The organism is Avibacterium sp. 20-126 (assembly GCF_044358625.1).
GTDB lineage: Bacteria > Pseudomonadota > Gammaproteobacteria > Enterobacterales > Pasteurellaceae > Avibacterium.
Window position 1 is genome coordinate 2,068,440 of the sequence record NZ_CP091457.1, and the last position, 57,671, is coordinate 2,126,110.

Sequence of the window (57,671 nt, forward strand, 5' to 3'; positions counted from 1 at the left end):
CTCTCTGGATATGAAACATGCTACTTATGCCCTAAATTTAGACCTTTAGTTGATGGCCCATATGAAGAAATATTAAATAAATTATACAAAGAAAAACGTTTCAAAACATCTAAAAATATTGATTATGCTAATTCAAAAGATCGTATTATTTTAGCTGTTGAATATGTAGTGCAGGCTTGTCAAAAAATAAGAAATGCCAATGGAGTTCACTAAATCATGGAAAATATCATTTTTACTCCAATATCTAATAATCCTAAATCTACCTTAGAACAATTCATTACATTTTGTAAAGATAAACCGACTGCTTTTGGTCAAGATTGCTGGATACAAAACCAATGGAAAACAATGCTAAGTATAAATACTGTTCAAGCCCGTTTTTCAACTGATAGAATTTCCTCTACATCCTATCAATACGAACCTTTAGCATATCCGTTTATTGAATTTGCTAAAGGGTATATTCGTTATACTTATTCAATACGCCCTATTCGTCAATTGTCAAGACATATGGAAGCATTACGTATAGTGGAAATGGCTTTATATAATGTTAAAAATAACGCAGATATATTACAACTTGATTACTTAGTCATTCATGAAGTAGAAAATATTGTATCGAAAAAATATAAGAAAAATACTGAATCTGTAAACAAGTTAGGCTATCAGCTAGAAAAATTATTCTATTTTTGTAGAGAAAATCAAATTACACCAACTCTACCTTTATGGAAAAGCCCTTATAAGAGACCTAAAGATCTTACGATTTTACTTGATGAAAAAGGGAAAGAATATCGTTCGAATAAAATGCCTACAGATGAAGAAATGATGTTAATAGCTAAATTATTTCATGATGCTCCTAATTTAGATAAAGAAACTGAATATTATACTGCTGTTATGGCATTATTAATGGTGGCGCCCTCTCGTTGTTCAGAATTAATGTGTTTACCTGTAAACTGTTTAGAATGGGAAGAAGATAGTGCTGGTAATAAGCAATTAGGAATAAAATGGCAACCTGCTAAAAACGAGAAAATAGGATTAAAATGGGTTCCTTGCAGTATGCAAGATGTCATAGTTGAGGCTGTTAATCGCTTAATAAACATTGGCACACCAGCTAGAATAGCTGCGGAATTTGCAGAAGAAAACCCCAATCAATTTATGTTAGATACGCCTGATATTTATACTCCTAATCAAATATTAAATGAATCAGAAATTGGTAAATTGCTAGGATTTAATGGAGATGCAGGGATTAGGACTAAATGGTTTAAATCTTTGTTAGAAGAAAATAACGGAGCTATTACTTTAAATGCTCTAGGTAAATATGTTTATCAGAAATATACATCAAAATTTAATTATTGACCATATATTGATAACCATAAGACTGTAAAAGCGTCAGAGGCACTACTTCTATTTAGGGAAAATGAATTTCATGATGACTTTATACCTAAGCATTTTTCATTTATGTTACCAACAGTTAATCAAATCAATGATCGATTTTGTTATTCTGCCAAAAGACCAAAAACATAATTATGGGAGAAACATTGTATTGGTACACAAAAAGATGAATTTATACAGCAACCATCTCATAATACAAGACATTGGCTAAGTACAAAAGCTGAAAGTGGCGGGATGGATGAACTTACTCTCGCTAATTGGGCTGGAAGGGCTAGAGTTGCAGATAATAAAGCTTATGATCATAGAACAGAAGAAGAAAAAAGCGAAAGCGAAGAAGCTAGAAGTATACTTATTCCAGAACACCCATCAATTCTAGATAAAATTCATCTAAATCTTCCTATTATTTATGAAGAGTTAGAAAAAGACAAACAAGGAGTTGCTATTGTAACGGAAATAGGTCTTTGCGAGCATGATTATGCAATGTCTCCTTGCTCACGCCATGGTGATTGTGAAACTTGTAAAGAACTTGTCTGTATTAAGGGGATGGATTCATCGTTAAAAATACTAAAACAACGAGAAATTCAACTTACTGAGCAATTTAAAAAAGTACAAGGACATCATAAAATAGGCACTTTTGGTATTGATCGCTGGATCGATAATATAGGCTGGAGATTAACACACATAAAAACTAAAATAGCTTTCTTAGAAAATGAAAACATACCTAATAATACACTATTAAGAATGCCTGATGAATATGCCCCATCACCCACAAAATTAACCTTATTAGAAAAAGGTATGGATATAGATGTTGCTAAACCAGAAACAGCATAATTAGATGATGATTTATATCGATTAATGGAGTTATAAAATGCCTAAAATTCTTATAACAGAAGAAAATTTAGAAGATATTATATATCTAATCAAAACATGGGAAGGCAAATTAACATGGGATTTATTATGCCAAAGAGTTGCTCAATTATTGAATATTAAAAGTATTGAAAGACAATCTTTAGCTAATTATCATGATATACAACAAGCATTTAGTAAACGAAAACTAAAAATAAAAGAAAATCAAAAAGCGGAGCCTGAACCTAATGTAACAATGGATTATCTTAATAAACAAATAACTTCATTGAAAGCTCAAGTTGAACGATTAGAAGAAATAAATGAGCGATATAAACAACAATTTATCGTATGGCAACATAATGCTTATATGCATGGTATGACGGAAGATATATTAAATAAACCAATCATTGTAGTTAATAGATAAAATTAGAGATAAAAATAAGGAAAGCCTGATATCAATAGGCTCTACTATATCATCGTTTTTTATATCTTTCTACAAATTAAATTTTTTCTTAAGGTACATAATTTAATGTGAACAATACAAATTTACTATTTTTCATCTATAAAATATTCTCAAACAATAATGTGACTTATACTGTTAATGAGTTAGGTTGGATAAAAATGCCCTATAATTTCTTTAGCTCTTTCTCTCCAATATACAACCCTTCAATTTCTGCTAATTTTTCCAATAAATAATCAATCACCACCCTCACTCGTGGCGTAACCAGTGTACGGTGCGGATATTGCAATGCTAGCTCGAAATTCCCGCTGTCAAAACTGTCCTCTAGCACCAATTTTAATCTGCCCACTTGCAAATGTTCCCATGCTAAATACATCGGCACTTTGGCGATACCTTGTCCTGCGAGAGCAAGCTGTGTAACGGCTTCGGTATCGGTTAAAGTCAGCACTTTATTGGAGAATGTAAACGGATGGCTAACTCCGTCTTGGTTAAATTGCCACGTGGAATATTTGCCGTTCAAAAAACGTAGGGCAATTTGGCGATGTTGGCTCAATTCCATTTCATTTTTCGGCGTACCGTATTTAGCGATATAGTCAGGCGAAGCAACTAAACAAGTGCGTAGATCGCTGATTTTACGGGAGATCATCGAGTTTTCCCCTAGAATACCGCCACGTATCACGTATCACGTATCACGTATCACCAAATCGTATCCTGCCTGCACGAAGTCGATCACCCGATCTTCAAAATTCACTTCTAATTCGATCTGTGGATAACGCTCCATCAACTCGGGCAAAAACGGTAAAATCAAGTTTCACCCAATGGTATTTGACACCGAAATTCGCACCGAGCCTACGGGGTGTTCGGTAGATTGTGACACATTTTTAACCGCTTGATCTAAGCTATCCAATGCCGTTTTCGACTGTTCAAAAAAGCCTAAGCTTTCCGCCGTCAAACTAATGCTGCGAGTGGTGCGGTTAAACAATCGCACGCCTAACGTTTTTTCCAACGTTGAGATATTTTTAGTCACCGCTGCTGCTGTAATTTCCAATTTATTCGCTACTGCTGTAAAGCTGCCGAGCTGAGCGGCTTGCACGAATGAGACGAGATTTTTTAGATAGTCGGTTTGCATAATTATCAACCTTTAGTTACTAATCTTATTCCAATTGTACGCTTTTTCTTTCATCTTGCGAGCCTATAATACACACAACTTAACAAACAAAAGGAAATTCAAAATGCAAAATGTAGAAAATAAAGTTGTAGTAATTACTGGTGCATCAAGTGGTTTATGTGCAGAGACGGCTCGTCATTTAGTGAAAGCGGGAGCGAAAGTAGTGCTAGGGGCACGTCGTTTAGAACGCTTACATCAATTAGCGGATGAGTTGGGTATTTCGCATGATAACTGCGTAAAAATGGATGTGTCAAATCTTGCTAACGTGCAAACCCTAGCAAATCAAGCATTGAAATTGGCCGCATTGATGTGTTATTAAATAATGCGGGTGTAATGCCATTATCGCTACTTGAAGAGTTAAAGGTGGATGAATGGAATCAAATGATTGATATTAACATCAAAGGCGTTCTGCACGGCATCGCTGCGGTGTTACCAACAATGAAGGCACAAAAAAGCGGTCAGATTATCAACGTTTCTTCCGTAGCAGGACATGTTTGGGAGCCATTATGTGCAGTGTATAGTGCGACCAAAACTGCCGTACGTGCAATTAGTGAAAGCCTGCGTAAAGAAGTAAAACCGTACAATATTTGTTCAACTATTTTAAGCCCTGGTGCTGTAGCAAGTGAATTGAAACACGGCTCCACATCAGAAATGGCGGTGGGTACAATGGAGAATTTCTATGCGAATAATGAAATTCCAGCATCAAGCTTTGCAAATTGTGTGTTATTTGTGATTAGCCAGCCAGAAGAAATCGACATTAACGAAATTATCTTCCGCCCAACTCGTCAAGAAGTGTAACCATTCAACGTGCGGTAAAAAAGCATAAATTTACCGCTAATTTCATTGCGCCACATTTTGCAGAATCCACTGGCAAATAATTTTCAAGCGGTCAGATTAAGCGATTTTTTTACTCATCTGACCGTTTGTCTCTACAGGAGAAAGTATGAACAATTTTTTTAAATACAGCTAAATTCACCGCAGTTTTACTCACTTTCTGAGTAGTGGACTAGACGACAGTATTCCACAAGAAGCATCAGTCTTAAACCGCACGCTGACGAAAACGTTCCAAGATCAAGTTTTCGTTACGCCAAGCGGAATACTGACAATGCCATATTTCCAATTTATTTATGAACTAAAGGGAACGGAGAAAATTTTGTATTCCATTGATTACCCTTACCAAAGTTTAGATGGAGCGCAAGCCTTTATCCACAACTTGCCGATTAGTAACCAGGAAAAAGAGCTGATTGCTCATGGTAACACAGAAAAATTATTGAAATTAGCCGTTTAGGCTGTTCAACCACGCAAACTACAGCACAAACGAATGCACCAATGCTCCGTATTTTCGAATTAGGTGTTCAACCAAGCAAACCAAAAGCCTTTAACAATGCAGGGCGTGCGAATTTGGTTGGTTCTGTAACCTATGAAAAAGGCACCCTGATGATGTTTGCGGTTAGCCCTGAGGATAATCCAAATTTGGTGTATTTGTTTGAAGTTTACCAAGATGCAGCGGCATATCAAGCGCATATTAATGGTGACTATTACAAAGATTATGTGAAGGCAGAACCAACACTTTTAACAAATCATAAAAAATTAACGCTTACCGACACGCAATCTATCGGCGAGAAACCTACGCAGATTTCGCAAAAAAATGGCGAAAATCAACCTATTGTTCGCTTGGCAGAATTAGTGATTAAGCCTGAATCAGCGGAGCAATCTCGCCAAATTGTGATCGATGAAATGCAACAAACAATAGCAAAAGAATCAAACGTGTTGGCGATGTATGCAGCAACCAGCCGTGAACAGCCTGAAAAATGGTTCTTTGTGGAAGTTTATACAGACGAAGCGGCTTACCAAGTACACCGAAACACTTCGCACTTTCAAAAATATTTAAAAGAAACAGGCGAAATGATTGCCGAGCGAAATGTACGAGCGATGAAAAATCGAGTGTTGATGAGTAAAGGGGGATTAGGATTTAACTGGGTAGAAAACAAGTAGCTTATTTTCAACTTTAAGTTACCAATCTTGTTCTAATTACCTACTTTTTATTCTGTTTTGAAAATCTATAATAGACACATCTTTTACAGAGCAATGAACAAAGGAAAACAAAATGAATAACCCAGTTTATTTTATTATTGATGTGCAAATTCACGATTTGGAAGCGATGAAGCCGTATCAGCAACAAGTAGCGGAGAGCTTTGAGAAATTTGGCGGTAAACGTTTAGTTACAGGTGGAAAAGTTGAAGCGTTAGAAGGCAACGCTCCGCAAGGTAAAATCGTAATAGTGCGTTTTGATTCAATGGAACAGGCTCATGCTTGGCACGAGTCGCCAGAATATCAAGCAATTATCGGTATTCGTCATCAATCCGCAACTAGCCACGCTTAATTTGTTGAAGGCGTAATGTAATTTTTATTTAGAATCAAGGATAACAATATGAAAACATTAGTTATTTTATCTCACCCAAATCACAAAAATTCTCGTGTAACGCAAGCCTTAGTTCAAGCCCCAAGCGAAGTGGAAAGCGTAACCGTGCGTAATATTGACAAGCTTTACGGTACAGATTTTACGGCGATTGATGTGGAAGCAGAAAAAGTCGCCCACGAAGCGGCAGACCGCATTGTGTATATGTTCCCAATTCACTGGTTTAACTTAACGCCAATGCTAAAAGCCTATATGAATGCGGTGTGGCAATACAGCTGGGCGTTTGGCGAAGGTGGTTATGCGTTGGCAGGCAAAGAAATGCAAGTGATCGCAGGTGCAGCGGAAGAAACCTACACTCACGGTAGTTTGATTCAATATACTACTGCAGAAATCTTGGCGCCGATTGAAGCATCAAGCTACTACACCAGCATGACTTACAATCATCCAATCGTGTTCACAAACTCAAATGCGGTAAGCGATGAAGGCTTAAAAGAGTGGCAACAAATCGTGAAAGCTCACTTAGAAAGCCCGTTAGGCAGCAATGTGAAAGGCGTTTCATTGCGTAAAAAGCTTGAGTAAGAAAGAGAAAGTGCGGTGGAAATTCCACCGCATTTTTTTGCAAATTTCAATCGAAATCTAATCGCTTAACTCTTATAGGACGTTTTAAGCCTATAATTGCTGATTTCTGCTGTGCTTTGATTGACTTCGCCTAAGCTAATCGGGCGGCGTTCTATTTGTTAATTGCGATTGACCGCCATCACAAAGGCGGTTCCGTCAGCGTTAAAATTGACCGCGCTTAAAGGCAAGGTGGTTTGGGCTTGCATTTCGGGTAGTTTGATTATGGCTGTGGCTGATGTGCCGAGCGTGATTTGAGCTGGTGTTTGCAGCTGAATACGCACTTTGCCTGTACGACTTGTCTGATCAATTTGGGAAGAAAGCAAGCGAATTTGACCGCTTGCCATTTGATCAAGCACTTGAACTTCCGCTTGCAAGCCGGTTTTGAGCAAAGATAGGTCTTCCGCACTGGCATCAACGGTAACTTCTAACTCGCCATTTCGTACAAGATGAAACAAGGCATTGTTATCTGTCAAATTACCCACTTCGGCACTGCGTTGCGTGATAACGCCATCTGTAGGCCAAGCACCTCGGCTTTTTTACGCTGATGACGATTGTCGTCAAGCTGTGCCTGCACCTGGGCGATTTCCGCATTCGCCGCCTGCCCCCCCCCCCGCACGAGCTGCACGTGCTTTTGCCTGTTGTTGCTCCAACTCCTGACGGCTTATGGCATCGCTTTTTATCAAGATTTGATAACGTTTCAGCGTGGCTTCTGCTTCAATTAAAGCGGATTGCTGTGAAGCCAAATTTGCTCTAGCTCGATGCAAATTCGCATCATTTTGACACAACTGCGATTGCACATTGTATGTTTCCAGCATGGCTAAAACCTGCCCTTTTTTGACCACATAGCACACTTCCACATTGAACGTTTGAATTTGTAACCCAAGCAATCACGTTCCAACAGCAACATCTTCTTTCACCGTAATTGCACCAGAAAGACGCAATGTCTGAGTTAATGTCGCAGGTTGCATCTAAACCACATTCACTTTCATTAATGTAGTTTCGGTTTTTGCGGTTTTGGTCTTGGCAATCGGTTAGAAATAAGATAGGTAAGGTAGATAAAAAAATCAATTTTCTAATTTTAAAGTCTTAAAAATTACTAATTTTGACATTATTAGCTATTCTTAAGACTAAATTAGGTAAATTTTAAGACTCTATTTGTTATGCTCTCAAAATTTTTATCAACGCTTTAAGCAATAAGTAGAACTCATCGAACTACCCAAAGTGGGAATTGAAGATAATACGTATTTCTTAATGTTAGATATTAATAAAATAATGTGCAAGTGGTGGAGTATTTGGTAAAGGGGTTGAATAAGTAAGAATTTAATACCGTCTGAAATTTGGGTCAGACGGCATTTTTATATTATTCAATTCCTAACCTATTATTAACGACTTTTCGAACATCATCATTTTTATCTAAAATGATAGGAAATCCTTTAGCATCTAATACGTTACTACTCATAGATATTTTTAATTTTCCTGTTTCATTGATTTGATAAGTAAAGATAGATGCAGAACTGCTTATCATATCTAAATCAGCTCCTTCTGCATAACGAGCATGAATTGGGGAAACAAATGATAACAGCTCATCTCGAATTGCTCTAGACTCATCAATTTCTTCACTGCAAGATGCAAATTTTAAACAATCAATAACATCTTGGTACGCAGAATAAATCTGTTCTTCACTAAAAGTAGTAATCGCTTCACTTTCTTCTACAGATTTATCAACTTTTTTCTCTAAGTCAAAGTTTTCAGTAGGTGTTATATAATACGACTCAATTGTACCTTTCTTTAAAATAAACAATCCACACTGTTCAAAAACCTCAAATAAAGTATTTAGCTGATTTTTAATGAGTTCCCATTTTCTTTCAAACTGATTATTGTTAAATAACGTACACAAAACAACTCGTCTTTTATTCTTTTCTTCATCATCAGAAGAGCAAAAGCTGGGTACAGTTACTTGTTCACAAATACTATTCCAGTCATCTTTTACTGATTGGCAAAAATTATCGTATACTTGTTTAGACCAAGACAAAATATCCTTATGCCCATGTCTGCTAACTAACTGATTGGTCTCGTCTCTCATTACTTCATGATTAAAATAAGCAGTAACTAACTCAAGACCATCAGCAAATGCATCAGAATCAAATAATACCGTTGGTTCTTTTCCCATTAGTCTTAATAATTTAATAGTTTCAGGCATTGCTTGTTTACCATTTATAGGTAGAATTTGAGAACCCGATGCTTCTAAATTTAGATATAGTCTATCAGCAATAGCATTACAAATAATCACATCCGAAGGACCTTCTACCAATAATGGCGTTTTGGAAAATAATGTTAGTTTGTGTTCTTGTCCCAATCGTGCAATTAACCCCTTAACGCTTTTATTTTGTAATTCTCCAGCATTATTAGGAATTTGAATAGGATCTTCTTTTAGATCATTACAAAAAATGAAAGATAATAAATCATCAGTTTTCGAAATTTTGATCATTTCTGTTGAATGGGTTGCCATTATAATAATTTTCTTATAACCATTTTCACTGGGAATACCAGAAACACGGGAAATTTCTTTTAGTAAAAAAGCTTGTAACTGTGGGTGTAGCGACACTTCAGGCTCATCAATAAGTAAAACACCAACCTCATCATCATACATTGCAGATAAAATTCCAACTAAATGCAGTAAACCTGATGCTTCACGCCCTGACGAATAATAGGAATTTCCTTTCCCTAATTTAGCAAATGAGACTTTTAACTCGCCAGCATCCCAGTCAATAGAAATATTTCTTTTAAAAAGTTTTTGTAAACGTTCTTTAACTTTAATCAAAATATCAGAGCGTGCTGATAATGTATAAAAATCTCCAGTAATTGTTTCTATTTTATGTCGGTATTGTAAGTCGTATTTATTACCATGAGTAGTACTATCAGCGTCATTTCTACGATCGTATTGATCATAATTAGAACGATATTTCTCCATCGGACCTAACCGCCCAGCCGAAATAAAACGTACTTTTTTCTTTGTATGATTTGAAAAGCTATTTTTTAACCCCTTTAATAAATGGGTTTTACCTGAACCATTTGGACCAACAATAAAAGTTAGTGGTGATCTTAATTCAACTTCTCGTGTAAAATCGCCTCCATGACTATTGATATTAGCTGTAATAGATAATGGAAATTTCATAATTCATTCCTTAGCAAGTAAAAATACTTATTTCATAAAACACCTGTAGGTGTTCATTAGTGCCGATTTTATTTTCTATGTTGCAACAAAATTTATATCTACTAATGAGTATCTTTTTAGTTAGATTGAAGATTTAGGGTTAATTAAACTCAATTTCTTCATTAAGCTTATTATAAATATCAACTTGAGTTTCAACTCGTAGCTCATTCACAAGCCAGCCTCTTAATAAAGCCTGTTTAATAAAATCATCAATACGATTGATACCATTTATTTCTTTTAGTGTTACGACAACTCCAAATCGTATTCCCTCTCCATCTTTTCTTCGTAGACGTTCGATAGTTTTAACACTCATTCCCCATTGTGGATTAGCCATATTAAGAATAGGTTTGGCTTTTTTTCTCGGAGTAAATGATTCACAAATATGTTTTACATTATCCCATTTTCTAAAAATAGTTCGAGCAGAATGTTCTTGAATATATCCTGGCGCGTCATCAAAATGTTGTCTATCGTCATTAATTGGTTTTATTCCTTTTTCACTCAATCTTCCAAATGTAATATTTAATTCAGTATTGGTATAATCAACGCCCTGATTTCTAGAACATTTAGGGAAATAGCACATCGTGGCTTTAGCAACATAAGGATGTTCATTTCCAGATAACGGTACTGGAAAATTATAATTATAAGAATTATATTTTTCAGATATATCTGAAACAATAAATTTTATTTCATCATCAGGAGTTGAAAGAATATCATCTATTTTGATTGGAATTATTCCATTTCCTACTAAAACCATTTCTTCAAACGATTTTTCATTATTCCAACTGATAGCTGAATCAATTAATAATGCTTTAGCTTCCTCACGCCGTAATCCCATTATATGAATTAAATATGCTAATTTTCTTGCGACAAGTGGAGCTGCATAACTCGTACCAGCAACTCTCGCAGAACCTAAAGGTTCACATACATTAATAAATTGACCGTTTCCACCACCATAGTAGGCAATATCAGGTTTTATGAAAAATGATAAAACAATGCCTTTGCGAGAATAACTTGTTGGATTACCTTCAAAATCAACTGAATTAACGATTAATGAATTTAATGAATCAGCAGGAGATCCTATTTTTTTTCGTTGATTAGCATTCATTTCACCATTGGTCCCTGCAATAACAAAAATAATATCATTTTCAGCCTGAATTTCATCTAAAACTGCAGCTTCTGCTGAAATGAAATTATCTTTTATTTCATCATTTGACCCCAGAGACAAATTCCAAACTTTAATATCTGGGTTTTGCGATACAATTGCTTTAATTTGTTTAATAATGTTAAATGAATTAAACCCTTTATGAAGAGCAACGCCAAAATGTTTTACTCGAAATCTGCCACAACCATCATCCAGATTTTTATTTAAATTAGGTGCATCTACAATTAACGAGGATACAGCTGTTCCATGCTGATAATCTGCTGTTTCTTTGCGGATATCATCAGAAATTAGATCGTGATATTCAACCCACTCACAGAAATAAACATTACGATCAAATAAGGTATCAATAACACCTATGATGGGTTCATTTTTAGGAGCAGGGATGGGGATTTCGACTTGTCCAGTCATACTGCGAAAATCTTCTGGTGACAGTAATGAGAAATTTTCAACCGCCATAGATACGAGATAAGGGATTTTAGAAAGAACCAATTCTAGATTTTTTTCATCTAGTAGAACCGTTGTCTGATATAATATATTAGCAGTGGATATATCGATATCTATTCTTTTTAAAAGATTATGGATATCAACATTTACATCATAAAAAGTAACAATAGAATTTCTCAAATTTAGTTTTTCATTTTCCTCTATTCCAAAACTTTCAACAAAATAAGAGTCTCGGAGGTATTGCTTAAAAGTGCTTTTAGAAAATAAATTGCCATATTGAATACTATCAAATACAGATGATTTATTGAACATTTCTGCAGAGATAAGGCCATCTGAAAATAACTCTTCAAATAAACTAATAACCTGATTAGAAATATTGATGGTTTTATCCAAAATATCTCTAGTAATATAGTGAGTAATAATATGTTTATTTTTTTCAGAATTAAATTTTGCTCCAACTATCGTATCAATTGGTGTAAAATTTCTACCTCCATCTAAATAACCACTTATACGGTTGCTTTTTGCAACAATTCTATCGTAGTACACGCTGATTAAAATGCCATCAATAATTTTGTTGCCATTCCAGAATTCTTTAGTTCTTACTAATGACTCATGCAGTTTTTTCAAATGAGACAATCTTATTTCTGCATTTTTAGGTAATTTTATCTGAACCATTGGATTTTTACGGCTTTCTTGAATAAATTTATTACCTTTTAGCACCAAAATATTATTCATTATTTTTCTCCATTTAATTCTCTTGATACACTACTTTTTGATATTCCAGTTAAAATTTCTATTTCTCGTACTGTAAACCCTAATTTATGTAGTTTATCTACAGTTGGGATTGTACCTCCGTGCATATTTTTCAAAAAACGTTTCAAATAATCGTAGGGAGCTTTATTATCACTAAAAGCCAATGATGTTTTAATGATATTTTTTAAATCTCCTGGATTTGGAATCTTTTTGCTACTCTTTATAATTTTCTTGAAAAGACGCATATCTCTTGCCACGTATTTGAATTGTTTCAAGAAATGATTGAGAATAACTTCTGCTATCTCAAATTTATCATCATCAGAATACCTATCAAAATCTATGGTTGCATCAAAACGTCTGACTAATGCTTTATCTAAATTTTTATATAAGTTTGTAGTAGCAATAATCACTGCTTCATTGCTTAAATTGTCGAGAGCCTTCAGGAAAGTTGATGTCACACGTCCCATTTCACGAATATCATTTTGATTGATGCGATCAAGCGCAATTGTATCAATTTCATCAAATAAAATTATGTATCTCTTTAAAAGTGGTAATTGATTGATTTCATTAAATATATTTGTCAAATTCTTGGCTGTTTGTCCCAATTTACTATCAACTAAATGGCTAAAATCTACCATCAATAATTCTCTATTTAATAGTCTAGCAATTTGTTTCGCACTCTCAGTCTTACCCGTACCAGGAGAACCTACAAACAAGAACTTATTAATACCAATATTATGATTTACCGCATTAATTATACCTTTCAAATCATTCATAATGGTTGTTGGTAACGGTAGTGGCTCAGTGTTTAATTTAACAAGGGTAAGACTATCACTATAGTCTTCTCCCTGAGGAACAAATCTATCTGATTGAGATATTATCCCCATAATATATTGAGCAAGTTGAGAATCTCCAGTTTTATCGAAGTATCGTGCGATTGTAATCGCTTGACTCCGAAACTCTGCTTCTTTATCTTCAAAATGATATTTGATTAAATCAAGTACATCAGCTTTTTTCATAAGTATAACCTCTCTTTATTGTGGATATAATACATTAAATTGGGACAAATTAAAATATTTTGGGACAATTTATTGGTTAAATTATGTGACATTGAATTTCTATGTTTGGTGACTGCTAGTAGCCATCTCTAATTTGTTCAATTTTCAGCGTAATGGTAACAGAACTTTAATAGGCAAGATTCAATGCTTTAATATATAACGTGGTTGATATGCTTACTTGAGAAAACTTCATTGAAACACTTAAACCCTACACGTTAATTCGAATGATGAAACAAGCTGTACACGATTTGAGCAAACTATTCACGAATATATTCATTATTACGATCATGAGCGTATTCAAGTTAAATTAAAAGGACTAGACCCCGTGGAATACAGAACTCGATCCTTGAGCTAAATAAGTCTAACTTTTGAGGGCAGAGCAAACGACCATACTTTATTTATTGAATATATTGCCTCACAAATAAAAGAATAGATCAATAGCCATTGATAATACTCGCTATACCAAATCAAAAAAGCAAATTTTAATACTAACATCTATTGCCTTTTATCTTTATTACACCTAAAATAGCATTCAATTTAGTAAATTTTAGGACTTTAACATGAGCAACTTCGACAAACTAGGCAAACAAATCGGTGAAGTAGATGCCACAATGGACACTTGGATCGCCAAATTAGGCTTGGGTTATAATCATTTTGCAGTGCTATATTCTTTGGCTGCAGCAGAAAATGGGCAATGCACGCAAAAGCAGATTTGCGATGAATGGTTGCTGCCGAAGCAGACGGTATTCAATGTTTGCAAGGAATATAAGGAAAAAGGCTGGATTGAATTTAGCGAAAGTGCGGTGGATAAACGGGAGAAAATTATGCGTTTAACCCCAAGTGGCAAGGCAAAAGCAGAACCTATTTGGTTGGCGACACAGCAGTTAGCGGATAAAACCTTTGCAAAATTAGGTGAGAAAAAGACCACTCAACTGTTTGCTTTGTTGGCGGAGTTCTGCACAGTTTGCCGTGAGCAAATTGATAAAACGGATACGGTGGTGTGATGTCCTTAGAAAATCTTGGACCGACCTTTGAGCCGACAATGCTCCGTTCTCTCAAAACACTTGCTTTACAACATAAAAAACGGCTGTTTACTGCATTCTGCTTGGTGGCGGCGGAAAATTTATTGTTGTTGGTTTATCCTTTGGTGGGTAGTTTTGCGGTGAATCCGGTATTAAACGGGCAACTGTTTTCCGCGCTAGCTTATGCCTTAATGGTACTGATTATTTGGGGGATAGGTTCTGCTCGCCGTGCGGTGGATACCCGTGCCTTCACTCGTATTTACACGGAACTTGCCGTACCAGTGATTTTGACCCAGCGGATTAAAGGCGTTGATACTTCAACTACCACCGCACGCGTGGCGCTATCCCGTGAGTTCGTTAATTTCTTTGAACACCATTTGCCAACCTTGATTACCTTTATCGGGGCGGTACTGATGTTGCTGTTGATTGAATTTTGGTCGGGCGTGGTGACCTTACTGATCGTGGTGGGATTTGGTTTGCTGTTACCCCGTTATGTGAAGGTCAATGACCGTCTTTATTTCAAACTCAATAACCACCTAGAAAAGAAGTAGATCGAGTGGAACGAGCCAAAAACATCGAACTAATTAAACATTATCGCTTGGTGGAACGTTTCCGTATCCTGATTTCCAACCGAGAGGCATTAAGCTTTTTGTGTATTGGCGTCGCGATGTGCCTGCTGTTTGGCGTAACATTGACGGTTTTAATCCTAAAACAAGGTATAACCGCAGGGCATATTTATGCGTTGATTACTTATCTCTGGACTTTCGCCATTAGCCTTGATGACGCACCAAGATTGATGGAAGAACTGTCGAAGTTGAAGGATATTGGGAAACGGGTAGAGATAGAATAAGGCAGATGATAAGATTAAGCAAACATGATCAATAAGTGTAAAAACGGCATAATCAAATTTAGTGATACTTCTTATAGAGTTGAACGTGATAGATGCCTATTTCTTTTACTACGACTTGTCAATTTTTCGTACTTTCAGTGACTTTATAGACAAATATTGTCTGCTTGATATCTCATAGTAAATACATTGTGTAAAAATAAAATCTGAAATCTAGCCTTTTACATTTTTATTTTTATATATTCAAATCAATAAATAGATAATTCACATTTAACTATTTGATATAAATTAATTTTATAATTTCCATTTCATAATCATATAGAAACAACCATTCTAACCCTTTCCAAACTGCTTGGTCATTGCCAAGCAGTTTTTGTATTGCTTTCTAAAATCTCAACATCACATTTTTACTGTTTTATCTTTCCTGCTCACACTGATGGAAGTCTCGTCTTTCTATACATTTTTTATCTTATGTATGTGATATAGATCACATAAAATTTCATTCAAATAAAATTATGTGATCTACATCACATTTTGATTTTATATACCTAAAAATATCTTGTGATCTACTTCACATTTTTAAACTTAAAAATTTGGGCTTTAATTTTCGCTTTGCTATGCTTTCGTTCATTAAATGGACACAACTTAGCTCAATACTAATGAGGTTAATATGTTATCAGCAAATGCAAAACTTAAAGTCCAAAGCTTTGGACGCTTTTTATCAAATATGGTAATGCCGAATATTGGGGCATTTATCGCTTGGGGATTTATCACCGCCCTTTTTATTCCAACAGGTTGGTTTCCAAATGAAACGCTCGGCAAACTTGTTGGGCCGATGATTACCTATTTATTACCCTTATTAATTGGTTATACTGGGGGGAAATTAGTCGGTGGCGATCGCGGTGCCGTTGTGGGCGCAATTACCACTGCTGGGGTCATCATTGGTACAGATATTCCAATGTTCCTGGGTGCAATGATCGCCGGGCCAACAGGTGGTTGGGCAATTAAGCATTTTGACCGTTGGGCTGATGGTAAAATTAAAAGTGGTTTTGAAATGTTAGTGAATAATTTTTCATCTGGCATTATCGGTATGCTACTTGCCATTTTGTTCTTCTTGGTTGTAGGCCCAGCAGTAAAAATACTTTCTACTACCTTAGCGGCTGGCGTTGATGTGCTTGTTCAAGCCCATTTATTACCATTAACCTCTATTTTTGTTGAACCTGCAAAAATTCTTTTCTTAAATAATGCGATTAATCACGGCATTTTCTCACCACTGGGTATTCAACAATCACAAGAACTTGGACAATCTATTTTCTTCTTAATTGAAGCAAACCCAGGTCCAGGTTTAGGCGTATTATTAGCCTATATTCTGTTTGGTAAAGGTTCTGCAAAACAAACAGCAGGGGGCGCCGCGGTTATCCACTTCTTTGGTGGTATTCACGAAATTTATTTCCCTTATGTGTTAATGAATCCACGTTTATTAATTGCTGTTATCGCTGGGGGAATGACAGGGGTGTTCACGCTTGTGTTATTTCACGCAGGCCTTATCGCCCCTGCCTCACCGGGTTCAATCATTGCGGTATTGGCGATGACACCTTCACATTCTATCTTTGGTGTACTTTGTTCGGTGGCATTAGCGACAGTTGTGTCTTTCGTCATTGCTGCGTTCTTCCTAAAAATCCAAAAAGAAGATACTTCAGATAAATTAGCGGAAGCACAAGCGGCTTCAAAAGCAATGAAAGGTGGTGTAGCACAGCCAATCACTGATTATAAAGGCTTACAAAAAATCTTCGTTTCTTGCGATGCAGGTATGGGATCAAGCGCGATGGGGGCAAGTATGCTACGCAAAAAAGTAAACGATGCAGGCTTGCCAATTGAAGTGGCGAACTGTGCAATCAATGACTTGCCAGATAATGCAAGACTAGTCATTACGCACCAAGACTTAACGCTACGCGCACAAAAACAAGTACCAAATGCAATGCACTTGTCTCTTACCAATTTCTTAGATAATAAATTCTATGATAATTTGGTGAATGAATTAAAAGCGCATTTCGCTGAAGCGGCTGCAAAACCCACAGACAGTGTAGAAGTCGCAGAAATGAATGGGGCAACCTTCAACTTAAGTGCGGATCAAATTTTCTTAGGATTAAAAGCAGAAAATAAACAAGACGCCATTCGTTTTGCCGGTGAACAACTAGTAAAAGCAGGCTTTGTGTTACCAAGTTATGTCGATGCAATGTTTGAACGTGAAGAATTAGTTTCCACTTACTTAGGTGAGGGGCTAGCGGTTCCGCACGGCACAGTTGATGCAAAAGACGCCGTATTAAAAACGGGTATCGTGGTATGTCAATATCCTGAAGGGGTACGCTTCACGGAGGAAGAAGATGGCATCGCTAAATTAGTCATCGGTATTGCCGCTCGCAACAATGAACACATTCAAGTGCTGACAGCAATCACGAATGCATTAGATAGTGAAGAAGCGATTGCCACACTGACCTCTACAACAAATGTAGAAGATGTGTTAGCGTTACTCAAATCTTAAAGTGCGGTATAAAATGGCATCGTTTTTTACGATGTCATTTCTCATTATAAACGTTATTGGAGAAAAAAATGAAAGCATTACATTTTGGCGCAGGTAATATTGGACGAGGATTTATCGGCAAATTACTTGCTGATAGCGGTATTGAGGTGGTTTTTGCTGATGTAAATGACGACGTTATCCGTTTATTACAAACACAAAAAAGCTACAACGTTAAAGTGGTGGGCGAAAAGGTTAATCGTATTGAACAAGTGTCCAACGTAACCGGCGTTAATTCAAAAGATGAAAATGCCCTGATTGAACGCTTTAAGCAAGTGGATTTGGTCACCACAGCAGTTGGTCCAAATGTGCTAAAAATTATTGCCAGCACCCTTGCCAAAGGATTAATTGCTCGCCTTGAAGCAGGTAATACCCAACCACTAAATATTATTGCTTGTGAGAATATGGTGCGTGGCACAACCTTCTTAAAAGAACAGGTTTTTCAATATTTAGACGAAAATCAACAGCAACAGGTTGAGGCATTAGTCGGTTTTGTTGATAGTGCAGTGGATCGTATTGTACCGCCTGTGCAAGCCAACCCTGCCGATCCGCTTTTAGTCACAGTAGAAGAATTTAGTGAATGGATTGTGGATAAAACGCAATTTAAAGGCACAATCCCACAAATTGCCGGAATGGAACAAACCGACAATCTTATGGCGTTTGTAGAACGTAAATTATTCACGTTAAATACGGGACACGCCGTTACCGCCTATTACGGCAAGTTAAAAGGCTACCAATTTGTCAAAGAAAGCATTGAAGATCCGACGGTACGCGCTTTTGTTAAAGCCGTTATGGAAGAAAGTGGTGCCGTATTAATTAAACGCTATGATTTCGATCCTCAAGCTCACGCCGCTTATATCGAAAAAATCCTAGCTCGTTTCGCCAATCCTTATTTAGTGGACGATGTAGATCGCGTAGGACGTGAGCCATTACGAAAACTCAGTTATAATGACCGCCTAATTAAACCATTGCGTGGCACATTAGAGTACCAATTGCCACACCAATATTTGGTACAAGCCGTGGCTACCGCATTATGCTATCGCAATGACAATGATCCGCAAGCACAAACGTTAGCACAATCGTTAACACAAAATGGCGTGATCAATACCTTAAAACAATATACTGAATTACAAGATAATGCCGTGATTGAACAAATTGCACAAGCCTATCAAGCACTTGTGTAAGCTGTCTTTCCATTATCTGTATCAATCACATTAGGAAGGTATCATTGGACGATCCTATTTACGAAAAACTCACCGAAGCCACCTCTATTCGTGGCTTTATTACCGCCAGCGTTGCACTTTTTGATGAAGCGGTGGACAGCTTAATCAATCGTGTATTCCGCAAAACGGATTTTGCGGTCAAATCGGTGGTGGACTCCTTGTTTATGACGTCAGGCCCCCTTTTTGATCTTTCAATTCGCTTAAAAGTGCTACTTGGGCTTGGCGTCATTGAGCATAAGATTTTTGAAGATATTAATGCCTTTATCAAATTTAAAGAAACATTGAACAACGATGAAAAAGAACATCGTTTTTTCGATCCACTGATTATCGAATTTGTACAACACTTACATTTACAGCAAGACAAAAACTTACTTAATTTTCCTGATGATAAAGAAGATCCAAACTCTCTCAGCTATCAAATCAAAACCCAACGTAAAGAAAAATTAGTACGCTCTTGCTTAATGCTCACCATTAATGCGATTTACGAACATTTACAGGTGGAAAGCCCGTTGTAAAAATTGATAAAAAAGCACCGCACTTACTTTATTTATCTAATAATTTGAGTATAAAAAATACAGTAATATTTTATCTCTTTATAAAACATTATAGACCTGATATAAGGATGAAAAATAATGGAATTAATTCAGCTATTTACTTCTAGTTTAAATAAAGGAGAATACTTTACCACTATCATCATTACATTAATCGGATTAATTCTCTTATTTAGACCTTTATTTGAATATTTTCTAATTCTTCGAGAAATGAAATTCAAGGATCTTGATTATGCAATTTCTATCTTAGATAAAGAAAGGTATCCTGACTTAGAGAGATTTTTAAAAGAACAACAACTTGAATGGATATTGTATCGCTTAACAAAAATTAGGGGAAATCTTAATTTTTTAAGGAAATTTATTGCATTTCATAATTTTATTCAAAAGAAATATACATTTAATCAGGTAGCAAAATCTGCTAAGTATTTTAAATTACAAGAAGGTTCGCTTGTTTTATCGATCAAAAAAGCAGAAAAATTTGATGTCTGTATTAATGTACTTTACTTTTTTATATTAACTTTCTTCGGTATATATTTTATATACTATGGCTTTTCAAATCTTGAACATAATCTCAAAAATGCAGCGATCATCCTCTTTACTGGATTTTTTTATTTCTTTATATCTCTATTTTTCGCCCTACAGGTACAACCTTACCTAATAGCATTAAAACTCAAACGCGATCTTGAACAATTTAATCTTACGCAAGAAGCTATAACTAAACTTAGGTAAATATCATACCACCTAAAAAATGTATCAATACAATAAATCCTGTATTTTTTCACTTATTTTTAATTTTAGACTATTTCTTTTCAATAGAATATCAGATTTCTACCCATTGTTTTGTGCTTTTTTATACTTTACAGGAAAGCGGCTCTGAGCTTAAGGCTAACATTGGATAATTTAGCAGCTTTTTATAGATGATACCTAACGCCATAAGGCAAAATTTTATGATATTTAAATAAAATTTAACTATATACTGATCGGCTGATACCATATTATTATCACTCACTCTCTTTTATTGACACATTCATCATTTATTACTGTGACAGAAAGATCTTAATTCCAATAAGCTTTTCCTTTCTTTTAATCCTAGTCGTAATAAAAATGCAAAAAACGTCTCTATTTCCGCTATAATATCCCCCATTTTTCATCACAGTTATCGAGAATCTTATGGCTAAAATTGCAGAAAACCCACTTGTGTTAGTTGATGGGTCATCTTATTTATATCGTGCGTTTCACGCCTTTCCACCACTTACCAATTCCCTTGGTGAGCCAACGGGGGCGATGTATGGCGTGTTGAATATGCTGAAAAGTTTGATTGCACAGGTGCAGCCGAGCCATATTGCGGTGGTGTTTGATGCCAAAGGAAAAACTTTCCGTGATGAATTATTTGAGCAATATAAATCGCACCGTCCGCCAATGCCAGATGATTTGCGCAAACAAATTCAGCCATTGCACGCCATTATCAAAGCCCTTGGCATTCCGCTTTTGTCCATTGAGGGGGTGGAAGCAGATGATGTTATCGGCACACTTGCGGTGCAGGCCTCCCAAGCGGGCAAGAAAGTCCTCATTAGCACGGGAGATAAAGATATGGCACAGTTGGTGGACGATAATATTATGCTCATCAACACAATGAATAACAGTTTGCTTGACCGTGAGGGCGTGATTGAAAAATACGGCATTCCCCCTGAGTTAATCATTGATTATTTAGCCTTGATGGGCGACAGTGCAGATAATATCCCCGGTGTAGCTGGCGTAGGCGAAAAGACCGCGCTCGGCTTGTTGCAGGGCATTGGTAGTATGGCAGAAATTTATGCTAATTTGGAAAAAGTTGCTGAATTGCCCATTCGTGGCGCAAAAAAATTAGGTGAGAAACTGCTTGCCGCGAAAGCGGATGCTGATTTGTCCTATATTCTCGCGACAATCAAAACAGATGTGCCATTAGACGTGAAGCCAGAGGCACTCACACTTGGGCAAAATCAGCGTGATGAATTAGTGGAATATTTCGCCCGCTATGAATTTAAGCGTTGGCTTAATGAAGTCATAGAGGGGGAAAGCGGTTTAACCAAAGGCGATTTACAAAGCGCTAAATTTGCAACCCCTATAACACAAAATGAAAATAAGGTGAAAAGTGCGGTGCAAAATTCGGTAAAAATAGACCGCACTTTATATGAAACCGTGGATAACCAAGCCAAGCTCGATGAATGGCTCAATAAAATACAGCGCGCCAACCTCATTGCAGTGGATACGGAAACGGATAATTTAGATGTGATGCAAGCGAACTTGGTGGGCATTTCTTTTGCCTTAGAAAGTGGCGAAGCGTGCTATATCCCTCTTGATCATTTGCACGAAGTGGCGTGCGAAAGCCAATCACAAGGGGATTTGTTTGGCGAGTCGGAACAAACCAGCGAAACCTATTTTGCGCGTGTACCGAACCAATTGGACAAACAACAATGTTTGCAAGCACTTAAACCGTTATTAGAAAATCCACAGATTGAAAAAGTGGGACAAAATATTAAATACGATCTTAGCGTATTCGCGAATCACGGCATTCACTTACAAGGCGTGCGTTTTGACACAATGTTGGAATCCTATGTGCTAAATAGCACAGGGCGGCACAATATGGATGAGCTTGCCAAACGCTATTTGGATCACCAAACCATTGAATTTGAGGCCATTGCAGGCAAGGGCAAAAAGCAGCTCACCTTTGATAAAATCGCTATTGCACAAGCCAGTGAATATGCGGCGGAAGATGCCGACATCACAATGAAATTGCATCAAACTTTATGGCCAGAATTGGCGAAAACGGAAAGTTTGGTGACGTTATTTGATGACATCGAAATGCCATTAGTGGGCGTGTTATCACATATTGAACGCAATGGTGTCTTAGTGGATAGCCAAATCTTACTTGCCCAATCACAAGAAATTAGCGAAAAATTGACCGCACTTGAAAGCCAAGTGCATCAAGCTGCAGGGGAAACCTTCAACCTTGCTTCCACCAAACAATTGCGAGAAATCTTGTTTGAAAAATTGAATCTGCCAATTATTGCAAAAACGCCAAAAGGCGTGCCTTCCACCAAGGACGAGGTGTTAAAAAAGCTGGCTCAACAGGGGCATATTGTGCCGAAATTACTCATTGAACACCGTGGTTTAGCGAATTTGAAATCCACTTATACGGATAAACTTCCGCAGATGATCAATCCTCGCACGGGGCGAATTCACACCTCCTATCATCAAGCCGTAACGGCAACGGGGCGATTGTCCTCCAGCGATCCAAACTTGCAGAATATTCCCATTCGTAATGAAGAAGGACGCCGTATTCGTCAAGCCTTTATTGCACGTGAAGGGTACAAAATTATCGCCGCAGATTATTCCCAAATTGAACTGCGTATAATGGCACATTTATCCCAAGATCAAGGGTTGATCAGTGCATTCCAGCAAGGCAAGGATATTCACCGCTCCACTGCCGCAGAGATTTTTGGTGTGCCACTTGATGACGTAACGAGCGAACAACGTCGCAGCGCAAAAGCCATTAACTTTGGGCTAATTTATGGAATGAGTGCGTTTGGGCTTTCCCGTCAGCTTGGCATTGCGCGTGGCGATGCACAAAAATATATGGATTTGTATTTCCAACGCTATCCAGATGTGCAAACCTTTATGACTGATATTCGCGAAAAAGCCAAACAGCAAGGCTATGTGGAAACCTTGTTCGGACGCCGTTTATATCTGCCTGAAATTCAATCCAGCAACGCAATGCGCAGAAAAGGGGCGGAACGCGTGGCAATCAATGCCCCAATGCAAGGCACAGCCGCGGATATTATTAAACGCGCGATGATCGCCATTGACCACGCCATCAATCAAGATCCAAATATTGCGATGATTATGCAAGTTCACGATGAATTGGTGTTTGAAGTGAAAGAAGAACATATCGCACATTACAGCACGCTAATCCAATCTTTAATGGAAAACGCCGCTGATCTTGTTGTACCGTTAATTGTCGATGTCGGCGTGGGCGAAAACTGGGACGAAGCCCATTAATTCGCGTTAATGCGTATGCAGTTAGAAACAAAGTGCGGTGGAAAATATCCATTTTTTCCACCGCACTTATTTTTATGCGCTTTTATTGGCTTTTCGCCGTTTCGTCTTCTGCCACCAAGGCGACAATACGGCAGAGGGTTGGGATCGCTTGTTCATCATTGATAATCGAAATAAAGCCTTTATCATCAATGGTATATAACGGCACAAATTGTTTATTGGTGGTTTTGTAATCCTGATAGGTATAGCTATCAGTGAGATTGGTAACCTTAATCCGTGCATTTTTTGCTAACATACTCGCCAATTTGGCATAGGTAACATTTTTGCCAAAAAGCCAGTTAGAGCGGTAGTTATCTTGAATATCATAACGTTCCGTTGGGTTGTTATCATCACTGAAACGAATGCGGTAAATGTTTTCTTTATCAAATTCGTGGCGATAATGAATTTCCGACAAGGTGTTGAGTTCTTTATCCGTACTAATAGCGAACATATTGCCTAGCCCAATCAGATCTAAATGCCCGTCTGCGTGAGTAGAAACAGGGTTACCGTAGTAGGTGCGAAGCCCTAACATTCTTGCTTTGGCGACTTCATTATAGTGGCGGCTTGCTACTAGCACTTCCACATTTTGATCTTTTAGAGATTTCGCGATTGCCAACGCCACAGGGTTTGAGCCAATAATCAGTACGCCTTTGTACACAGCCTCTTGCACATTCAGCCATTTTGCAATGGTTTTTGCCCCCAAGCCTTGAATTAACACTGTACCGATAATAATCGTGAATACTAATGGTACGAGCAATTCCACGCCTTGAATGTGCGTTTCCTGCAATTTTATGGCAAATAAGGAAGAAATTGCCGCTGCCACAATTCCACGCGGCCCAATCCAGCTAATCATCAGCTTTTCATTTAAAGTTAAACTTGAACCGATTGAAGAAAACCAAATGGCGAGCGGACGCGCAATAAACATTGCCACGAATAAGAGCAAAATTCCTGCAATGCCCACACTAACTAAATGAGTTAAATTCACTCGTGCAGCTAAAATAATAAACAGGGTAGAAATCAGTAAAACGGTCAGGGACTCTTTAAATTCTAAAATATGATCTTTAGGAAAGCCTTTCCAATTAGCCAATGCCACGCCTAATACGGTGACGGTTAAGAGACCTGATTCGTGGGCAAAATGGTTTGAGGCGGTAAATAACAGTAAAATATAAGCAAGCACAAACACGTTGCGTAAATATTCTGGAATCATATGGCGTTTAATCAAATTTGCTAACAGCCACGCCCCTGCCATTCCAATGACACCCGCTACCGCAATGATTTTCGCAAAAGTGCCGATTTCGCTGGATTCACCGCCAGAAATAATGTATTCATACACTAAAACCACCGCAATCGCGCCGATCGGATCAATGATAATGCCTTCCCATTTGAGAATATTGGCAATATTACTGTTGGGGCGAACACTACGTAATAACGGCACAATTACCGTTGGACCGGTTACACACACTAATGTGCCGAAAAGCAGGGCAATGCGCCAATCCACATCAAACAGAAAATAAGTGGCGACGGAAATCACACTGACAGTGATGAGCATTCCTAGCGAAACCAAGAGTTGCACGACCTTGCCGTGTTGTTTAATCTCATCAAATTCTAACGTAAGCGCGCCTTCAAACAGGATCACAGCCACACCAAGGGAAATAAAAGGAAAGAGCAAATCGCCCAAAATGACATCGGGATTAAACAACTTCAGCACGGGGCCAACAATAATCCCTATCAGTAATAAAAATAAAATTGAAGGTTGTTTTAAATACCAAGCTAACCATTGTGCCACTATGCCTAAGCCGACAATGGCAGATAAAATAAATGCGGTATCCATAAGTTCTCCATAAATAATCAAAGCGAGAAAAGCTCGCGTAAAAAAGTGCGGGCAAAATTCTATCATTTTTTGACCGCACTTTGTTTTTTTATTGTGGGACAATAAGTCAGCTTATTCTGCTAATTCTGTTTGTTCGTGCGACATTAGCTCTTGTCCGACATCTTCTAGTAAGCTGATATAGCGTTCGTATTGACGCAAAATATCTGCAATCAGTTCATCACGTGTCATATATTGCACATCGTAACCCGTGCGACCATCTGCAAAGTAGGTCATCGGTTGATATGTTATCGAATGTTGAATATGCGGGAGATTTTCATCATCAACTAACTGCGATGAAATTTCGTGGCTCACGGATTTCACCCCATAGATAAAATCACGCATTGATTCTTTTTTGATGATAAGTTCCACGCTAGGTTCTTCAGCATCCAGCGACGGGACAACATCCACATTAAGATTGTAAACTTCCACTAACTCTTGCCGTAACTCACGCATTGCAGGCAAGGCAGTACGTTTTAGGAATTTGACAATATCCTTTTCTTGCGTTTGGTTGAGCATTTGCCCCAAACGTTCTTTCCATTTTTCGCCCGTCCATAACAAACTGGTTGGCGTGACTTTCGCGGCGAAATATTTTTGATCCGCATTCAAGCCTTTCCATAAACTCACGCACATCACTAACATCAACATTGCAAAGGGAAGTGCGACTAGCAAGGTCATTGTTTGCAGTGTGCCTAGCCCACCTTCACGCATTAGTACAATGGCAAGTACCATCATCACAACACCCCACATCATTGCTTGCCAACGTGGCGCAGAAAGGCTTTTATCGCGAGATGCCATATTATTTAGCACATAAATACCCGAATCTGCCGACGTGATAAAAAATAACGAAATGATCACTAAGGCTAAGGTTCCTGTGAGGGCAGAGAGCGGTAAATAATCTAAGAATTTAAACAATAATTTTTCTGGTGCCGAGGTGAACTCGTGCAATGCCCCGTTCGCTACGTTTAATTCTAACCAAATTGCGCTATCACCGAACACGGTAAACCAAAGAATGCTGAATAAGCTTGGTACGGCTAGCACACCAAAAATAAATTCACGAATGGTGCGACCACGAGAAATACGTGCGATGAACAAACCGACAAACGGCGCCCAAGAACACCACCACGCCCAATAAAGCACCGTCCAGCCGGTAAACCACGCGGTGTTTTCTGTTTCGTAAGCGTAGGTTTTAAAACTTAAACGCACTAAATTGCTTAAATAAATGCCAATGTTATCGCTAAATGTGGTTAATAAATAGAGGGTTGGGCCTGCGACTAAAATAAACAGCATTAGCGTTAATGCTAATCCCAAATTGATCTCACTAAGCAATTTGACGCCTTTCCCCACCCCTGAAATAGCAGAAAACACGGCAATAGACATCACTACGACGATAATAATCGTTTGCAAACCGAAACTATTTTCTTGCACCACGCCCAGTTCAGTTAGCCCTGCCCCAAGCTGAGCTGCGCCAAAACCTAAGGTCGTGATAATCCCGAATAGGGTGGCGATTAATGCCATAATATCGATCACATCGCCAATTTTGCCGTTGATCCGATCTTTCAATAGAGGATAAAAGCAAGAGCGCAATGCCAAGGGTAATTTATAACGGAAACCGAAATACGCTAACGCAAGCGCAATCACCCCATACACCGCCCACGCGTGAATACCCCAGTGGAAAAAGGTGTGTAATAAGGCTTCTTGCTGTTTATGTTCCGCCGATCCCGTGGTGATCGAGGAAAAATAATGGGTGAGTGGTTCTGCTACACCGAAGAACATCAATCCCACCCCCATTCCAGCGGCGAATAACATTGCTAACCAAGAAAGAAAAGAAAATTCAGGCTCTTCTTCATTTGCCCCGAGCTTAATGTTACCTAAGCTACTCACTGACAATACGAATAAAAAACACAGAAAAATGGAAAAGGCTAAAATATAAAACCAGCTAAAATTCGCAAACACGCCTGCTTTTGCCCAATTTAAAAGTGCGGTGGTTTTTTCTGGCAAAATTAAGGTTGCGGCAAGCAACAAAAGCACCAGTAATAAGGTTGCCCCTATAACAAAGGGGTTAAACGATGATCTTTTATGAATAAAAGTAGAAAAAGACACAACAATTATTCTCCTTTATGTTAATGTTGTACGCATTATCAATGCCAATAAGTCAATTGAAATCGCAGCGAGAGCGTTCGCTAAAACAAAAAATGCAAAACAAATTAATGAATGAAATTGCTTCAATTTTGAGCTAAAAAAGACTATTGATTTGTCTTTCTCAGCAATAAACGTTTATACAACGCATTGAGTTGTACATAACAGTACAAAAAGACGAAAAAATCATACTTTATCAATATGAAATTCTCAAAAACAAACAGATTATAGCATAAAATATCGAATTTTCACAGATTTTATTATTTTTACTTATATATCAATAAGATAGCCTTACATTTTATAAACTCACTCCCGACAAAAAGGACGTGCTTTTTATTGACCTTAACCTTAGGATAAGGTTTATTATTTTGCCTTATTTAATTACACAAAAAAGAAGGTCATCATAATGAAAAAAGCACGCTTGATTTTAATCGGTTTACTTTCCACGACGGCAATGGCTGAAATGCAACACGTGCATTCTGCCCATCAACCTAACGAAATACAAAATGCGTTAATGGAAAGTATGTCAGCAATGCACAGGGATATGGAAAAAGGAATGCAGTATCAAGATGCCGATGTAGCATTTGCAGCCAGTATGCTACCTCATCACGAAGGTGCAGTAAAAATGGCAGAAATAGAATTAAAATATGGCAAAGATCCTGAATTACGCCAACTTGCGGAAAATATTATTAAAGCACAGCAAAGCGAAATCCAATTTATGCAACAATGGTTGGAAACTCATCAAGCTAAACAATAACACAGAAATCACGCCCAATGATTAGGGCGTGATCTACTTCCCTACGTTTAATCGCGACGAAATTTTCGATCACCGTCGCAAAATATGCATAAAATTTACCTTTATTCTACGCTTTATTTTAAGCTACGCCTCTATTTTGCCAATTTCTACAATAGCAATGTTAAACAACGAAATCGTACTCCGCTTATTACAAATCCCCAAACTTGGCGCTAATAGCATTCAAAACATATTGGCTGACATTCCGCCTGAACAGCTTTTAGACTATGACGCGATCGCGTTCAAACAAATCGGTTGGACAGAAAAACAAATTCAGCGTTGGTTTTATCCTGAGCGTAAATTTATCGATCCTGCATTAGATTGGGCGCAAAGTGCAGGCAATGTTTTACTGAATTTTACCGAGCAACGTTATCCTTATTTGCTGAAACAAATTCCTTCTGCCCCACCGCTTTTATTTTTGCAAGGAAATATGACCGCACTTTCACAACCACAAATTGCCATTGTGGGTAGCCGTTATTGCTCAAATTATGGGGAATATTGGGCGAAGTTTTTCGCGCAAGAATTAAACCAAGCGGGTTTTGTCATTACCAGTGGTTTGGCATTAGGGATTGATGGCTTTTGTCATCACGCGGTGGTGGCACAGAAAGGGCAGACCGTTGCGGTATTAGGCAGTGGGTTAAATGCTATTTATCCTGCTAAACATCGTGGCTTAGCTCAGCAAATTCTTGAAAATAATGGTGCATTGGTTTCTGAATTTTTACCCAACCAGCCTCCGGTAGCAGAAAATTTCCCTCGTCGAAACCGTATTATCAGTGGGCTTTCTCTTGGTACATTAATCATCGAAGCAACAGAACGCAGTGGTTCACTGATTACCGCTCGCTATGCTCTTGAGCAAAATCGAGAAATCTTTGCGCTCCCCGGTCATATTCAAAATGGGTTCAGCGAAGGCTGTCATAAATTAATTAAACAAGGCGCAACACTGGTGGAAAACGTGCAGGACATTCTAGAAAATCTGCCAAATTATGGCGATAACGCCTCACGTTATGCGGTGGCAAAACAACAAGATCTTCCACTTAATTTAAACGGCTCGCCAAAAAACTCAGCAACACAGCCAAATGAGCCACCAAGTTACCCCGAACTTTACGCCCAACTTAGCCATATTGCCATCAGCCTTGATGAGCTTTCCGCACGGTTATCCTTACCTATTGATGAATTGCTCACCCAACTATTAAGTTTAGAACTGCAAGGTTTAGTGGTCAGTGAAAATGGATTATATCGAAGAGGTTGATATAGCATTACTCGCCCAACACATATTGATACAAGCGATAACTCACTTGCCCTGTGTTTTTTTCTTTTAACAGCTGCCAAGTATTCGGCACACGCAAGGTTTTATTTTTTTCTGTTTCCACATAAATGAGCGCATCTGGCTTGAGCCAATTAAATGAGGTCAGCAAATCAACAGATTGTTGAGCGAAATCGAAATGAAAAGGCGGATCGAGAAATACCACGTCAAACAAGGGATCTTGCGGTGCTTGCTGTAAATAATGCAAGCTATCTTGATTAATCACTCGCCCTTGCTGTGGCGTACATTTCAGTTGCTGTAAATTTTGCGTGAGTTGGTTTGCTACCTGTTTATTAAGCTCTAAAAAGGTAACCTGCTTGGCTTGCCGTGAAAGCGCCTCTAACCCTAATGAACCACTACCCGCAAAACAATCCAAACAGCTCGCATCTACAATATAAGGCATCAGCCAATTAAATAGCGTTTCTTTCACCCGATCCCCTGTTGGTCGCAAGCCTTGCGCATTAAGCACCGGCAATTTCCGTCCACGCCAAAGCCCAGCAATAATACGGACTTCACCTTTTGCCAAGTTAGTGTGTTGCTTGCGGGTAACAGGATTTTTTTTCATAGGGATTCGCCAAATTATGATAAACTATGCAAACTTTTCGCTGAGCTTAATGCTAATTTTCAGCCTGTTTTTGCGTTGAATAACAGAATAAAATTAAGGCACATAGTTTAGTATAAAAATGGCTTAGTACAAATTCAAAAAATCAGTAATTTTTCATAATAGTGAGCAATTTATGGCAGAAAAAAATAAAAAAGGTGGTTTTTGGTCTTGGTTTGGATTAGGAAAAAAGAAAGAAGAAACATCAAACCAAGCTGAAATACAAGAAACAAAAATCGCAGAGCAAGCAGAACTTCCACAAGAACAAAGTGCGGTGCAAAATCCTGATGTTTTAGCACAAGAAACAGAAATCGCAGAGCAAGCAGAATTTTCACAAGAACAAAGTGCGGTAGAAAATGCTGATGTTTTAGCTCAAGAAACAGAAACCGCAGAGCAATCAGAATTTTCACAAGAACAAAGTGCGGGGCAAAATCCTGATGTTTTAGCACAAGAAACAGAAATCGCAGAGCAAGCAGCGCTTTCACAAGAGCAAAGTGCGGTAGAAAATGCGGATGTTTTAGCACAAGAAACAGAAATCACAGAGCAAGCAGAACTTCCACAAGAGCAAAGTGCGGTAGAAAATGCGGATGTTTTAGCACAAGAAACAGAAATCGCAGAGCAAGCAGAACTTCCACAAGAACCAAGTGCGGTAGAAAATCCTGATGTTTTGGCACAAGAAACAGAAATCGCAGAGCAAGCAGTGCTTTCACAAGAGCAAAGTGCGGTAGAAGATGCTGATGTTTTAGTACAAGAAACAGAAATCACAGAGCAAGCAGAACTTCCACAAGAACCAAGTGCGGTAGAAAATGCTGATGTTTTAGTGCAAGAAACAGAAATCGCAGAGCAAGCAGTGCTTTCACAAGGGCAAAATGCGGTGCAAAACACTGACATTTCAACCCAAGAAAAACCAAGTGAAGGGGGCTTTTTTAGCCGTTTAGTGAAAGGCTTAATTCGCACGAAACAAAATATCGGTTCAGGCTTTTTCGGGTTATTTTCCGGTAAAAAAATTGATGATGATCTGTTTGAAGAATTAGAAGAACAACTTCTCATCGCTGATATTGGAATGCCAACAACGACCAAAATTATCAATAATTTAACTCAGCACGCAAGTCGTAAGCAGTTAAAAGATGCGGATTTGCTCTATCAACAATTAAAAGTAGAGTTAGCTGAAATTATTAAACCTGTGGCACAGCCTTTGGAAATTGATCATAGCAAAAAACCTTATGTGATTTTAATGGTCGGCGTTAATGGTGTAGGAAAAACCACCACCATTGGAAAACTTGCACGTCAATTCCAAATGCAAGGCAAATCGGTGATGTTAGCGGCGGGAGACACCTTCCGTGCCGCTGCCGTAGAACAACTTCAAGTGTGGGGGGAGCGTAACAATATTCCTGTGGTCGCACAAAGTACTGGAGCGGATTCAGCCTCCGTAATTTATGATGCAATGCAATCTGCAGCCGCACGAAATATTGATATTTTGATTGCGGATACCGCTGGGCGTTTACAAAATAAAAATAACTTGATGGATGAGCTGAAGAAAATTGTTCGTGTAATGAAAAAATATGATGAAACCGCGCCACACGAAATTATGCTCACGCTTGATGCTGGCACGGGGCAAAACGCAATTAGCCAAGCCAAACTATTCAACGAAGCCGTGGGCTTAACGGGAATTAGCTTAACTAAATTAGATGGCACAGCCAAAGGCGGCGTAATTTTCGCCATCGCCGATCAATTTAACCTGCCAATTCGTTATATTGGTATTGGTGAAAAAATTGAGGATTTACGCCCATTTAAAGCAGATGAATTTATTGAGGCGTTGTTTAATACGGAAACGACACATCATTAAGCAAAAAGAAAATCGGAAAGAGACCTTTCCGATTTTTTATTTTTCTTTAACTCACTTTCAAGCAAAAATTTGTAACCTATTTATCCTTCCCTAAAAACTTCACCGCAGTGTCTGGGAAATCCGTGAAGATCCCTGTTGCGCCAGCTTGATTGAGTAACGCATCATACATTTGATTGACATTGCTAAAGAAAGCTGGCAATGCATCTTTACGTACGGTGTAAGGATGTAATTCCATATTATATTTTTTCAATTCTTTCACTAATGGGGTATAAACGACTTTATCTTTCGTAGAATGTTCTTTATCAACCAGCATATACCAACCGGGTCCGACACCGTCAGCATATTTTGCCACTTTTGCCATTGCGCCATCTTTGAACATCCAGCCATAATCATAGTTTACCCACTCACCTTGCGGATTTTTTTCTTCCGTTTCGTGCCAATCAGTGTAGGCAATTAACTGAACCAATTTTAAATCCATACCTAATTGTGGAAGTAATTCTGTTTTAATCCGTTTAAGTTCATTAAAATCAAAGGTCTGTAAATAAACAGGGTCAGATTTTTTTGTATAGCCATATTTTTTTAGCACTTCTAAGGTGGCTTTGGCAATGTCTTTTCCTTCTTTATGATGTAGCCAAGGTGCTTTAATCTCTGGGTAAATACCAATTTTTTTCCCGGTAGATTTTTCTAAGCCTTGAATAAATTCAATTTCATCTTCAAAGGTATGAATTTTAAAATGAGATTTCCACATTGGAAAACGATCAGGATAAACTTGCACTTGCTTTCCGTCTTTCACTTCAAAGTTTTCAGTCATATTTAAAGACTGAATTTCGGCGAGTGTAAAATCAACCACATAATAACGGCCGTCTTCACGCTTACGATCAGGAAACTTCGTTGCTACATCAGTTAAGCCATCTAGAAAATGATCGTGAATAACAATTAGATGATCGTCTTTTGTCATCACTAAATCTTGTTCTAAATAATCCGCTTTCTGTCCAAACGCAAGGGCTTTACTTTCTAAGGTATGCTCTGGTAAGTAGCCACTTGCACCACGGTGAGCAATAACGAGCTTTTCTTTGTTATCCATTGTTGGTATTGCAAATGCAGATTGTACGCAGGTGAAAGCTAAAGTGGAACAGGCCACAACTTGTGCTAATTTTTTGAGTTTAAACGTCATAAAAACCTCCTTTTAAAGTGCGGTTATTTTTTACAAAGATTTTTGCCAAGAAAAAAGGAAGCCTTTTTCAGACTTCCTTTTGTTTATAGATTATTTGCCGTAGTGATCACCTAATGCGGCTTTATGTTTTGCTTCTTGAATAGTTACGATTAAAAGTAACAACACAGCTAAGATACCCCCTGCGATCATTACATAGAAACCGCCATCCCAGCCGTAATATTCTGCAGCCCAACCAACAACGGCTGAAGCCGAAACTGTACCACCGAGGTAACCAAATAAGCCGGTGAAACCTGCTGCTGTTCCCGCTGCTTTTTTCGGTGCAAGTTCAAGGGCGTGTAAACCAATCAACATTACTGGACCATAAATTAAGAAACCAATGGTTGTCATTAAGATAAAGTCTGTTAATTGATATGGGTTTTCATACCAAGCTTTACCCGCATATTGCGCTAATTCTGACTCTGGTGTTGCTGGGTTAAGCCATAATGCGACCACTGCTGCGGTGGTTAAGATCATAAAAATAAAGCCAGTTAAACCACGTTTACCTTTAAACAAGTGATCCGATACCCAACCACAAATTAATGTTCCCGGGATTGCGGCTAATTCATAAATAGTGTATGCCCACGCAGTCCCTTTGATGTTGAAATGTTTCACTTCTCCTAAATATACTGGCGACCATTTCAAGACACCATAACGAATAAGATAAACAAACACGTTAGCAATCGCGATGTACCATAACAATTTGTTTTTCAATACATAAGTAACGAAAATTTCTTTTGCAGTAAGATCATTTTCGTATGTTTTTTCATTGTAATCATCAGGATAGTCATTACGCCATTTTTCAATCGCAGGCAATCCGCAAGATTGTGGCGTATCTTTCATTACAAAGAAAACAGGGATCGCAGCAAGCATTGCGGCAATACCGGGATAATAAAGGGCTTGTTGCCATACATCTTTAGCTGTCGCTTGCACGCCGTGTTCGCTGAAATAAATTGCACTGGCTAATAACACCATTGCCCCCGGAACCATTCCCCCTACGTTATGCGCACAGTTCCAAATAGAGACGATGGTTCCGCGTTCTGATTTAGACCACCAGTGAACCATTGTACGACCACAAGGTGGCCACCCCATTCCTTGGAACCAACCATTGAGGAAAATCATCACGAACATCACTAAAATGCCCGATGTAGCCCAAGGCATTAAGCCCATTAGGGTCATACATAAACCAGAAAGCAATAAACCACAAGGTAAGAACACTTTCGGATTTGAACGATCCGAAATACTTGCCATAATAAATTTAGATAAACCGTAGGCTAAACCCGCCCCCGTTCCGATAATACCGAGTTCGGCTTTATTATAAAGCCCTGCTTCAATCAACCCTTTTTGTGCTAAATCAAAATTAGCACGCACGAAATAATAAGCGGCATAACCGAAAAAAATTCCCGCAAACACTTGCCAACGCAAACGTTTATAAGTGGAATCTATTTTCTCTTTTGGCAACTCCGCAATATGCGGCGCTGGTTTAAATGGTCCAAACATAGAAATTCTCCAATATTGTTATTTTTTATAAATGAAATACGCTCTTATACGAACATTTCCGCCATATCATAACGATAAAATCAAAAACGAAAAGTAAATAAATTTTAAGATGTGATGTTTATCACAAAAAAATAACAATTTTTTTTCAAGGAAGGATAAATAGTGATCTACCTCACAGAATTTAATACAAAATCGAGCATTTTATTTTCTAAAACGAACATTTGGCGTATGATAGTCCTACAAATTGTTATCTTTTTATTTACAAATTTAATGTGGGGGAAAAGCGATGAAAATATCACCGCACTTTTATAAAAATGCTGAGGACTTTTCGCCTATCAATACCGATGTCATCATCATCGGCGGTGGTGCAACAGGCGCGGGAATTGCGCGCGATTGCGCCTTGCGTGGGATTAATTGTGTATTACTGGAACGACGAGATATTGCCACGGGTGCAACGGGACGTAATCACGGTTTATTACATAGTGGGGCGCGCTATGCGGTCAATGATGAAGAGTCTGCACGCGAATGTATTCAAGAAAACTTAATTTTAAAAAACATTGCCCGCCATTGTATTGAAGATACGAAAGGGCTATTTATTACCTTACCGGAAGATGATCTTAATTATCAAAAAACGTTTCTCAATGCCTGTGATGCCGCAGGTATTGAAGCGGTTGCTGTTGAGCCAGAATTAGCCAAACGTTTAGAGCCGTCAGTAAATCCTCACTTAGTGGGTGCGGTTGTTGTCCCTGATGGATCAATTGATCCTTTTCGCTTAACCGCAGCGAATATGCTTGATGCCAGTGAAAATGGCGCTAAAATTTTTACTTATTGTGAAGTCATCTCTCTTATTCGCGAAGGGGATCGTGTTATTGGTACGAAAGTTTATGATCATAAGAATAAAGTAACACGTCTCTTTTTTGCTCCTGTTGTGGTCAATGCTGGGGGGATTTGGGGGCAAGGTATTGCCGAATATGCGGATTTGAAAATTAGAATGTTCCCAGCAAAAGGAGCATTACTGATTATGGGGCATCGCATTAATAATTTGGTTATCAATCGTTGTCGCAAACCTGCGGATGCCGATATTTTAGTGCCGGGCGATACCATTTGTGTCATCGGTACCACATCAAGTCGCATACCTTATGATCAAATTGATAATATGGTAGTAACCCCTGAAGAAGTGGATATTCTTTTCCGAGAAGGCGAAAAACTGGCACCTTCGCTACGCCACACGCGTGTTTTACGTGCTTATGCTGGCGTTCGCCCACTGGTTGCAACAGATGATGATCCTTCTGGGCGTAATGTTAGTCGTGGCATTGTGTTACTTGATCACGCCCAGCGAGATGGTTTAGAAGGGTTTGTTACCATTACTGGGGGGAAATTAATGACCTATCGCCTAATGGCTGAATGGGCAACAGATTTAGTTTGTAAAAAACTCAATAAATCGGCAACCTGTACTACGGCTAACCGCGCCTTACCCGGTTCAGATGCCACGCAAGAAGAAACCTATAAACAGATTATTTCTCTCCCCACCCCAATTAAAATCTCCGCGGTTTATCGGCACGGTCAGCGCGCCACAAAATTACTTGAGCAAGAACGCCTAGATCGCTCTTTAGTCTGTGAGTGTGAAGCGGTTAGTGCGGGGGAAGTTCGCTATGCAGTAGATGAACTCAAAGTCAATAATTTAGTGGATTTACGCCGCCGTACACGTGTTGGAATGGGGACTTGCCAAGCGGAACTTTGTGCTTGTCGTGCAGCTGGCTTAATGGCTCGTTTTAATGTGGCAACGCCTCGTCAATCAACTACGCAACTCGCTTCTTTTATGGAAGAACGTTGGCGAGGTATTCAACCCATTGCTTGGGGTGAAGCCGTACGTGAAGCCGAATTTACCAGTTGGATTTATTACAGCTTACTCGGTTTGAATGATGTAAAACCGCTTGAAGAACAAGCCACACAGGGGACAGATAGCAATGAAATTTGATGTAATTATTATTGGCGGTGGCTTAGCAGGATTAACTTGTGGCATCGCACTACAACAGCAAGGCAAACATTGCGCCATTATCAATAATGGACAAGCAGCGATGGATTTTTCTTCTGGCTCACTGGATTTACTGAGCCAACTCCCTGATGGAAGTGCGGTGGAAAATTTTGTTGAATCTTATCCACAATTTGCCCAACAACTGCCTCATCACCCTTATAGTTTATTAGGTCAAGAGCAGGTGATCGCAAAAGCACAGGCATTTGAGCAATTCGCTCAATCACTGAATTTAGCACTGATTGGGTCATATAAAGAAAATCATTTTCGTGTTACCCCTTTAGGTGGATTGCGACGTACTTGGCTTTCAGCAGATAGTGTACCGACATTGCCATTATCACAAACTGCCTATCCACATAAACATATTGCCGTATTAGGAATAGAAGGCTATCACGATTTTCAACCACAATTACTTGCGGATAACCTGAAACAAAATCCACAATTTGCCCATTGTGAGGTAAAAATTGGCTACTTATCTATTCCGCAACTGGATGAACTTCGCACAAATGCAAGGGAATTCCGTAGTGTCAATATCTCTCAAGTTCTGGAATATAAATTGGCATTCAGTGAATTAGTCCAAGAAATCAAGCAAGCCGCAAATGGGGCAAGTGCGGTATTTTTACCAGCCTGTTTTGGCATTGAAAATCAAGCCTTTTTCCAGAGTTTAAAACAGGCTTCAGGACTGAATTTATATGAATTACCAACGCTCCCACCTTCATTATTAGGTATGCGTCAGCGTAAAAATTTACGTGCTAAGTTTGAGAAATTAGGGGGAATGATGCTAAATGGCGATAAAGCATTACGTGCTGACATTGCCGATCAACAAGTTAAAGCACTTTACAGCCAATTACATCAAGATGATGCGCTTTATGCTGATCATTTTGTACTGGCTTCAGGGCATTATTTTAGCTCAGGCATTGTGGCAGAGTTTGAGCGTATTCGAGAACCCATTTTTGATTTGGATATTGTGGGTAATGGCGATTTTGATAATAACAATCGTCTTTCTTGGACGAAAGATCGTTTCTCTTCCCCACAACCTTATCAAAGTGTGGGCGTAAAAATTAACGCAAAATGCCAAGTACAAAAGTGCGGTGAAATTTTAACGAATTTATACGCTGTGGGATCAGTGATTGGCGGTTATAACAATTTAGAACTCGGCTGTAGCTCTGGCGTGGCAGTGGTTACCGCACTCACTGTGGCAGAACAGATTCTGGCAGGGGGTAAATAATGAACATTCAACAATTAATCGAAAATGCAAAACAAAATGCCGCATTACCGCCCTCTCATCAATATGTAGATAACAGTTTTGAGAGCTGTATAAAATGTACTGCTTGTACGGCAGTTTGTCCTGTATCAAAACAAAATCCGCTCTATCCCGGTCCAAAACAAGCTGGCCCAGACGGAGAACGCTTTCGCTTAAAAAGTGCTGCATTTTACGATGAAGCACTCAAATATTGCACCAACTGCAAACGTTGTGAAGTGGCTTGCCCTTCAGATGTTAAAATCGGTGATTTAATCGTACGAGCGAGAAATAATCACCTGCAAGCGCAAAAAAAATCGCTTATTCATAAATTACGCGATGCGGTGTTAAGTAATACGGATATTATGGGTAAGCTCAATACGCCATTTGCCCCTGTGGTGAACACCATTACAGGGTTAAAGGCGACAAAATTTCTGTTAGAAAAAACGTTAAAAGTCAGTAAACACCGTAGTTTGCCGAAATATTCTTTTGGTTCATTCCGTCAATGGTATAAAAATAACGCCCTTGAACGTCAGCGTTACTATAAAGATAAAGTCGCCTATTATCACGGTTGTTATGTAAACTATAATAATCCTCAACTTGGTAAGGATTTAATCAAGGTTTTCAATGCGTTAGACATTGGTGTGATGTTGTTGGAAAAAGAAAAATGCTGTGGCTTGCCATTAAGTGTGAATGGTTTTCCTAAACGGGCAAAAGAATTAGCGAAATTTAATCTTGCTCAACTTGAAAATACCATTATTAATCAAGAACTTGATGTGGTTGGCACATCTTCTAGCTGTACAATGAATCTGCGTGATGAATACCATCATATTTTAGCTATGGATAATGCCAAAGTGCGTCCGCATATAAATATTGTGACTAAATATTTATATCAACGCTTGCAACATCAAAAATCACCGCAATTTAAATCAATGCCGTTAAAAGTGGCTTATCACACAGCTTGCCACGTGGATAAAGCAGGCTGGGCGCCTTATACCCTCGCATTACTTAAACTTATCCCTGATTTAGAGGTGGTGATGCTACCAAGTCAATGCTGTGGTATTGCTGGCACTTACGGCTTTAAAGCCGAAAACTATGAGGTTTCTCAAGCGATTGGTAAAAGCTTATTTGAGCATATTGAAGAAGGGCAATTTGATTTTGTTATTTCTGAGTGTGAAACCTGCAAATGGCAAATTGATATGTCTACTCGCCTTACTTGCTTACACCCCGTAACCTTACTTGCCAAAGCCCTCGCTTAAAGATAAAAAGGGATAGGATTTCCTCTCCCTTTTATTTCACAAGTGCGGTGTTATTTTTTCCTGTTTTGTCTCATCGCCTTATGTTAATCAGATGAAATAATGAACATTATTCACAAATATGTACCACGGTATTACTCGCTTCAAGTAATTGACTGATCGTGTCAGAAGGTGGGGTATCAGTAAATAAATGGCTCAACTCTGATAACGATCCAAGACAAACCATTGCACGGCGATTAAATTTAGAATGATCCGTAGCAAGAATGGTATTACGCGAACTTTCAATAATGGCACGCTTCACTTGAACTTCGTGGTAATCATAATCTAGTAAGGTACCATCGGCATCAATGGCACTAATGCCTAAAATACCAAAATCTAAGCGAAATTGTTTAATAAAAGCCACTGTCGCTTCACCAATAATCCCGCCATCTTGGCGTAATGAACCGCCTGCCATCGTAATATTAAAACTTTTATTCTGCATCAAAATATAAGCGGCATTGAGGTTATTGGTTACAATGCGTAAATTTTTATGATTTAACAACGCATTTGCTACTGCTTCTGGTGTCGTACCAATATCCATAAATAAAGAAGCGCCATTTGGAATAATCTTTGCAACTTCAGCCGCAATTCGTCTTTTTTCTGCTGAGAAAAAATGTTTCCGTTCTACATAATCCGAATTTTCAGAGGTGGATGGCGAAGCTGCGCCTCCGTGATGACGGCTAATTAAATTATTTTCCGCAAGCTCATTTAAATCACGCCGAATGGTTTGTGGACTGACACCTAATAAATTGACCAGATCTTCTGTGCTAAGATAGCCATTTTGTTTCACTAAGGAAATGATTTTTTTATGGCGAAGAGATTGTTTCATTTCTTATTCCTAACTTATGTTGTGTTTATTTTTTAATGCGACTTTTGGGATAACTAAGCAAGATTTTTAGCCCAGCCAGTATAATGCCTGTAAGAAAACCACTAATATGTGCGCTATTTCCCATCGAAATCCCAATCAATGGGCTAACAAAACCAAAGGCAATACCAACAAGAAGCATAGTAAAAAAGCCTTGCGGTAGATGAAAGAGCGACTGGCGACTCAATTTATCTAATACAAGAACATAACCCAACACCGCATACACGACACCAGATAAGCCAAAAAATGCGGGGCCCGATGCCATATTTTGAGCAAAGCCACTGATAAAGGCGGAAAGCAAATACAATAGAACAAGGGTTGTTGTGCCAAATTTCTGCTCAATTTGCCCTGCAAAAATCCACCACCACACTAAATTAAAGGTGATATGCCAAAGGGAAAGATGCACAAGGCTGTGCGTAAAATAGCGCCAAAGTTCTGCTTGTTCCGCATAGCTGTCAGGATAATGTGTTGCTAACAAAATTGGCTGATTAAAACCAAGCAACTGAAAAAGGTAAACGCACAAACAGAGTGCGGTTAAAAAAACGGTGAATTTTTGTTGTTTCCATTGTGAAAATGAAGGTAATTTCCACCGCACTTTATTTTCGTTATCTTGTTCAAGTTTGCCCGTTTCCCAGCTGGCCTGTTGATATTTCTCAGCAAAAGGATGGCGAAGAAATTCATCACGCTCTTGCGCTATTTGGCTTAATTGTGGGCAATCCTCCGCCACATATACAGCAAGCATAATGCCATATTCTGTTTGCTCTTCTTTCACTTCAAGTGGCACTTGATATTTCTGCGCAATATAATCACGAAAGTAAAAGGCAAAATTGCTGATTTCACTACCAAATAAACGTTGCATTTGTTATATTCCTTTCTCCCAAAATATTGAATAAATGATTACTGAATATGAATAAACAAAAAATGCCTACTGGCTTTAGCCCTTTCACTTGGGCGCTTGCCATTTTCTGCCTGCCCATTTTGTTATGGCCTTTGGCGCTACTTATCTCGCCAAATTTATTGAAAAACCCAAGTTTGAGCGATTTACAAATCACGTTGATGTCCATTTTTTTCTGGGTTTACCCGCTCATTTTAGGCATTAGTGCAAGAATACTTTACCTGATTCATCAACGCAATGCACCAAAAGCCAAAGGCTTGCTGTTATTAAGTGCGGTGATTTTTTACGCTATTTTAAGCTATATCTGTATTGTGGGATTCAGTGCTTAAATAAGGAAATCGCTCATCGCCTGATTTAAGTTCAGAATAAGATATCTCCGCGATATGCGAAAACAAGTTAATTCACCTTAAAATGGCATTCTATATTCTGCACTGTCTATCTATAAACAAAAATCCAAGTCAATTTTCTACCGCACTTTATCGAAACGATGACTGAATATAAACGAGGCGAACGTTGTTCGCCTACTTGTTATAAAATAATTTCCAGTTTATCGTAAGCACGTTGTACTTTTTGCAACGCTTTCTCGACATTCTCATCACGAGCGAGTAATACCCCCATTCTGCGATGCCCTTGCACTTCACCTTTAGCAAATAAACGAAGATCGGTATTAGGTTCAGCTAGCACATTTTCTAATCCCGCAAACTGTACATTTTGCGAATGCCCCTCTACCACAATGGCTTTTGAGGCAGCTGGGCTAATTAAATTTATTTGTGGAATTGGAAGCCCTAAAATTGCACGAGCGTGCAAAGCAAATTCTGATAATTCCTGCGAGATAAGGGTAACCATTCCTGTATCGTGTGGACGAGGCGACACTTCGTTGAAAATGACATCATCGCCCGATACAAACATTTCTACACCAAAAATGCCTCGCCCACCTAGTGCAGTCGTGATTTTTTCTGCAATTTGCTGGGCTTTCGCTAATGCTACTTCAGACATTGCTTGAGGTTGCCAAGATTCACGATAATCGCCCTCTTCTTGACGATGCCCAATAGGGGCAAGGAACGCCGTGCCACCGATATGACGAACCGTAAGCAAGGTAATTTCATAATCAAATTTTACGAACCCTTCAACAATCACACGTCCTGCCCCAGCGCGTCCGCCTTGCTGGGCATAATCCCACGCGGTTTGCAACTGTTCAAGGGATTTCACGATACTTTGTCCGTGTCCAGAAGAAGACATAATCGGTTTTACCACACAAGGCACACCAATTTTTTCCACTGCCCGTTGGAAATCCGCAAAATTATCAACAAACTGATAAGGCGATGTTGGCAACCCTAATTCTTCGGCGGCCAAACGGCGAATGCCTTCACGGTTCATCGTTAAGCGAGTGGCTTTCGCCGTAGGAACAACATTAAACCCAGCTTGCTCTAATTCCATCAAGGTTTCCGTCGCAATCGCCTCTACCTCAGGCACAATATAATCTGGCTGTTCTTTTTCCACTAACGCTTTCAATGCTTCACCATCAAGCATTGAAATGGTATAAGCACGATGAGCTACTTGTTGAGCAGGTGCATTTTCATAACGATCAACGGCAATCACTTCAACGCCCAAACGTTGTAACTCAATCACCACTTCTTTGCCTAATTCACCTGAACCTAACATCATCACTTTCGTTGCATTTGCAGTGAGTGCCGTACCTAATGTTGCCATTGCATTTTCCTTCTTTAATTAACGATTATTGTGTTAAAAGACGTTCATCTAATAATAAATCTTCATTTTTATTTACCCCGACACCACATTCAAGGATATGTTGTGCAATTTGATGGGCTTCTGGCAAAGAATGTTCAGTGTAAGTACCACATTGGTATTCGTTTAATTCAGGAATATTTTTTTGATCTTGCACTTGTAAAATATCATTCATAGAAGCAAGCCAAGCCTGAGCCACTTGTTGCTCGTTTGGCGTGCCGATCAATGACATATAAAATCCCGTACGGCAACCCATTGGCGAAATATCAATAATTTCGACATTTTCACTGTTCAAGTGATCACGCATAAAGCCAGCAAAAAGATGTTCTAAGGTATGAATACCTTTAGGGGGCAAAATCTCTTTATTTGGAAGACAAAAACGTAAATCAAAAATCGTAATGTCATCGCCCTTTGGGGTTCTCATTGTTTTTGCAACACGTACTGCAGGGGCATTCATTTTCGTATGATCAACTTTAAAACTATCGAGTAATGGCATAAGGTTTCCTTTTCTTGAATTAAAATGTAAATTTTTGTAAAAAAAATTCAATATTCTCTGAACTTTTCTGTTATTATTCGGTCTGACAGTATAGCAACTTGCAGTTGTTTTAATGAATTTGATTCCTTAAGTTATTTTTGCCACTCTTTATGAGTGGCTTTTTCTTGCCTAATTTCTGCAATAACCGAGTTATACACGTCAAGCTAGTATAAGCAAAGTACAAAAAGCGAACAACCCAAATTTATTTTTGTAATTTTTTGTAAATTTTCTTCAAGTTATGTTATTATAGCTTTCCACAAAAAATAGCAACTTGCAGTTGTTTAATAAAAATTGGTTCCTTAGGTTATTTGCCACCTTTCAAGGTGGCTTTTTTTTACTTAAATATGGCTAATGAGCAATAACAACATATAGCGAAATAATTTTCCAATCATTATAAATAATAAGGATTTCAACCAGTTAAACCGCAACCAACCTGCCATCGCACAAAAGGCGTCGCCCACAATGGGTAACCAGCTTAATAATAATGTCCAAATGCCATAACGCTGAATTTTGTTTAATGCCCAGCGTTGTTGTCGATTTTTTTGTTCTAGTTTTGGAAGCCCGCGTCCAATCACATACGTGGTCATACCACCTAATGTGTTGCCAAGCACGGCAGCAATAAGCAATTCAACAAGATCAATGGAAAAAATCGTCCCAATAAAAGGTGCGGTCAAAAAAAGGAAAATAATTTCAGAATTGCCGGGTAGCACGGTGGCGCTAAGAAAGGCACTACTAAACATTATCCACAGGCTATTTTGTGATCCCAATAGCCCCTCTCTCAGCCAATCAAGCATAGTCTGCCATATATTTGTGAATGTAATTGAGCCTATCTTGCTCTGTAATTTGGCGTATCACTTTGGCTGGATTGCCTACCACAAGGCTATTGGCGGGAATATCTTTGTTCACCACCGATCCTGCGCCAATCACCACGTTATCGCCAATCGTTACTCCGCCTAAGATAATGGCATTGCCCCCCACCCATACATTATTGCCAATAGAAATCGGCAGTGCGTGTTCCCAATCTTGATTGCGTAACGCCGCATCAAGAGGATGCCCTACCGTATAAAGGCTCACATTTGGTGCTAGCATCACATTATCCCCAATGGTGATCCCTCCATTATCGAGCATTGTACAATTATAATTAGCAAAAAAATTCGCTCCAACTTCAATAAAGCAGCCATAATCACAAAAAAACGGGGCATTAATATGAGGTTCATTTTTACATTTCCCTAAAATCTGCTGAATTAACACCGCTCTTTTTTCTGTTTCCGAAGGGCAAATTTGTGTATTGTATTGGAAAAGTCGCTTTTTATTTTCAAGACGAAGTTGTGCTAATTCAGGATCATTGGGTTTATGCGCCAAGCCTGCGAGCATTTTTTGTTTATCAGATAACATTTAATTACCCTTAATTAATTGATTGATACGCACATCAAAAACGTCCATTCCCGCCGCCAACCCAGCTTGCACGCCAAGATCCGCATCTTCAAATACCACACAACGTTGTGGATTAACCTTGATCAATTCTGCGCAGCGTAAAAATGTATCGGGTTCAGGTTTGTGATTAACTACATCTTCTGCGGTAACCACCGCATCAAAATAAGAATGTAAATCAAATTTATCAAGCAATAAATTGGTCACATTGCGGTGCGATCCTGTTCCCAACGCTAATGGTTTTTGTCCAGCAAATTTTTTCACCACTTGTGCTGCGGGTAATAAGGTGGAATGTTGCATAATTAATTCAATGCCATATTGGCGTTTCAATTGAATCACTTCGTCAAACAACGCCATTGGCATTGCCGCTTCTTTCATCATTTTTTCAGCAATCACTTTTACGGGCGCGCCACCAAGGTCATAAATCATCTGCCCATTCAAAGGATAACCCAAGGTTTCCCCTACTTTATCCCACGCTTTTTTATGACTCGGCATTGTGTCGATAACGGTACCATCCATATCAAAAATGAGCCCATCATAATCAGCCAAAAACGCTAAATCTGTCATTAATCACTCCCTTTTTTAAAATTTTTCGTATTTTGCTACAAATTTGTGATCCCTGCACTGTTTTATTTGAAGAGATTTCGGTAAAGTTAGGCTTAAACAGAATTTATCAAAAAAAACTACCGCACTTTCTAACCGAAAAATGATTTCGAGGTGGCAATGAGGCTGCAACAACAATTAACTTTTTTATTACAACGAAAGTTGATCGATGAAGAAATCGTGCAATGGATGCTACATATCCGCGATCATTTGCTCAAACAATGGCACGTTGATGTCGAAAGTCCACAGGTTTTAATACTATTCAATCACATTGCAATGGCATTAGGGCGAATAAAGCGGGGGTATACTGCAACCCCACTCGCAGCAGATATTTTGGCTGAAATACAAAGTGCGGTTGTTTTTCCACAGATTTTTCAACGCCATTCAGAATTGCTTGCATTACTACCTATCTCAATTCCTGACAGTGAACAAACGCATTTTATCGCAAATATTTATTCGCTTTCATTAAGCCAACCACAAATTCTAACTAAGGCAGTATGAAAATATATTAAGAGAAGTAAATAAAAAAGGTATTAGATAAGATGGCGCACCCGAAAGGATTCGAACCTTTGACCGCTCGGTTCGTAGCCGAGTACTCTATCCAGCTGAGCTACGGGTGCGTATTTGAGTTATACTAACCAATCATTTAATCATTTTAATTTTGCTGTAGAGCTCAACAAAATGGCGCACCCGAGAGGATTCGAACCTCTGACCGCTCGGTTCGTAGCCGAGTACTCTATCCAGCTGAGCTACGGGTGCCCTGAGTAAATGGCGGTGAGAGAGGGATTCGAACCCTCGATAAAGTTTCCCCTATACACCCTTAGCAGGGGTGCGCCTTCAGCCTCTCGGCCATCTCACCGCAATCGGTTTGTGGGCGGTATAATACGGATTGCCTCAGCATAAGTCAAACGATTTTTTGCAAATAATTATTTGTTTGAATGATTTATCTACAACGAGGAATAAATATCAACTAGCCTTTCAAAATCGCGCGTAAATTCGCAAGATTTTTCTTTGTTTGGTTCTGCTTTTCTTCTGTTGTCATTGCGGGTTTGTCTTTTTCCCATTGCACATCATCTGGCGGCAATTCATCTAAAAAGCGGCTTGGCATCGGTTTAAAAACTTCGCCAAATTGTCGCCGCTCTTTGCATAAGGAAAAAGTCAGCGTTTGTTGCGCACGTGTAATCCCTACATAGGCTAAGCGTCGTTCTTCTTCCACATTGTCTTCATCAATGCTGGTTTGGTGTGGCAGGATATTTTCTTCCATTCCCACTAAAAAAACGTGAGGAAATTCCAGCCCTTTTGAGGCGTGTAATGTCATCAATTGCACTTGATCACTTTCATCATCTTCTTCTCCACGCTCTAACATATCACGCAAGGTTAGGCGGGCGACCACTTGATTGAGCGTCATTGGCTCATTAAATTCATCGCCTTTGAGCATTTCTGCTACCCATTGGAATAAGGTCGCCACATTTTTACTTTGTACTTCTGCCATTCTTGGTGAAGTGGCCGTTTCGTAAAGATATTCTTCATAATGCAATTGGCTTAACATTCGGCGAATGGCATCTTCTGGTTCAGCGCGTAAAATTTCATCATTAAGCTCAACAATCCAACGCGCAAAATTTTGCAACGCATCATAAGCTTTTGGCGTAACGCGTTGAATTAATTCAAAATCAAAAATGGCTTCAAATAAACTGATATGTTTTGCTGATGCCAATGCTCCCAATTTTTCAAGGGTTGCCGTACCAATTTCTCGCTTTGGCGTATTGATAATACGTAGCAATGCGGCATCATCATCTTGATTCACCAAAACGCGCAAATATGCCATCATATCTTTAATTTCAGCCCTTGAGAAAAAAGACGTACCGCCAGAAATCTTGTAAGGAATACGATTTTGCATAAGTACCTTTTCAAATAAACGGGATTGATGATTTCCCCGATACAAAATGGCATAATCACGAAATTTGGTTTTACGCATAAAACGGTGTGTAATCAGCTCTCCCACCACCCGTTCTGCCTCATTTTCCTCATTTTTAGCCTCGATCACTTGTAATTTTTCCCCTTCACCCAAGGTAGAAAATAATTTTTTATCAAAAACGTGATCGTTGTTGGCAATCAAAATATTGGCACAATGCAAAATTCGCCCTGTGGAACGATAATTTTGCTCAAGTTTAATCACTTCTAACTGTGGGAAATCATTTTTTAGGCGAGCCATATTTTGCGGTTTTGCACCACGCCAAGAATAAATAGATTGATCGTCATCGCCTACTACGGTAAATCTCGCAGCCTCCCCTACCAATAATTTGATTAATTCATACTGGCTCGTATTGGTATCCTGATATTCATCTACCAGCAAATAGCGAATTTTTGCCTGCCATTTTGACCGCACTTCTGCATTTTCACGTAACAGCAAAGTAGGCTGCATAATTAAATCATCAAAATCTAAGGCATTATAAGCACGCAACTGAGTGGCATAACGCTGATAGCATTGGGCGAATGTTTGTTCTTGGGGATCCCCTGCCATTGCAAGGGCTTGTGCAGGCAAAATAAGATCATTTTTCCAACGGGCAATATGCGTAATCAACGCTTTCAATAAATCTTTATCTTGTTGTAGAAGATCTTGGGTTAATTCCTTTAATAACGCCATTTGATCCGAATCATCAAATAAAGTGATCGAAGATTTTAGCCCTAAATGCTTATATTCTCGCTTTACAATCTCAAAGCCAAGGGTATGGAAGGTAGAAATCGTCAAACCGCGACTTTGCGCTTTGCCAATAGAATGCGCCACCCGTTCTTTCATCTCTCGTGCCGCTTTATTAGTAAAGGTTATCGCCGCAATTTGCTTGGCGGAATAACCACAATTTGCGATTAAATACGCAATTTTATTGATGATAACTCGCGTTTTCCCCGAACCAGCGCCCGCTAAAACCAAGCAAGGCCCAGAGACATAATGAACAGCTTGTTGTTGTTGTACATTTAATTTCATTTGGCTTCTTCCGCCCACGCATAGGGCAATAATGCGGTGTCTAATAAAAAAGATAAAGGCAAATCTAAAATTGGCAGTCCCCATTTTTGAGCCATCTGCCAATCATATTTTGTACCCGCATAGCTTTCATAAGGTTTACTTGGATCGACCAACTTCACCACCGTGCCACAACCCGAAAGTAAACAAAATGCGGTAGGAATAAGGAGTATTTTTTTCATTAATGTAAAAAGAAGAGAGTTCATAGTGCCTATTATAAGAAAATCTCAGCCTGATTGGAAATGGTACAATAGCCTATACTAACATAGGCTATTGTATTGAAGATAAGCAGTTCTTATTTAAGCTGACTTTTTATTTGCAATGTATAAACCAAATAAAACCACAAACATACTCATTACTTCTAATTGAGATAATGCTTCATTAAAAATAATATAAGCATATAAAGCAGAAATTAATGGCTGCGTTAATACTAATAAAGAAGCATAACTTGCTTTCACTTTTCCTAAACAAAAACTTAACCCTCCTTGTCCCAAAATTTGCGATAGTAATGCTAGCCCCAATAATGGATAAAGTTGTCGGAAACTCATTGGAATAAAAAATCCTTCTACAACTAAAGATACAGGTAGCAATACAAATAAACAGCCTATACTTGCATAAGTCATAATTTGGATTGTTGAAAATAAATTTCTTAATTTATAAATTGAAATAATAAATAAACCATAGAATACAGAAGTTAATCCTGCCAACAAATCCCCTTTAAAATTATTTATACTTGGCGAAACTTTTCCATATAAAAGAAACACCACACCCAAAATAATTATCGCCGCCCCCATAATAAAATTTATATTTATTTTTTCTTTATAAACAAAATAGGAAATAGGCACTACTGTAAAGGGAACCAAATTCGCCAATAAATTCGCATTTGCCACGGTTGTATAATGAAAAGAAACATTCCATAAAATTAAATCTAATGCTAAAAAAGCCCCAGCCAGAATAGAAATAATAATTTCTTTCCTATTCATTTTATTTTCACTACTTGAAAACTTATTTAATAAAAAGAAAATTGGCAGAGAAAATAACACGCGATACATTCCTGTCGTTATTGGAGGAAGAGCACTTAACTTTACAAAAATACCGCCTAGCGCTAAACAAGATATTGAAAAAATGATATATAAAATATAACGCATCATAAGTTTCCTTTTATTAATTGATTTTCAGTTTTAACATAAACCATATAATTATCTGGTATATTCTCAGTTATTACACAACCGGAACCAATAAAAACATTATTACCTATCGTTATTGCCCCAAATAACTTAGAAAATGATCCTATCTGAACATTATTTCCTATCCTTGGATGCCTAATTCCTTCTGGGTTATTAGCAATTCCCTTTGCTCCTAAAATGACCCCACCAAGCATATAGCAATCATCGCCAATCTTTGCTGTTTCGCCAATAACCGTGCCAATACCGTGATCTAAAATAAATCTTTTTCCAATTTTGGCACAAGGGTTAATTTCTGCTCCTGATAGTAATTTACCTTTAGAAGATAAAATAAGTGCATATTGATACTTATTTTTTATAAAATCTAAATTATTAATATTCATATTAAGTAAATAATGAGATATTCTATAATAAAAAACCGCATTAAATGATGTATATCCATATAAAATATTTTTAGACTTCTTTTCTGAATAGTATGATTAGCAACCCTAGATTTTATACTTCCTGCCGGATTAAATTCTTCTAGTTTTACATATACATTTGCATAGTTCTCACCGAAGATATTCTTTATTTTAATTAAGGGAGTATCTCCCATATAACAATTTAGTTTATGCATGGTTTATGCCTCTTGATAAAATGTGTGTTTACTATGTATTTACTATAAAAGATAAAACACATAGAATACCTATACAGTTTAGCGAATTATTCAATAACTGTTATGCCAGCACACCAATACAGTTTGGGGTTAATAATGAAAGAGAATACCAAAGTGCAACAGGTTTATGATTGGGTTGTGGATAAAATCGAACGGAAGATTTATTTGCCTAATCATAAAGTACCATCAATACGTAGTTTAGCGAGTAAACTTAGCTGTTCGACTTTTACGATTTCACAAGGCTACGATCGTCTTGTTTCAATGGGATATTTAACTGCGTCATCAGGATCAGGCTATTTTGTTTGTGAAAGAGAAAAAATAAATGAAAATATTGATATATCTTCTGCATTAATTAAAAATGTATTAGATACAGGCTGGTTGATGAGCCATTTATTTGATGAACTACCCGACGATAAAACTTCAGGAAGTGGATTATTACCGAATGATTGGTTAATAGATGAAGATACAATCAGAAATGCCATTAGAAAAGCAACAAAATCCGCTGACGAATTTATTTATTCTTACGGGCATATACAGGGTTATCCTTTATTAAGAGAATTATTTATTAAAAAACTTGATGATATAGGCATAAAAACCACAAAAGATTTCGTCATTACAATGCCAGGCGTTTCTTCTGCTATTCAGACCGTGCTGAAATGTATTACAAATGAAGGTGATTATGTTGTCGTTGATGATCCCAGTTGGTTCTGGCTGTTAGGCTGCTTACATCAATTGGGTTTAAAGGTACTCAGCATACCACGAAATAAAGACGGGGCTGATTTAATAAAATTAGAAGAAATATTAACACAATACCGCCCCAAAATTTATATCACAAATAGCGTCTTAAATAATCCTACCTCTTTTAATGTCTCCCCATCAATGATTTATAAAACATTAAATCTGTTAAACTCTTATGATTGTTATTTATTAGAAGATGATGTCTATGGCGAATTAGCAAATAATCAGCGCATATTAAGGTATGCAACGCTTGATGGATTAGATCGTGTTTTTTATATTACGGGCGTATCAAAAGTTTTAGGTGCAAATTGGCGAGTTGGCTTTTTATGTCCTCCCAAACAATTTCTTGAGCCAATACTTAGACAAAAAATGCTTTCTAATATGACTAGTACAGAATTAACCGAACGTAGTGTGTATCATATTTGGCTTCATTCGGAATATCATAAACATATTGAAAAGATGAAGCTCAAACTGATAAGAAAAAGAGAAATGATCATCTCACTTCTTCAAAAACTTGGTTTTGATTACTCAGAAGAAAATGCCTGTGGTATTTTTATTTGGCTTGATACAAAATGTGATACGCAAAAGATGGCGACTGAGGCTAGAAAAGAAGGTTATTTACTTGCTCCTGGCTATTTATTTTCCGCCAATTTGCATTTTTCAACTTATCTTCGTTTAAATATTACGAGAACAACGGAAGAATTTATTTATTGGTTATATCAATATAGATTAAAACAAAAAAGTTAAAATAATTTGGTCTTTTCCATAAAAAACCGCACTTTAATAAGTGCGGTCTTTTTTTAAGCTAAATTTCAGTCAAAATTACGCTTGACCTTTAACTGCTTTTAATCCTAAGAATGGCGCTTTTTCGCCTAATGCTTCTTCGATACGGATTAATTGGTTGTATTTTGCAATACGGTCTGAGCGGCTCATTGAACCCGTTTTGATTTGACCTGCTGCTGTACCTACTGCTAAATCAGCAATAGTTGCATCTTCAGTTTCGCCAGAACGGTGTGAGATAACCGCTGTGTAACCTGCATCTTTTGCCATTTTGATTGCAGCTAAAGTTTCAGTTAATGAACCAATTTGGTTGAATTTAATTAAGATTGAGTTTGCAATCCCTTTTTCAATCCCTTCTTTTAAGATTTTGGTGTTAGTTACGAATAAGTCATCACCCACTAATTGAACTTTATCGCCTAGTACTTTAGTTTGGTATGCGAAACCGTCCCAATCTGATTCGTCTTGACCATCTTCGATAGACACGATTGGGTACTCTTTGCATAAACCTTCTAAGTAGTGAGTAAATTCTTGAGAAGTGAATGATTTACCTTCACCTTTCATTTCGTACATACCGTTTTCTTTGTTGTAGAATTCAGATGATGCACAGTCCATTGCCAATGTAACATCTTTACCTAATACATAACCGGCTTTCTCTACCGCTTCTTTGATACAAGCAAGCGCTGCGGCATTTGATTCTAGGTTAGGTGCAAAACCACCCTCGTCACCTACTGCGGTGCTTAAACCTTTAGATTTTAATACTTTAGCAAGGTTATGGAATACTTCAGCACCGATACGTAGTGCTTCTTTTAAGGTTTTCGCACCCACTGGTTGGATCATAAACTCTTGAATATCCACGTTGTTATCTGCGTGTTCACCACCGTTGATAATGTTCATCATTGGTAATGGCATTGAGTAAACGCCCGGTGTGCCGTTTAGCTCTGCAATCCACGCATAAAGTGGTAAACCTTTAGATGCTGCCGCTGCTTTCGCGTTAGCAAGAGAAACCGCTAAAATTGCGTTTGCACCGAATTTAGATTTATTTTCCGTGCCGTCTAAGTCGATCATAATTTGGTCGATTTCTGCTTGGTTAGTGGCATCTTTACCCACTAAGGCTTGTGCGATTGGACCATTTACCGCTTCAACCGCTTTTAACACACCTTTACCTAAGAAACGAGATTTATCGCCATCGCGTAATTCTAATGCTTCACGAGAACCTGTTGATGCGCCAGATGGTGCAGCAGCCAGACCGACAAAACCACCTTCAAGGTGAACTTCTGCTTCAACAGTTGGGTTACCGCGCGAGTCAATGATTTCACGACCAATAATTTTAACGATTTTCGCCATTTTATTTTCCTCTTTTAAGTTCAAAATGAATTCTTGAAAAATCGCACTTATAGTAAAGCGTTTTTCAGAATTTGTCTTGTTAAAAATACTGCTTATTTGATCAAAACACTATTTTTTAACTATTTTTCTGATGTTCTTTTGCTGCCTTGACAAAGCCCTCAAATAATGGATGACCATCACGTGGAGTTGAGGTAAATTCAGGGTGGAACTGACAAGCGACAAACCAAGGGTGATTTGGTACTTCAATAATTTCCACTAATTTTTTATCCGCAGATAACCCTGTTACTTTTAAACCGGCTTTTTCAATTTGTGGTAATAGGGTATTGTTTACCTCGTAACGATGACGATGACGCTCTTCAATGGTTTCTGCACCATATAGCTCACGCGCTCGGCTGCCTTCAGCAAGATGACATTGCTGTGCGCCTAAACGCATTGTGCCACCAAGATCAGACTTATCACTACGGGTTTCGATATTTCCTTCTGCATCTTGCCATTCTGTAATTAAGCCCACCACAGGTTGTTTACAATTTTTATCAAACTCAGTGGAATTTGCCTCGGTCAATCCTGCTTTATGACGCGCATATTCAATTAATGCCACTTGCATTCCTAAACAAATGCCTAAGTACGGAATGTTGTTTTCTCGGGCATATTGTGCGGTGCGAATTTTGCCTTCCACCCCACGATAGCCAAAGCCACCCGGCACTAAAATACCATCTAAGCCTTTTAGCACCTCTGTGCCTTTGCTTTCAACATCTTCTGAATCAATATACTTAATATTCACATTTAGACGGTTTTTTAATCCCCCGTGTTTTAATGCTTCATTCACGGATTTATAAGCATCAGGTAACTCAATATATTTCCCTACCATACCAATGGTTACTTCACCTGTTGGGTTAGCTTGTTGATAAAGCACTTGCTCCCATTCGCTTAAATCCGCTTCAGGGCAATCTAGGTGGAAACGCTGACAAATAAACTCATCTAGGCCTTGTGATTTCAATAAAGCTGGAATCTGATAAATAGAACTCACATCTTTTAACGAAATCACCGCACGTTCTGGCACATTACAGAACAAGGCAATTTTGGCACGTTCATTTGGTGGGATCATACGATCAGAACGGCAAATTAACACATCAGGCTGAATTCCAATTGAGAGCAATTCTTTAACTGAATGTTGCGTTGGCTTGGTTTTCACTTCGCCCGCTGTTGGAATATAAGGCACAAGGGTTAGATGCATAAAAATCGTACGTTCACGCCCCACTTGCACAGCAAGCTGACGTAATGCCTCTAAGAACGGTAATGATTCAATATCCCCCACTGTTCCGCCCACTTCCACGATAGCCACATCGTGCCCCGCTGCGCCATCGATCACGCGCGCTTTAATTTCATTGGTGATATGTGGAATAACTTGAATAGTCGCCCCAAGATAGTCGCCTCGACGCTCTTTGCGTAAGACTTCAGAATAAATTTTACCCGTAGTGAAATTATTGCGTTTGGTCATTTTAGTGCGAATAAAACGCTCATAATGCCCGAGATCGAGATCCGTTTCTGCGCCGTCTTGGGTCACAAACACTTCACCGTGTTGGGTTGGACTCATTGTACCGGGATCCACATTAATATAAGGATCCAGTTTCATAATGGTTACATTCAAACCACGAGCTTCTAAAATTGCGGCCAATGATGCCGCTGCAATCCCTTTACCAAGGGAAGAAACCACGCCGCCCGTTACAAAAATATAGTTGGTAGCCATAAATAGAACCTAATTTGTTGAGATGAAAAAATTGATAATCATTGTAATAAGACGGGATGTTAGTTTACAGCAAAGGGCAATCTAACTCAATCGCTAGGCAAGATTTTTTAATTTTTAAAGTGCGGTGCTTTTTTCTCATTTTTTTATAAAATTCCGCAAAATCTCCCCGCACTTTCTTTTTTCGTCAATAAAAAAGCTACCCAGAGGTAGCTTTTGATTTTTTGATGATTAATTAATGCTGACCATTGGCTTCAATAGGTTTGATGCTTTCATCAAACTCTGGTAATGGTTTATGCTCACTTGCGATATAAGTATAAATGACAGGCAAGATGAACAAGGTAAAGAGCGTACCAATTGCCAATCCAGCCACGATCACAATACCAATACTAAAGCGAGACACTGCACCTGCGCCTGTCGCATATAGCAATGGAATTAACCCTGCAATCATCGCGGCGGTTGTCATCAGAATTGGGCGTAAACGCACGGTCGCGGCTGCCATAATAGCTTCTCGACGGTTTTTATGGTGATAAAGCTGCTCTTCTTTCGCTACTTCACACATTAAGATACCGTGTTTCGTAATTAAGCCTACAAGCGTAATCAAGCCCACTTGTGAGTAAATATTTAAGGTTGTTCCAGCAATACCGAAGAAACCAAATAAATTTAAGGCAAATAACGCGCCACTCACAGCAAGTGGTACAGAAATCATAATCACTAATGGATCGCGGATGGATTCAAATTGAATTGCTAACACAAGGAAGATAATAATCACCGCTAAGGCAAAAGTAACGCCTAATGAATTGCCTTCTTGTACAAGCTGACGTGCTTCACCTTTGAAGTCGTAGTTATAGCCTTGTGGTAAATCCTGATTTGCTGTGTCTTGTAACCATTTTACCGCATCACCAATACTGGTGGTTGGTGAAGGCACCGCACCAATAATCGCAGAATTTAACTGGCTAAAACGAGGCAATGAACTTGGTTGTGATTCAAGTGTGACCGTTAAGAAACTGCTTAACGGTACAGATTCGCCATTGCTTGCTTTTACGAAGTAATTATCCATACTTTCTGGCGCAAGGCGATCTTTACGCTTAACTTGTGAAATCACTTTATACGCACGCCCATCAATATCTACACGGGTGATAGTTGCAGCAGAAAGATAGCTACCTAGTGTATTACTAATTTGCTGCATAGATACCCCATAGGTTCCCGCTTTTTCTTTATCAATGGTGATTTTCATCTGCGCGGTATCAAATTTCAACGCTAAAGAAGTGTACACAAACTGCCCTGAGTTTTTCATTTTATCTAAGAAAGCGCCGGCAACGTCTGCCAATTCTTTATAATCTTTCGCCGTGCTAATCACAAAGCTCACTGGTGGGCCTTGTTCACCGGTTTCAATTTCTGGGAAAGCGAAACCACTCACCGAAATTTCAGGAATAGCTTGGGCTTTTTGATTTAATTCAGCAAGCACTTCACTTTGTTTACGGCTACGATCCTTCCAATCCTTTAACGTGACTACGTTTAATGATTGATTAGATGCTGGCGCACCAGAAATGACCATTGAAAAATCGACTTCTTCGGTATTTTTCAAAATATCTTCATAGCCTTTCATTGCCCCTTGTACATAATCCACATTCACATTCGCAGGTGCTGTTCCTAACGCGAGAAATGCCCCTTTGTCTTCCGCTGGGGTTAATTCACTTGACAGTGCATTGAACAACATCGGTAAAGTGGCAAAAATAACAACAGCAAATGCCAGCACAAATTTGCGGCTATTCATTACAATGCCAAGCAAATATTCATAAGTGCGGGTCAATTTTCCTAAGGTATTTTCGATACGTTGCTCAAGTTTTGATGGTGCAGTATGTGGCTTAAGCAATTTACTACTCATCATTGGGGAAAGCGTTAACGCCACGATCCCTGAAATAAACACCGCCCCCGCTAAAGTAAGGGCAAATTCTTTAAACAGTGAGCCAGTAATCCCATTCATTAATGCCATTGGGGAATACACCGCGATCAATGCAATGGTCATTGAAATAACAGGCGTTGCAATTTCTCTTGTCCCGATAATTGCTGCCCGGAATGGCGTTTCACCGAGTTTAATATGGCGATCCACGTTTTCTAGCACCACAATCGCATCGTCCACCACAAGCCCAATTGCCAGTATTAATGCCAGCAATGTCATTAAATTAATTGAGAAATCAAACGCTTGCAACATCATAATCACCCCAATTAGAGAAATTGGAATGGTAATGACAGGAATTAAAATCGCTCGGAATGAGCCAATAAATAAAGTAATCACCACCAATACGATAATGGTTGCCTCTAAAATGGTTTTCACCACTTCATCAATGGAGCTGTTAATTGCAATTGTGCGGTCATAAAGAATGTCAGTTTCAATACTGTCAGGCAAATTGCGTTTAATGCTCTCATAAAGCGGACGAATATTTTCCGCCACGGTTAATGGGTTTGCCGTTGAGGCGGGATCA

General features: G+C 38.5%; 49 protein-coding genes, 3 tRNA genes and 4 pseudogenes (2 of these 56 cut by a window edge). 26 read left to right on the top strand and 30 right to left on the bottom strand.

Annotated elements, in window-relative coordinates; translation table 11 throughout:
• The 4 genes from L4F91_RS09745 to L4F91_RS09760 form a co-directional block, all read left to right on the top strand.
• A protein-coding gene (locus tag L4F91_RS09745; RefSeq protein ID WP_395896223.1) for a hypothetical protein crosses the window boundary here: on the top strand, positions 1-213 show its final stretch. It extends 384 nt beyond the left edge of the window; 213 of the gene's 597 nt are visible here — the last part of the coding sequence; its start codon lies off the left edge, out of view; its stop codon occupies positions 211-213.
• A gap of 3 nt (positions 214-216) precedes the next feature.
• Positions 217-1,347: a hypothetical protein gene (locus L4F91_RS09750; protein ID WP_395896224.1), complete on the top strand. Its 1,131-nt coding sequence runs from the start codon at positions 217-219 to the stop codon at positions 1,345-1,347.
• A 270-nt stretch (positions 1,348-1,617) separates the two neighbouring features.
• Positions 1,618-2,214 carry a hypothetical protein gene (locus tag L4F91_RS09755; protein ID WP_395896225.1) on the top strand — a complete coding sequence of 199 codons (597 nt, stop codon included), beginning with the start codon at positions 1,618-1,620 and terminating at the stop codon, positions 2,212-2,214.
• Positions 2,215-2,251: 37 nt separating this feature from the next.
• Positions 2,252-2,653 carry a hypothetical protein gene (locus L4F91_RS09760; protein ID WP_395896226.1) on the top strand — a complete coding sequence of 134 codons (402 nt, stop codon included), beginning with the start codon at positions 2,252-2,254 and terminating at the stop codon, positions 2,651-2,653.
• Positions 2,654-2,855: 202 nt separating this feature from the next.
• Here the strand turns inward: L4F91_RS09760 and L4F91_RS09765 are convergent.
• Both L4F91_RS09765 and L4F91_RS09770 read right to left on the bottom strand, forming a co-directional pair.
• A pseudogene (locus L4F91_RS09765) lies at positions 2,856-3,497 on the bottom strand (substrate binding domain-containing protein).
• Positions 3,498-3,500: 3 nt separating this feature from the next.
• Positions 3,501-3,818, bottom strand: a complete 318-nt coding sequence (locus L4F91_RS09770) for a LysR family transcriptional regulator (protein WP_395896227.1) — start codon at positions 3,816-3,818, stop codon at positions 3,501-3,503.
• Between the two features lie 103 nt (positions 3,819-3,921).
• Between L4F91_RS09770 and L4F91_RS09775 the strand changes: the two are divergent.
• From L4F91_RS09775 to L4F91_RS09795, 5 genes and pseudogenes are all read left to right on the top strand, one after another.
• Positions 3,922-4,655: pseudogene (locus tag L4F91_RS09775) on the top strand (SDR family oxidoreductase).
• Positions 4,656-4,908: 253 nt separating this feature from the next.
• A complete protein-coding gene (locus L4F91_RS09780) occupies positions 4,909-5,145 on the top strand; it encodes an amidohydrolase family protein (protein ID WP_395897881.1) in 237 nt (78 codons plus the stop codon).
• Positions 5,146-5,186: 41 nt separating this feature from the next.
• Positions 5,187-5,852: a putative quinol monooxygenase gene (locus L4F91_RS09785; protein ID WP_395896229.1), complete on the top strand. Its 666-nt coding sequence runs from the start codon at positions 5,187-5,189 to the stop codon at positions 5,850-5,852.
• 112 nt (positions 5,853-5,964) lie between these two features.
• The gene (locus tag L4F91_RS09790) at positions 5,965-6,240 is read left to right on the top strand and encodes a DUF1330 domain-containing protein (RefSeq protein ID WP_395896231.1); all 276 of its coding nucleotides are present in this window, start codon (positions 5,965-5,967) and stop codon (positions 6,238-6,240) included.
• Between the two features lie 48 nt (positions 6,241-6,288).
• Positions 6,289-6,855 carry an NAD(P)H-dependent oxidoreductase gene (locus L4F91_RS09795; protein WP_395896233.1) on the top strand — a complete coding sequence of 189 codons (567 nt, stop codon included), beginning with the start codon at positions 6,289-6,291 and terminating at the stop codon, positions 6,853-6,855.
• Between the two features lie 158 nt (positions 6,856-7,013).
• On the opposite strand, the gene L4F91_RS09800 is transcribed toward L4F91_RS09795, so the two are convergent.
• The 5 genes from L4F91_RS09800 to L4F91_RS09820 all read right to left on the bottom strand — a co-directional run bounded on the left by L4F91_RS09800 (position 7,014) and on the right by L4F91_RS09820 (position 13,486).
• Positions 7,014-7,376 (bottom strand): HlyD family efflux transporter periplasmic adaptor subunit, encoded by a 363-nt coding sequence (locus L4F91_RS09800; RefSeq protein ID WP_395896234.1) that lies wholly within the window; start codon positions 7,374-7,376, stop codon positions 7,014-7,016.
• Positions 7,377-7,451: 75 nt separating this feature from the next.
• Positions 7,452-7,781 (bottom strand): hypothetical protein, encoded by a 330-nt coding sequence (locus tag L4F91_RS09805; RefSeq protein ID WP_395896236.1) that lies wholly within the window; start codon positions 7,779-7,781, stop codon positions 7,452-7,454.
• 473 nt (positions 7,782-8,254) lie between these two features.
• Entirely contained in the window at positions 8,255-10,069 is a 1,815-nt protein-coding gene (locus L4F91_RS09810) for an ATP-dependent nuclease (protein WP_395896238.1), read from the bottom strand.
• A gap of 139 nt (positions 10,070-10,208) precedes the next feature.
• Positions 10,209-12,449, bottom strand: a complete 2,241-nt coding sequence (locus tag L4F91_RS09815; RefSeq protein WP_395896240.1) for a S8 family peptidase — start codon at positions 12,447-12,449, stop codon at positions 10,209-10,211.
• Positions 12,449-13,486, bottom strand: coding sequence for an AAA family ATPase (locus tag L4F91_RS09820; protein ID WP_395896242.1), 1,038 nt, complete (start codon positions 13,484-13,486; stop codon positions 12,449-12,451). Before L4F91_RS09820 ends, L4F91_RS09815 begins: the two co-directional genes overlap by 1 nt.
• 286 nt (positions 13,487-13,772) lie before the next feature.
• Here L4F91_RS09820 and L4F91_RS09825 point away from each other — a divergent pair.
• The 8 genes and pseudogenes from L4F91_RS09825 to polA form a co-directional block, all read left to right on the top strand.
• Positions 13,773-13,880 (top strand): annotated as a pseudogene (locus tag L4F91_RS09825) (IS3 family transposase); the annotation flags it as partial.
• A gap of 205 nt (positions 13,881-14,085) precedes the next feature.
• A complete protein-coding gene (locus tag L4F91_RS09830; protein ID WP_395896244.1) occupies positions 14,086-14,529 on the top strand; it encodes a MarR family winged helix-turn-helix transcriptional regulator in 444 nt (147 codons plus the stop codon).
• 38 nt (positions 14,530-14,567) lie between these two features.
• A pseudogene (locus L4F91_RS09835) lies at positions 14,568-15,397 on the top strand (ABC transporter six-transmembrane domain-containing protein).
• Positions 15,398-16,064: 667 nt separating this feature from the next.
• Positions 16,065-17,936 (top strand): PTS mannitol transporter subunit IICBA, encoded by a 1,872-nt coding sequence (locus L4F91_RS09840; RefSeq protein ID WP_250364023.1) that lies wholly within the window; start codon positions 16,065-16,067, stop codon positions 17,934-17,936.
• A gap of 68 nt (positions 17,937-18,004) precedes the next feature.
• The gene (locus L4F91_RS09845; RefSeq protein WP_395896246.1) at positions 18,005-19,156 is read left to right on the top strand and encodes a mannitol-1-phosphate 5-dehydrogenase; all 1,152 of its coding nucleotides are present in this window, start codon (positions 18,005-18,007) and stop codon (positions 19,154-19,156) included.
• A gap of 44 nt (positions 19,157-19,200) precedes the next feature.
• The gene (locus L4F91_RS09850) at positions 19,201-19,710 is read left to right on the top strand and encodes an MltR family transcriptional regulator (RefSeq protein ID WP_250351509.1); all 510 of its coding nucleotides are present in this window, start codon (positions 19,201-19,203) and stop codon (positions 19,708-19,710) included.
• A 117-nt stretch (positions 19,711-19,827) separates the two neighbouring features.
• On the top strand, positions 19,828-20,475 hold the full coding sequence (locus L4F91_RS09855; protein WP_265762340.1) for a hypothetical protein: 648 nt from the start codon (positions 19,828-19,830) through the stop codon (positions 20,473-20,475).
• 441 nt (positions 20,476-20,916) lie between these two features.
• On the top strand, positions 20,917-23,784 hold the full coding sequence (gene polA / locus L4F91_RS09860; RefSeq protein ID WP_395896248.1) for a DNA polymerase I: 2,868 nt from the start codon (positions 20,917-20,919) through the stop codon (positions 23,782-23,784).
• Between the two features lie 82 nt (positions 23,785-23,866).
• Here polA and L4F91_RS09865 read toward each other — a convergent pair whose 3' ends face one another.
• Both L4F91_RS09865 and L4F91_RS09870 read right to left on the bottom strand, forming a co-directional pair.
• The gene (locus L4F91_RS09865; protein WP_265778608.1) at positions 23,867-25,651 is read right to left on the bottom strand and encodes a sodium:proton antiporter; all 1,785 of its coding nucleotides are present in this window, start codon (positions 25,649-25,651) and stop codon (positions 23,867-23,869) included.
• Positions 25,652-25,762: 111 nt separating this feature from the next.
• Positions 25,763-27,790: a BCCT family transporter gene (locus L4F91_RS09870; RefSeq protein WP_250351506.1), complete on the bottom strand. Its 2,028-nt coding sequence runs from the start codon at positions 27,788-27,790 to the stop codon at positions 25,763-25,765.
• A gap of 490 nt (positions 27,791-28,280) precedes the next feature.
• Between L4F91_RS09870 and L4F91_RS09875 the strand changes: the two genes are divergently transcribed.
• Both L4F91_RS09875 and dprA read left to right on the top strand, forming a co-directional pair.
• Positions 28,281-28,583, top strand: coding sequence for a DUF305 domain-containing protein (locus L4F91_RS09875; protein ID WP_395897883.1), 303 nt, complete (start codon positions 28,281-28,283; stop codon positions 28,581-28,583).
• Between the two features lie 157 nt (positions 28,584-28,740).
• Entirely contained in the window at positions 28,741-29,868 is a 1,128-nt protein-coding gene (gene dprA, locus L4F91_RS09880; protein ID WP_395896250.1) for a DNA-processing protein DprA, read from the top strand.
• 7 nt (positions 29,869-29,875) lie between these two features.
• Here dprA and rsmD read toward each other — a convergent pair whose 3' ends face one another.
• Positions 29,876-30,487: a 16S rRNA (guanine(966)-N(2))-methyltransferase RsmD gene (gene rsmD / locus L4F91_RS09885; RefSeq protein WP_395896252.1), complete on the bottom strand. Its 612-nt coding sequence runs from the start codon at positions 30,485-30,487 to the stop codon at positions 29,876-29,878.
• 172 nt (positions 30,488-30,659) lie between these two features.
• Here rsmD and ftsY point away from each other — a divergent pair, with 172 nt between their 5' ends.
• Positions 30,660-32,369 carry a signal recognition particle-docking protein FtsY gene (ftsY, locus tag L4F91_RS09890; protein ID WP_395896254.1) on the top strand — a complete coding sequence of 570 codons (1,710 nt, stop codon included), beginning with the start codon at positions 30,660-30,662 and terminating at the stop codon, positions 32,367-32,369.
• Positions 32,370-32,445: 76 nt separating this feature from the next.
• Here the strand turns inward: ftsY and glpQ are convergent, their stop codons facing one another.
• Complete coding sequence (gene glpQ / locus L4F91_RS09895) at positions 32,446-33,543, bottom strand: glycerophosphodiester phosphodiesterase (protein WP_395896256.1); 1,098 nt, start codon at positions 33,541-33,543, stop codon at positions 32,446-32,448.
• 90 nt (positions 33,544-33,633) lie between these two features.
• On the bottom strand, positions 33,634-35,079 hold the full coding sequence (glpT, locus tag L4F91_RS09900) for a glycerol-3-phosphate transporter (protein WP_250351500.1): 1,446 nt from the start codon (positions 35,077-35,079) through the stop codon (positions 33,634-33,636).
• A 286-nt stretch (positions 35,080-35,365) separates the two neighbouring features.
• Between glpT and glpA the strand changes: the two genes are divergently transcribed.
• The 3 genes from glpA to glpC are packed head-to-tail and all read left to right on the top strand — an operon-like array spanning position 35,366 to position 39,610.
• Complete coding sequence (gene glpA, locus L4F91_RS09905) at positions 35,366-37,057, top strand: anaerobic glycerol-3-phosphate dehydrogenase subunit A (protein ID WP_265762884.1); 1,692 nt, start codon at positions 35,366-35,368, stop codon at positions 37,055-37,057.
• Positions 37,047-38,339 (top strand): glycerol-3-phosphate dehydrogenase subunit GlpB, encoded by a 1,293-nt coding sequence (gene glpB / locus L4F91_RS09910; RefSeq protein WP_395896258.1) that lies wholly within the window; start codon positions 37,047-37,049, stop codon positions 38,337-38,339. The genes glpA and glpB overlap by 11 nt, the downstream gene beginning before the upstream one ends.
• Positions 38,339-39,610 (top strand): anaerobic glycerol-3-phosphate dehydrogenase subunit GlpC, encoded by a 1,272-nt coding sequence (gene glpC / locus L4F91_RS09915; protein ID WP_265778614.1) that lies wholly within the window; start codon positions 38,339-38,341, stop codon positions 39,608-39,610. Before glpB ends, glpC begins: the two co-directional genes overlap by 1 nt.
• A gap of 106 nt (positions 39,611-39,716) precedes the next feature.
• On the opposite strand, the gene L4F91_RS09920 is transcribed toward glpC, so the two are convergent.
• Both L4F91_RS09920 and L4F91_RS09925 read right to left on the bottom strand, forming a co-directional pair.
• Entirely contained in the window at positions 39,717-40,475 is a 759-nt protein-coding gene (locus L4F91_RS09920; protein WP_250351496.1) for a DeoR/GlpR family transcriptional regulator, read from the bottom strand.
• A gap of 25 nt (positions 40,476-40,500) precedes the next feature.
• Entirely contained in the window at positions 40,501-41,370 is an 870-nt protein-coding gene (locus tag L4F91_RS09925; RefSeq protein WP_395896261.1) for a rhomboid family intramembrane serine protease, read from the bottom strand.
• Between the two features lie 47 nt (positions 41,371-41,417).
• On the opposite strand from L4F91_RS09925, the gene L4F91_RS09930 reads away from it, so the two are divergent.
• Positions 41,418-41,735 (top strand): DUF5389 domain-containing protein, encoded by a 318-nt coding sequence (locus L4F91_RS09930; protein ID WP_395896263.1) that lies wholly within the window; start codon positions 41,418-41,420, stop codon positions 41,733-41,735.
• A gap of 199 nt (positions 41,736-41,934) precedes the next feature.
• Here the strand turns inward: L4F91_RS09930 and purT are convergent, their stop codons facing one another.
• The 5 genes from purT to L4F91_RS09955 form a co-directional block, all read right to left on the bottom strand.
• Positions 41,935-43,116, bottom strand: coding sequence for a formate-dependent phosphoribosylglycinamide formyltransferase (gene purT / locus L4F91_RS09935; RefSeq protein WP_395896264.1), 1,182 nt, complete (start codon positions 43,114-43,116; stop codon positions 41,935-41,937).
• 25 nt (positions 43,117-43,141) lie between these two features.
• Complete coding sequence (gene luxS, locus L4F91_RS09940) at positions 43,142-43,648, bottom strand: S-ribosylhomocysteine lyase (RefSeq protein ID WP_265762887.1); 507 nt, start codon at positions 43,646-43,648, stop codon at positions 43,142-43,144.
• A 377-nt stretch (positions 43,649-44,025) separates the two neighbouring features.
• A complete protein-coding gene (locus L4F91_RS09945) occupies positions 44,026-44,481 on the bottom strand; it encodes a YqaA family protein (protein WP_395896266.1) in 456 nt (151 codons plus the stop codon).
• Positions 44,474-45,082 (bottom strand): sugar O-acetyltransferase, encoded by a 609-nt coding sequence (locus tag L4F91_RS09950; RefSeq protein ID WP_265762890.1) that lies wholly within the window; start codon positions 45,080-45,082, stop codon positions 44,474-44,476. Before L4F91_RS09950 ends, L4F91_RS09945 begins: the two co-directional genes overlap by 8 nt.
• Complete coding sequence (locus L4F91_RS09955; protein ID WP_265762891.1) at positions 45,083-45,685, bottom strand: beta-phosphoglucomutase family hydrolase; 603 nt, start codon at positions 45,683-45,685, stop codon at positions 45,083-45,085. It lies immediately after the preceding gene.
• 156 nt (positions 45,686-45,841) lie between these two features.
• Between L4F91_RS09955 and L4F91_RS09960 the strand changes: the two genes are divergently transcribed.
• Complete coding sequence (locus L4F91_RS09960) at positions 45,842-46,222, top strand: hypothetical protein (protein WP_265778620.1); 381 nt, start codon at positions 45,842-45,844, stop codon at positions 46,220-46,222.
• A 42-nt stretch (positions 46,223-46,264) separates the two neighbouring features.
• Here L4F91_RS09960 and L4F91_RS09965 read toward each other — a convergent pair.
• From L4F91_RS09965 to L4F91_RS10000, 8 genes are all read right to left on the bottom strand, one after another.
• Positions 46,265-46,341: transfer RNA gene (locus L4F91_RS09965), tRNA-Arg, on the bottom strand.
• 62 nt (positions 46,342-46,403) lie between these two features.
• A tRNA-Arg gene (locus L4F91_RS09970) sits at positions 46,404-46,480 on the bottom strand.
• Between the two features lie 10 nt (positions 46,481-46,490).
• Positions 46,491-46,580, bottom strand: a tRNA-Ser gene (locus L4F91_RS09975).
• 111 nt (positions 46,581-46,691) lie between these two features.
• The gene (gene rep / locus L4F91_RS09980; RefSeq protein WP_395896269.1) at positions 46,692-48,704 is read right to left on the bottom strand and encodes a DNA helicase Rep; all 2,013 of its coding nucleotides are present in this window, start codon (positions 48,702-48,704) and stop codon (positions 46,692-46,694) included.
• The gene (locus L4F91_RS09985; protein ID WP_395897885.1) at positions 48,701-48,922 is read right to left on the bottom strand and encodes a YceK/YidQ family lipoprotein; all 222 of its coding nucleotides are present in this window, start codon (positions 48,920-48,922) and stop codon (positions 48,701-48,703) included. Before L4F91_RS09985 ends, rep begins: the two co-directional genes overlap by 4 nt.
• Positions 48,923-49,039: 117 nt before the next feature.
• Positions 49,040-49,891, bottom strand: coding sequence for a DMT family transporter (locus L4F91_RS09990; RefSeq protein ID WP_395896271.1), 852 nt, complete (start codon positions 49,889-49,891; stop codon positions 49,040-49,042).
• The gene (locus tag L4F91_RS09995) at positions 49,888-50,307 is read right to left on the bottom strand and encodes a serine O-acetyltransferase (RefSeq protein WP_395896272.1); all 420 of its coding nucleotides are present in this window, start codon (positions 50,305-50,307) and stop codon (positions 49,888-49,890) included. Before L4F91_RS09995 ends, L4F91_RS09990 begins: the two co-directional genes overlap by 4 nt.
• A complete protein-coding gene (locus L4F91_RS10000) occupies positions 50,304-50,540 on the bottom strand; it encodes a pyridoxal-phosphate dependent enzyme (RefSeq protein ID WP_395896273.1) in 237 nt (78 codons plus the stop codon). Before L4F91_RS10000 ends, L4F91_RS09995 begins: the two co-directional genes overlap by 4 nt.
• Before the next feature lie 135 nt (positions 50,541-50,675).
• Between L4F91_RS10000 and L4F91_RS10005 the strand changes: the two genes are divergently transcribed.
• Positions 50,676-52,064: a PLP-dependent aminotransferase family protein gene (locus tag L4F91_RS10005; RefSeq protein WP_395896275.1), complete on the top strand. Its 1,389-nt coding sequence runs from the start codon at positions 50,676-50,678 to the stop codon at positions 52,062-52,064.
• A 75-nt stretch (positions 52,065-52,139) separates the two neighbouring features.
• On the opposite strand, the gene eno is transcribed toward L4F91_RS10005, so the two are convergent.
• From eno to L4F91_RS10020, 3 genes are all read right to left on the bottom strand, one after another.
• Positions 52,140-53,441: a phosphopyruvate hydratase gene (gene eno, locus L4F91_RS10010; protein WP_250363686.1), complete on the bottom strand. Its 1,302-nt coding sequence runs from the start codon at positions 53,439-53,441 to the stop codon at positions 52,140-52,142.
• Between the two features lie 115 nt (positions 53,442-53,556).
• A complete protein-coding gene (gene pyrG, locus L4F91_RS10015) occupies positions 53,557-55,188 on the bottom strand; it encodes a glutamine hydrolyzing CTP synthase (RefSeq protein ID WP_265762914.1) in 1,632 nt (543 codons plus the stop codon).
• 232 nt (positions 55,189-55,420) lie between these two features.
• On the bottom strand, positions 55,421-57,671 hold the 3' portion of the coding sequence (locus L4F91_RS10020) for an efflux RND transporter permease subunit (RefSeq protein ID WP_395896278.1). Its footprint extends 848 nt past the window's final position; the window shows 2,251 of its 3,099 coding nt (coding positions 849-3,099); the start codon falls outside the window, past its right edge; the stop codon is at positions 55,421-55,423.

Excerpts from the sequence above, each read along its gene's own strand:
- L4F91_RS09945 (WP_395896266.1), bottom strand. The coding sequence starts at position 44,481 with ATGCTTGATTGGCTGAGAGAGGGGCTATTGGGATCACAAAATAGCCTG.
- ftsY (WP_395896254.1), top strand. The coding sequence starts at position 30,660 with ATGGCAGAAAAAAATAAAAAAGGTGGTTTTTGGTCTTGGTTTGGATTA.
- L4F91_RS09810 (WP_395896238.1), bottom strand. The coding sequence starts at position 10,069 with ATGAAATTTCCATTATCTATTACAGCTAATATCAATAGTCATGGAGGC.
- glpQ (WP_395896256.1), bottom strand. The coding sequence starts at position 33,543 with ATGACGTTTAAACTCAAAAAATTAGCACAAGTTGTGGCCTGTTCCACT.
- eno (WP_250363686.1), bottom strand. The coding sequence starts at position 53,441 with ATGGCGAAAATCGTTAAAATTATTGGTCGTGAAATCATTGACTCGCGC.
- pyrG (WP_265762914.1), bottom strand. The coding sequence starts at position 55,188 with ATGGCTACCAACTATATTTTTGTAACGGGCGGCGTGGTTTCTTCCCTT.
- L4F91_RS09990 (WP_395896271.1), bottom strand. The coding sequence starts at position 49,891 with ATGATGCGTTATATTTTATATATCATTTTTTCAATATCTTGTTTAGCG.
- L4F91_RS09795 (WP_395896233.1), top strand. The coding sequence starts at position 6,289 with ATGAAAACATTAGTTATTTTATCTCACCCAAATCACAAAAATTCTCGT.
- L4F91_RS09875 (WP_395897883.1), top strand. The coding sequence starts at position 28,281 with ATGGCTGAAATGCAACACGTGCATTCTGCCCATCAACCTAACGAAATA.
- L4F91_RS09865 (WP_265778608.1), bottom strand. The coding sequence starts at position 25,651 with ATGGATACCGCATTTATTTTATCTGCCATTGTCGGCTTAGGCATAGTG.
- L4F91_RS09755 (WP_395896225.1), top strand. The coding sequence starts at position 1,618 with ATGGATGAACTTACTCTCGCTAATTGGGCTGGAAGGGCTAGAGTTGCA.
- L4F91_RS09760 (WP_395896226.1), top strand. The coding sequence starts at position 2,252 with ATGCCTAAAATTCTTATAACAGAAGAAAATTTAGAAGATATTATATAT.
- L4F91_RS09820 (WP_395896242.1), bottom strand. The coding sequence starts at position 13,486 with ATGAAAAAAGCTGATGTACTTGATTTAATCAAATATCATTTTGAAGAT.
- dprA (WP_395896250.1), top strand. The coding sequence starts at position 28,741 with ATGTTAAACAACGAAATCGTACTCCGCTTATTACAAATCCCCAAACTT.
- L4F91_RS09950 (WP_265762890.1), bottom strand. The coding sequence starts at position 45,082 with ATGTTATCTGATAAACAAAAAATGCTCGCAGGCTTGGCGCATAAACCC.
- L4F91_RS09770 (WP_395896227.1), bottom strand. The coding sequence starts at position 3,818 with ATGCAAACCGACTATCTAAAAAATCTCGTCTCATTCGTGCAAGCCGCT.
- L4F91_RS09815 (WP_395896240.1), bottom strand. The coding sequence starts at position 12,449 with ATGAATAATATTTTGGTGCTAAAAGGTAATAAATTTATTCAAGAAAGC.
- L4F91_RS09830 (WP_395896244.1), top strand. The coding sequence starts at position 14,086 with ATGAGCAACTTCGACAAACTAGGCAAACAAATCGGTGAAGTAGATGCC.
- rep (WP_395896269.1), bottom strand. The coding sequence starts at position 48,704 with ATGAAATTAAATGTACAACAACAACAAGCTGTTCATTATGTCTCTGGG.
- L4F91_RS09955 (WP_265762891.1), bottom strand. The coding sequence starts at position 45,685 with ATGACAGATTTAGCGTTTTTGGCTGATTATGATGGGCTCATTTTTGAT.
- L4F91_RS09985 (WP_395897885.1), bottom strand. The coding sequence starts at position 48,922 with ATGAAAAAAATACTCCTTATTCCTACCGCATTTTGTTTACTTTCGGGT.
- L4F91_RS09960 (WP_265778620.1), top strand. The coding sequence starts at position 45,842 with ATGAGGCTGCAACAACAATTAACTTTTTTATTACAACGAAAGTTGATC.
- L4F91_RS09785 (WP_395896229.1), top strand. The coding sequence starts at position 5,187 with ATGCTCCGTATTTTCGAATTAGGTGTTCAACCAAGCAAACCAAAAGCC.
- L4F91_RS09930 (WP_395896263.1), top strand. The coding sequence starts at position 41,418 with ATGAATAAACAAAAAATGCCTACTGGCTTTAGCCCTTTCACTTGGGCG.
- L4F91_RS09855 (WP_265762340.1), top strand. The coding sequence starts at position 19,828 with ATGGAATTAATTCAGCTATTTACTTCTAGTTTAAATAAAGGAGAATAC.
- L4F91_RS09845 (WP_395896246.1), top strand. The coding sequence starts at position 18,005 with ATGAAAGCATTACATTTTGGCGCAGGTAATATTGGACGAGGATTTATC.
- glpA (WP_265762884.1), top strand. The coding sequence starts at position 35,366 with ATGAAAATATCACCGCACTTTTATAAAAATGCTGAGGACTTTTCGCCT.
- glpT (WP_250351500.1), bottom strand. The coding sequence starts at position 35,079 with ATGTTTGGACCATTTAAACCAGCGCCGCATATTGCGGAGTTGCCAAAA.
- glpC (WP_265778614.1), top strand. The coding sequence starts at position 38,339 with ATGAACATTCAACAATTAATCGAAAATGCAAAACAAAATGCCGCATTA.
- purT (WP_395896264.1), bottom strand. The coding sequence starts at position 43,116 with ATGGCAACATTAGGTACGGCACTCACTGCAAATGCAACGAAAGTGATG.
- glpB (WP_395896258.1), top strand. The coding sequence starts at position 37,047 with ATGAAATTTGATGTAATTATTATTGGCGGTGGCTTAGCAGGATTAACT.
- polA (WP_395896248.1), top strand. The coding sequence starts at position 20,917 with ATGGCTAAAATTGCAGAAAACCCACTTGTGTTAGTTGATGGGTCATCT.
- rsmD (WP_395896252.1), bottom strand. The coding sequence starts at position 30,487 with ATGAAAAAAAATCCTGTTACCCGCAAGCAACACACTAACTTGGCAAAA.
- L4F91_RS09750 (WP_395896224.1), top strand. The coding sequence starts at position 217 with ATGGAAAATATCATTTTTACTCCAATATCTAATAATCCTAAATCTACC.
- L4F91_RS09925 (WP_395896261.1), bottom strand. The coding sequence starts at position 41,370 with ATGCAACGTTTATTTGGTAGTGAAATCAGCAATTTTGCCTTTTACTTT.
- L4F91_RS10000 (WP_395896273.1), bottom strand. The coding sequence starts at position 50,540 with ATGCATAAACTAAATTGTTATATGGGAGATACTCCCTTAATTAAAATA.
- L4F91_RS09840 (WP_250364023.1), top strand. The coding sequence starts at position 16,065 with ATGTTATCAGCAAATGCAAAACTTAAAGTCCAAAGCTTTGGACGCTTT.
- L4F91_RS09920 (WP_250351496.1), bottom strand. The coding sequence starts at position 40,475 with ATGAAACAATCTCTTCGCCATAAAAAAATCATTTCCTTAGTGAAACAA.
- luxS (WP_265762887.1), bottom strand. The coding sequence starts at position 43,648 with ATGCCATTACTCGATAGTTTTAAAGTTGATCATACGAAAATGAATGCC.
- L4F91_RS09790 (WP_395896231.1), top strand. The coding sequence starts at position 5,965 with ATGAATAACCCAGTTTATTTTATTATTGATGTGCAAATTCACGATTTG.
- L4F91_RS10005 (WP_395896275.1), top strand. The coding sequence starts at position 50,676 with ATGAAAGAGAATACCAAAGTGCAACAGGTTTATGATTGGGTTGTGGAT.
- L4F91_RS09995 (WP_395896272.1), bottom strand. The coding sequence starts at position 50,307 with ATGAATATTAATAATTTAGATTTTATAAAAAATAAGTATCAATATGCA.